64 protein-coding genes and 2 tRNA genes (1 of these 66 running past the window's edge) are annotated in these 56111 nt (G+C 41.3%); 33 read left to right on the top strand and 33 right to left on the bottom strand.

The window, feature by feature from the left end; translation table 11 throughout:
• Positions 1–284: the 5' portion of a hypothetical protein gene (locus tag RJ01_RS11915; RefSeq protein ID WP_034171244.1), read on the bottom strand. The gene continues 508 nt to the left of window position 1, outside the view; the window shows 284 of its 792 coding nt (coding positions 1–284); the start codon lies at positions 282–284; its stop codon lies beyond the left edge, outside the window.
• A gap of 401 nt (positions 285–685) precedes the next feature.
• On the opposite strand from RJ01_RS11915, the gene RJ01_RS11910 reads away from it, so the two are divergent.
• Positions 686–1174 (top strand): TIGR00645 family protein, encoded by a 489-nt coding sequence (locus RJ01_RS11910; RefSeq protein WP_005236522.1) that lies wholly within the window; start codon positions 686–688, stop codon positions 1172–1174.
• 63 nt (positions 1175–1237) lie between these two features.
• Here the strand turns inward: RJ01_RS11910 and rnk are convergent, their stop codons facing one another.
• From rnk to RJ01_RS11895, 3 genes are all read right to left on the bottom strand, one after another.
• Positions 1238–1642, bottom strand: coding sequence for a nucleoside diphosphate kinase regulator (gene rnk, locus RJ01_RS11905; RefSeq protein ID WP_034171243.1), 405 nt, complete (start codon positions 1640–1642; stop codon positions 1238–1240).
• 377 nt (positions 1643–2019) lie between these two features.
• Entirely contained in the window at positions 2020–3273 is a 1254-nt protein-coding gene (gene glyA / locus RJ01_RS11900) for a serine hydroxymethyltransferase (protein WP_004784306.1), read from the bottom strand.
• 153 nt (positions 3274–3426) lie between these two features.
• Positions 3427–4656: an alpha/beta fold hydrolase gene (locus RJ01_RS11895; RefSeq protein ID WP_034171242.1), complete on the bottom strand. Its 1230-nt coding sequence runs from the start codon at positions 4654–4656 to the stop codon at positions 3427–3429.
• A gap of 349 nt (positions 4657–5005) precedes the next feature.
• Between RJ01_RS11895 and RJ01_RS11890 the strand changes: the two genes are divergently transcribed.
• The 3 genes from RJ01_RS11890 to RJ01_RS11880 all read left to right on the top strand — a co-directional run bounded on the left by RJ01_RS11890 (position 5006) and on the right by RJ01_RS11880 (position 7002).
• Complete coding sequence (locus RJ01_RS11890) at positions 5006–5704, top strand: DUF3820 family protein (RefSeq protein WP_034171241.1); 699 nt, start codon at positions 5006–5008, stop codon at positions 5702–5704.
• A gap of 87 nt (positions 5705–5791) precedes the next feature.
• Positions 5792–6445 carry a hypothetical protein gene (locus tag RJ01_RS11885; protein ID WP_034171240.1) on the top strand — a complete coding sequence of 218 codons (654 nt, stop codon included), beginning with the start codon at positions 5792–5794 and terminating at the stop codon, positions 6443–6445.
• 206 nt (positions 6446–6651) lie between these two features.
• A complete protein-coding gene (locus RJ01_RS11880; protein ID WP_034171239.1) occupies positions 6652–7002 on the top strand; it encodes a hypothetical protein in 351 nt (116 codons plus the stop codon).
• Between the two features lie 265 nt (positions 7003–7267).
• On the opposite strand, the gene RJ01_RS11875 is transcribed toward RJ01_RS11880, so the two are convergent.
• From RJ01_RS11875 to RJ01_RS16595, 3 genes are all read right to left on the bottom strand, one after another.
• A complete protein-coding gene (locus tag RJ01_RS11875; protein ID WP_034171238.1) occupies positions 7268–7492 on the bottom strand; it encodes a hypothetical protein in 225 nt (74 codons plus the stop codon).
• A 622-nt stretch (positions 7493–8114) separates the two neighbouring features.
• Positions 8115–8375 (bottom strand): hypothetical protein, encoded by a 261-nt coding sequence (locus RJ01_RS16600; RefSeq protein ID WP_227504428.1) that lies wholly within the window; start codon positions 8373–8375, stop codon positions 8115–8117.
• Between the two features lie 195 nt (positions 8376–8570).
• On the bottom strand, positions 8571–8768 hold the full coding sequence (locus RJ01_RS16595) for a hypothetical protein (protein WP_227504427.1): 198 nt from the start codon (positions 8766–8768) through the stop codon (positions 8571–8573).
• A 206-nt stretch (positions 8769–8974) separates the two neighbouring features.
• On the opposite strand from RJ01_RS16595, the gene RJ01_RS16430 reads away from it, so the two are divergent.
• Positions 8975–9139: a hypothetical protein gene (locus RJ01_RS16430; RefSeq protein ID WP_162835341.1), complete on the top strand. Its 165-nt coding sequence runs from the start codon at positions 8975–8977 to the stop codon at positions 9137–9139.
• A 71-nt stretch (positions 9140–9210) separates the two neighbouring features.
• Here the strand turns inward: RJ01_RS16430 and RJ01_RS11865 are convergent.
• Positions 9211–9286, bottom strand: a tRNA-Arg gene (locus RJ01_RS11865).
• A 179-nt stretch (positions 9287–9465) separates the two neighbouring features.
• Between RJ01_RS11865 and RJ01_RS11860 the strand changes: the two genes are divergently transcribed.
• From RJ01_RS11860 to RJ01_RS11830, 7 genes are all read left to right on the top strand, one after another.
• Positions 9466–10401: an ABC transporter ATP-binding protein gene (locus tag RJ01_RS11860; protein ID WP_034171237.1), complete on the top strand. Its 936-nt coding sequence runs from the start codon at positions 9466–9468 to the stop codon at positions 10399–10401.
• Positions 10398–11171: an ABC transporter permease gene (locus tag RJ01_RS11855; RefSeq protein WP_004784472.1), complete on the top strand. Its 774-nt coding sequence runs from the start codon at positions 10398–10400 to the stop codon at positions 11169–11171. The genes RJ01_RS11860 and RJ01_RS11855 overlap by 4 nt, the downstream gene beginning before the upstream one ends.
• Positions 11171–11986 carry an NADPH-dependent 7-cyano-7-deazaguanine reductase QueF gene (gene queF, locus RJ01_RS11850; protein ID WP_034171236.1) on the top strand — a complete coding sequence of 272 codons (816 nt, stop codon included), beginning with the start codon at positions 11171–11173 and terminating at the stop codon, positions 11984–11986. The genes RJ01_RS11855 and queF overlap by 1 nt, the downstream gene beginning before the upstream one ends.
• Before the next feature lie 19 nt (positions 11987–12005).
• On the top strand, positions 12006–12659 hold the full coding sequence (locus tag RJ01_RS11845) for a hypothetical protein (protein ID WP_004784477.1): 654 nt from the start codon (positions 12006–12008) through the stop codon (positions 12657–12659).
• Positions 12660–12947: 288 nt separating this feature from the next.
• Positions 12948–13949: a lytic murein transglycosylase B gene (gene mltB, locus RJ01_RS11840; protein WP_034171235.1), complete on the top strand. Its 1002-nt coding sequence runs from the start codon at positions 12948–12950 to the stop codon at positions 13947–13949.
• Positions 13950–14238: 289 nt separating this feature from the next.
• On the top strand, positions 14239–14853 hold the full coding sequence (locus tag RJ01_RS11835; RefSeq protein WP_004784482.1) for a septal ring lytic transglycosylase RlpA family protein: 615 nt from the start codon (positions 14239–14241) through the stop codon (positions 14851–14853).
• A 232-nt stretch (positions 14854–15085) separates the two neighbouring features.
• Entirely contained in the window at positions 15086–15541 is a 456-nt protein-coding gene (locus RJ01_RS11830) for a DUF962 domain-containing protein (protein ID WP_005236656.1), read from the top strand.
• 45 nt (positions 15542–15586) lie between these two features.
• On the opposite strand, the gene RJ01_RS11825 is transcribed toward RJ01_RS11830, so the two are convergent.
• The 3 genes from RJ01_RS11825 to rpsB form a co-directional block, all read right to left on the bottom strand.
• Complete coding sequence (locus RJ01_RS11825; protein WP_034171234.1) at positions 15587–16093, bottom strand: DUF3465 domain-containing protein; 507 nt, start codon at positions 16091–16093, stop codon at positions 15587–15589.
• Between the two features lie 75 nt (positions 16094–16168).
• Positions 16169–17044 (bottom strand): translation elongation factor Ts, encoded by an 876-nt coding sequence (tsf, locus tag RJ01_RS11820; protein ID WP_004784491.1) that lies wholly within the window; start codon positions 17042–17044, stop codon positions 16169–16171.
• A gap of 141 nt (positions 17045–17185) precedes the next feature.
• The gene (gene rpsB / locus RJ01_RS11815; RefSeq protein ID WP_004784492.1) at positions 17186–17932 is read right to left on the bottom strand and encodes a 30S ribosomal protein S2; all 747 of its coding nucleotides are present in this window, start codon (positions 17930–17932) and stop codon (positions 17186–17188) included.
• A gap of 207 nt (positions 17933–18139) precedes the next feature.
• Between rpsB and map the strand changes: the two genes are divergently transcribed.
• Together map and RJ01_RS11805 are read left to right on the top strand one after the other, a co-directional pair.
• Positions 18140–18967 carry a type I methionyl aminopeptidase gene (gene map, locus RJ01_RS11810; protein WP_004784494.1) on the top strand — a complete coding sequence of 276 codons (828 nt, stop codon included), beginning with the start codon at positions 18140–18142 and terminating at the stop codon, positions 18965–18967.
• 253 nt (positions 18968–19220) lie between these two features.
• On the top strand, positions 19221–20456 hold the full coding sequence (locus tag RJ01_RS11805) for a pyridoxal phosphate-dependent aminotransferase (protein ID WP_005236666.1): 1236 nt from the start codon (positions 19221–19223) through the stop codon (positions 20454–20456).
• A gap of 44 nt (positions 20457–20500) precedes the next feature.
• Here the strand turns inward: RJ01_RS11805 and RJ01_RS11800 are convergent, their stop codons facing one another.
• Positions 20501–21763 (bottom strand): MATE family efflux transporter, encoded by a 1263-nt coding sequence (locus tag RJ01_RS11800; protein ID WP_228761268.1) that lies wholly within the window; start codon positions 21761–21763, stop codon positions 20501–20503.
• Positions 21764–22189: 426 nt separating this feature from the next.
• Entirely contained in the window at positions 22190–22597 is a 408-nt protein-coding gene (locus RJ01_RS11795) for a GFA family protein (protein WP_034171233.1), read from the bottom strand.
• Positions 22598–22748: 151 nt separating this feature from the next.
• Here RJ01_RS11795 and RJ01_RS11790 point away from each other — a divergent pair, with 151 nt between their 5' ends.
• Positions 22749–23192 (top strand): PaaI family thioesterase, encoded by a 444-nt coding sequence (locus RJ01_RS11790; RefSeq protein ID WP_034171232.1) that lies wholly within the window; start codon positions 22749–22751, stop codon positions 23190–23192.
• Between the two features lie 12 nt (positions 23193–23204).
• Here the strand turns inward: RJ01_RS11790 and RJ01_RS11785 are convergent, their stop codons facing one another.
• Complete coding sequence (locus RJ01_RS11785; RefSeq protein ID WP_034171231.1) at positions 23205–23648, bottom strand: hypothetical protein; 444 nt, start codon at positions 23646–23648, stop codon at positions 23205–23207.
• A gap of 236 nt (positions 23649–23884) precedes the next feature.
• Between RJ01_RS11785 and RJ01_RS11780 the strand changes: the two genes are divergently transcribed.
• Positions 23885–23960 (top strand) — tRNA-Asn (locus RJ01_RS11780).
• Positions 23961–24328: 368 nt separating this feature from the next.
• Here RJ01_RS11780 and RJ01_RS11775 read toward each other — a convergent pair.
• The 11 genes from RJ01_RS11775 to RJ01_RS11725 form a co-directional block, all read right to left on the bottom strand.
• Complete coding sequence (locus tag RJ01_RS11775; RefSeq protein WP_034171230.1) at positions 24329–24982, bottom strand: tRNA-(ms[2]io[6]A)-hydroxylase; 654 nt, start codon at positions 24980–24982, stop codon at positions 24329–24331.
• A 15-nt stretch (positions 24983–24997) separates the two neighbouring features.
• Entirely contained in the window at positions 24998–25723 is a 726-nt protein-coding gene (gene pdxJ / locus RJ01_RS11770; protein WP_034171229.1) for a pyridoxine 5'-phosphate synthase, read from the bottom strand.
• A 13-nt stretch (positions 25724–25736) separates the two neighbouring features.
• The gene (locus tag RJ01_RS11765; RefSeq protein WP_034171228.1) at positions 25737–26447 is read right to left on the bottom strand and encodes a DNA repair protein RecO; all 711 of its coding nucleotides are present in this window, start codon (positions 26445–26447) and stop codon (positions 25737–25739) included.
• 11 nt (positions 26448–26458) lie between these two features.
• Positions 26459–26656, bottom strand: coding sequence for an NF038104 family lipoprotein (locus RJ01_RS11760; protein ID WP_034171227.1), 198 nt, complete (start codon positions 26654–26656; stop codon positions 26459–26461).
• 18 nt (positions 26657–26674) lie between these two features.
• The gene (gene era, locus RJ01_RS11755; RefSeq protein ID WP_034171226.1) at positions 26675–27703 is read right to left on the bottom strand and encodes a GTPase Era; all 1029 of its coding nucleotides are present in this window, start codon (positions 27701–27703) and stop codon (positions 26675–26677) included.
• On the bottom strand, positions 27703–28401 hold the full coding sequence (rnc, locus tag RJ01_RS11750) for a ribonuclease III (protein ID WP_034171225.1): 699 nt from the start codon (positions 28399–28401) through the stop codon (positions 27703–27705). Before rnc ends, era begins: the two co-directional genes overlap by 1 nt.
• The gene (locus RJ01_RS11745) at positions 28373–28744 is read right to left on the bottom strand and encodes a DUF4845 domain-containing protein (RefSeq protein WP_034171224.1); all 372 of its coding nucleotides are present in this window, start codon (positions 28742–28744) and stop codon (positions 28373–28375) included. Before RJ01_RS11745 ends, rnc begins: the two co-directional genes overlap by 29 nt.
• Positions 28745–28768: 24 nt before the next feature.
• Entirely contained in the window at positions 28769–29596 is an 828-nt protein-coding gene (lepB, locus tag RJ01_RS11740) for a signal peptidase I (RefSeq protein WP_034171223.1), read from the bottom strand.
• 21 nt (positions 29597–29617) lie between these two features.
• Complete coding sequence (gene lepA, locus RJ01_RS11735) at positions 29618–31435, bottom strand: translation elongation factor 4 (RefSeq protein WP_004784519.1); 1818 nt, start codon at positions 31433–31435, stop codon at positions 29618–29620.
• 259 nt (positions 31436–31694) lie between these two features.
• Entirely contained in the window at positions 31695–32180 is a 486-nt protein-coding gene (locus RJ01_RS11730; protein WP_034171222.1) for a thioesterase family protein, read from the bottom strand.
• 123 nt (positions 32181–32303) lie between these two features.
• Complete coding sequence (locus RJ01_RS11725; protein ID WP_034171221.1) at positions 32304–33689, bottom strand: Do family serine endopeptidase; 1386 nt, start codon at positions 33687–33689, stop codon at positions 32304–32306.
• A gap of 236 nt (positions 33690–33925) precedes the next feature.
• Here RJ01_RS11725 and nadB point away from each other — a divergent pair, with 236 nt between their 5' ends.
• Entirely contained in the window at positions 33926–35554 is a 1629-nt protein-coding gene (nadB, locus tag RJ01_RS11720) for an L-aspartate oxidase (protein ID WP_034171220.1), read from the top strand.
• Between the two features lie 112 nt (positions 35555–35666).
• On the opposite strand, the gene RJ01_RS11715 is transcribed toward nadB, so the two are convergent.
• The 4 genes from RJ01_RS11715 to pabC form a co-directional block, all read right to left on the bottom strand.
• A complete protein-coding gene (locus RJ01_RS11715) occupies positions 35667–36107 on the bottom strand; it encodes a PaaI family thioesterase (RefSeq protein WP_171248473.1) in 441 nt (146 codons plus the stop codon).
• Positions 36108–36198: 91 nt separating this feature from the next.
• On the bottom strand, positions 36199–36798 hold the full coding sequence (gene tmk / locus RJ01_RS11710; protein WP_034171218.1) for a dTMP kinase: 600 nt from the start codon (positions 36796–36798) through the stop codon (positions 36199–36201).
• A 2-nt stretch (positions 36799–36800) separates the two neighbouring features.
• Positions 36801–37859, bottom strand: coding sequence for an endolytic transglycosylase MltG (gene mltG, locus RJ01_RS11705; RefSeq protein WP_034171217.1), 1059 nt, complete (start codon positions 37857–37859; stop codon positions 36801–36803).
• A gap of 1 nt (position 37860) precedes the next feature.
• A complete protein-coding gene (gene pabC, locus RJ01_RS11700; RefSeq protein ID WP_034171216.1) occupies positions 37861–38676 on the bottom strand; it encodes an aminodeoxychorismate lyase in 816 nt (271 codons plus the stop codon).
• A gap of 161 nt (positions 38677–38837) precedes the next feature.
• On the opposite strand from pabC, the gene RJ01_RS11695 reads away from it, so the two are divergent.
• From RJ01_RS11695 to RJ01_RS11660, 8 genes are all read left to right on the top strand, one after another.
• Complete coding sequence (locus tag RJ01_RS11695; RefSeq protein WP_034171215.1) at positions 38838–39848, top strand: sulfate ABC transporter substrate-binding protein; 1011 nt, start codon at positions 38838–38840, stop codon at positions 39846–39848.
• Positions 39849–40021: 173 nt separating this feature from the next.
• Entirely contained in the window at positions 40022–41047 is a 1026-nt protein-coding gene (locus tag RJ01_RS11690; RefSeq protein ID WP_034171214.1) for a sulfate ABC transporter substrate-binding protein, read from the top strand.
• A gap of 20 nt (positions 41048–41067) precedes the next feature.
• Positions 41068–41673, top strand: coding sequence for an alpha/beta hydrolase (locus RJ01_RS11685; protein ID WP_034171213.1), 606 nt, complete (start codon positions 41068–41070; stop codon positions 41671–41673).
• An 86-nt stretch (positions 41674–41759) separates the two neighbouring features.
• On the top strand, positions 41760–42593 hold the full coding sequence (cysT, locus tag RJ01_RS11680; RefSeq protein ID WP_004784537.1) for a sulfate ABC transporter permease subunit CysT: 834 nt from the start codon (positions 41760–41762) through the stop codon (positions 42591–42593).
• The gene (cysW, locus tag RJ01_RS11675; RefSeq protein WP_034171212.1) at positions 42590–43483 is read left to right on the top strand and encodes a sulfate ABC transporter permease subunit CysW; all 894 of its coding nucleotides are present in this window, start codon (positions 42590–42592) and stop codon (positions 43481–43483) included. Before cysT ends, cysW begins: the two co-directional genes overlap by 4 nt.
• 11 nt (positions 43484–43494) lie before the next feature.
• Positions 43495–44556 carry a sulfate/molybdate ABC transporter ATP-binding protein gene (locus RJ01_RS11670; protein ID WP_034171211.1) on the top strand — a complete coding sequence of 354 codons (1062 nt, stop codon included), beginning with the start codon at positions 43495–43497 and terminating at the stop codon, positions 44554–44556.
• Between the two features lie 52 nt (positions 44557–44608).
• Positions 44609–45532, top strand: a complete 924-nt coding sequence (locus tag RJ01_RS11665) for a CysB family HTH-type transcriptional regulator (protein ID WP_004784546.1) — start codon at positions 44609–44611, stop codon at positions 45530–45532.
• 89 nt (positions 45533–45621) lie between these two features.
• Positions 45622–46854, top strand: coding sequence for an OmpP1/FadL family transporter (locus RJ01_RS11660; RefSeq protein WP_171248472.1), 1233 nt, complete (start codon positions 45622–45624; stop codon positions 46852–46854).
• Between the two features lie 61 nt (positions 46855–46915).
• On the opposite strand, the gene carO is transcribed toward RJ01_RS11660, so the two are convergent.
• On the bottom strand, positions 46916–47647 hold the full coding sequence (gene carO, locus RJ01_RS11655; RefSeq protein WP_034171210.1) for an ornithine uptake porin CarO type 6: 732 nt from the start codon (positions 47645–47647) through the stop codon (positions 46916–46918).
• Positions 47648–47946: 299 nt separating this feature from the next.
• Between carO and dapD the strand changes: the two genes are divergently transcribed.
• The 5 genes from dapD (at position 47947) to RJ01_RS11630 (ending at position 51340) form a co-directional block, all read left to right on the top strand.
• Entirely contained in the window at positions 47947–48768 is an 822-nt protein-coding gene (gene dapD / locus RJ01_RS11650) for a 2,3,4,5-tetrahydropyridine-2,6-dicarboxylate N-succinyltransferase (RefSeq protein ID WP_034171209.1), read from the top strand.
• A gap of 131 nt (positions 48769–48899) precedes the next feature.
• Positions 48900–49610 (top strand): 7-carboxy-7-deazaguanine synthase QueE, encoded by a 711-nt coding sequence (gene queE, locus RJ01_RS11645; protein WP_034171208.1) that lies wholly within the window; start codon positions 48900–48902, stop codon positions 49608–49610.
• Positions 49611–49643: 33 nt separating this feature from the next.
• Positions 49644–50312 carry a 7-cyano-7-deazaguanine synthase QueC gene (queC, locus tag RJ01_RS11640; protein ID WP_034171207.1) on the top strand — a complete coding sequence of 223 codons (669 nt, stop codon included), beginning with the start codon at positions 49644–49646 and terminating at the stop codon, positions 50310–50312.
• A 27-nt stretch (positions 50313–50339) separates the two neighbouring features.
• Positions 50340–50801 carry a hypothetical protein gene (locus tag RJ01_RS11635; RefSeq protein ID WP_034171206.1) on the top strand — a complete coding sequence of 154 codons (462 nt, stop codon included), beginning with the start codon at positions 50340–50342 and terminating at the stop codon, positions 50799–50801.
• Between the two features lie 80 nt (positions 50802–50881).
• Positions 50882–51340, top strand: a complete 459-nt coding sequence (locus RJ01_RS11630) for a peroxiredoxin (RefSeq protein WP_034171205.1) — start codon at positions 50882–50884, stop codon at positions 51338–51340.
• A gap of 74 nt (positions 51341–51414) precedes the next feature.
• On the opposite strand, the gene RJ01_RS11625 is transcribed toward RJ01_RS11630, so the two are convergent.
• A complete protein-coding gene (locus RJ01_RS11625; protein WP_034171204.1) occupies positions 51415–52014 on the bottom strand; it encodes a LysE/ArgO family amino acid transporter in 600 nt (199 codons plus the stop codon).
• Between the two features lie 107 nt (positions 52015–52121).
• On the opposite strand from RJ01_RS11625, the gene RJ01_RS11620 reads away from it, so the two are divergent.
• On the top strand, positions 52122–53024 hold the full coding sequence (locus tag RJ01_RS11620) for a LysR family transcriptional regulator ArgP (RefSeq protein WP_034171203.1): 903 nt from the start codon (positions 52122–52124) through the stop codon (positions 53022–53024).
• Positions 53025–53070: 46 nt separating this feature from the next.
• Here RJ01_RS11620 and RJ01_RS11615 read toward each other — a convergent pair whose 3' ends face one another.
• A complete protein-coding gene (locus RJ01_RS11615) occupies positions 53071–53634 on the bottom strand; it encodes a YceI family protein (protein WP_034171202.1) in 564 nt (187 codons plus the stop codon).
• A gap of 47 nt (positions 53635–53681) precedes the next feature.
• The gene (locus tag RJ01_RS11610; protein WP_034171201.1) at positions 53682–54251 is read right to left on the bottom strand and encodes a nicotinate-nicotinamide nucleotide adenylyltransferase; all 570 of its coding nucleotides are present in this window, start codon (positions 54249–54251) and stop codon (positions 53682–53684) included.
• Positions 54252–54352: 101 nt separating this feature from the next.
• Between RJ01_RS11610 and RJ01_RS11605 the strand changes: the two genes are divergently transcribed.
• Entirely contained in the window at positions 54353–55153 is an 801-nt protein-coding gene (locus tag RJ01_RS11605; RefSeq protein ID WP_034171200.1) for an enoyl-CoA hydratase, read from the top strand.
• Positions 55154–55226: 73 nt separating this feature from the next.
• On the top strand, positions 55227–56021 hold the full coding sequence (locus RJ01_RS11600; RefSeq protein WP_034171199.1) for a nitroreductase family protein: 795 nt from the start codon (positions 55227–55229) through the stop codon (positions 56019–56021).
• Positions 56022–56111 lie beyond the last annotated feature (90 nt).

The raw sequence follows: 56111 nt of genomic DNA, 5'->3' as shown, positions 1-56111 counted from the left end.
CCCAGCCATTTCTGTAAGGCATTAAATTTACGCTTCTTGAGATATTTTTTTGATTGAGCCAACATCTGAATCAGCTGTTCAATCGTCTGGCTCAGTTGTTGGGTCAGATGCGGATCTACCCCATTTAATAGTACGGACTGTGCCTGAATAAGTGGGTCAGCATAATGATTCAGCTTGTATTGATCGTTGAGTAAAGGCACAAGTTCATTGCGCTTGATACTTAGAATCTCGCTCTGCTCTACTGCAATGTCTTGGATTGGAATCAAAACATCTATCTGTGACATGGCCCTTTAAACTCAGTGAACTCGATTTTTATAGTACGTCTTTTCATTCAACATAACATGTAGCATTTTGCAAAGGAATGCTTCAGGCCATAGAATTTTCTTTATATAAGTTGAAGATATTGTTGGAATTAAGTTTGGCATACAGCCATTTCTTGTACAAATTATTTTGACTATAACCTGCTGTTGTTCTCTAGAACCTTTTCCATCGGTCTCAAATAGGCTAATAACCAACTAAATAAGAATAAGCACAATAAATGCCAAGTTAATTTATGGTCTTAATTAAGCTTTTTTTAAACTTAAGAATATCTATAAGACATTATAAAACATAAATAATTCACGAATTTTAAGCATGAATTATTTATGATCAAGATCAACAATAAAGTAGGTAACCTGAGAATAAAATGGAACGTTTTTTTCATAATACGATGTATGCCGCACGCTGGATCTTAGCTCCTGTCTATTTTGGTTTATCATTCGCTTTATTATTGCTGGCCTTAAAATTCTTTCAGGAAGTGATTCATGTCCTGCCGCATATCTTTGAATATACTGAAGCTGACCTGATCCTGGTGATTCTATCCCTGGTTGATATGACCATGGTTGGTGGACTTATTGTGATGGTGATGTTTTCAGGTTATGAAAATTTCGTTTCGCAACTCAAAATTGATGAAAATAAAACCCGCCTGAACTGGCTCGGCACTATGGATGCCAATTCTCTTAAACTCAAAGTTGCGGCTTCCATCGTAGCTATTTCTTCGATTCATTTACTGCGTATTTTTATGGATGCCCGCAACGTCGAGAATGACAAAATCATGTGGTACATCATCATGCATCTGACTTTTGTGATTTCTGCATTTATTATGGGTTATCTGGATAAACTCACCAAGCATTAAAACACAGGCATTAAAAAGCCCCGATTATAGGGGCCTTTTTATATCGGCGATTTAACTAAAAAATTATAGATAGTCACCTTCTCGCTCTGGCTGATACAGCACTTTTTCAATCGTGACTTTCATCAATTGACCATCAGGTTGCGGCCATTCAATGGTCTGCCCTTCTGCCAGGCCCAAGATTGCAGTTCCAATCGGTGCTACGACATTCACCTGCCCTTTTTCACCTTTAAACTCATGTGGGTAGACTAGGGTAATTTCTACAGGCTCCGTTGATGGTGCAATCGTCAGCAATGCACGCGCATGCATGGTCACCACATTGCTTGGCATGTCCTCTGGCTTGACCACTTCAGCACGAGCCAGTTCATCTTCCAGTTGAAGCATGGTCTCACTGAGCTTGTCCTGATTTTCAAGCATGGTTTCGAGACGCTCCACATCCTGTTCAGATAAAATAATTTTTGGTTTAGCCATTCTTACTACCTTGTTTAATGAATGATTGAATAGTCTTTAGAAAGCGAATGAATCTAAGTTCTAAGTGATTAATTGAATTAAATTAAGTTAAATATAAAAAATCTTTTTTTAGCTGCTAAAAAATTGTGTCTTAACTCAACTTATAAAGCTGTTTTTCAAAGAATGTAACCAATTTTAGAAAAACTCAATACTCTTTTCGAAATCAGATTTATAGGATCTGTATTTCTCAACTTTATTTTATAAAAGGATGAATATTTTATATATAGGATTTTATCTCCTCTTTTAACTGATCATAAAAGTGGGCAACAGAAGATGAGTCAGAAAAAATATCACCCAATAAAAAAAGCCCCCTTGAGGGGGCTTTTCTCAAGTTAGGCTTATTTTGCGTAAACAGGGAATTTAGCGCAAACAGCAGCAACTTTTTCTTTAACCGCAGCGATTACAGCTTCATCGCCTTTAGCATCAAGGATGTCAGCGATCCAACCAGCAAGTTCACGAACTTCTGATTCACCGAAACCACGAGTCGTTACAGCAGGTGTACCGATACGGATACCTGAAGTCACGAATGGAGAACGTGGGTCGTTTGGTACAGAGTTTTTGTTCACAGTGATGTGAGCAGCACCTAACCAAGCATCAGCATCTTTACCAGTGATGTCTTGTTTGATCAGAGACAACAAGAACAGATGGTTTTTAGTGCCGCCAGATACAACGTCGTAACCGCGTTCGATTAGAACTTCAGCCATAGCTTGAGCATTCTTAACCACTTGTTGTTGGTATGCTTTGTATTCAGGTGCCATTGCTTCTTTAAAGCAGATTGCTTTAGCAGCAACCGCGTGAACCAGAGGACCACCTTGGTTACCCGGGAATACAGCTGATTGAAGTTTTTTCTCGATTTCTTCGTTTGCTTTCGCAAGGATCAGACCTGAACGAGGACCACGAAGAGTTTTGTGAGTAGTCGTAGTTGTTACGTCAGCAATTTGAACTGGACTTGGGTAAACGCCAGCAGCAACCAGACCAGCGACGTGAGCCATATCTACAAACAGGTAAGCGCCAACTTTGTCCGCGATGTCACGGAAACGTTGCCAATCTACGATTTGGCTGTATGCAGAGAAACCAGCTACGATCATACGTGGTTTGTGTTCTACAGCTAAACGTTCAACTTCTTCATAATCGATCTCACCAGTTTCTGGATTCAGACCGTATTGAATTGCATTATAAGTTTTACCTGAGAAGCTTACTTTCGCACCGTGAGTCAAGTGACCACCGTGAGCCAGACTCATACCCAATACTGTGTCGCCTGGATTAAGCAGCGCTAAATAAACTGCAGAGTTTGCTTGAGAACCAGCATGTGGCTGAACGTTAGCATAATCAGCACCAAATAATTCTTTAGCACGGTCAATTGCCAATTGTTCAATGACATCTACATATTCACAACCGCCATAGTAGCGTTTGCCTGGGTAGCCTTCTGCATATTTGTTAGTGAGTTTTGATCCTTGAGCTTCCATTACTGCTGGTGAGCAATAGTTTTCAGAAGCGATCAACTCGATGTGCGCTTCTTGGCGAGCATCTTCGTTAGAGATTGCTTGAGCGATTTCTGGATCAAATTCAGCAATAGAGATATTGGCAAACATTAGCGAGGTCCTATTAAATTAGGGCTTTTAAGCCGTGCTAAGATTGGCGCGTATTGTAACATGAACTTTGCCAATTTCGATCATGAACTTTATTCAGTTTGCAATAAAAATAGCTCATGCTTAAAAAACATGAGCTATAGAGATAAAAATAAGTTATTGAATTGGCATTAGAGATTTTACATCTGAAATAATATTAGCAATATTCAGTGCATAGACGCTACCATGATCCCATGAACCGTCCGTAATATATCGTACCGAGGTTTGTTTCTGATTCGCTAAGCTTACTAAAACATCCGTTGCAGCCTTTGGAACAGTACTATCCGCCTCTCCCTGATAAATAATCACAGGTGTAGACACTTTAACCTGTAAAGGCTGAGAGTCTTTATCCAGGAAATTCTTCACTACTGGAATACTCATAAAATTAGCTTGAGTACGCGGATATCCTTCTAGATTTCCATTGGTTTGAGCATAAGCTCCCATTGCCGTACCGAATTTATTGCCTAATACATCATAACAGTCTGTTTCAGCATTCTTGGCAATCTCATCTGTTGGTGTTTTAAAGACCTGACTATATTGCAGATTTGGATTCGGATTAAGCAATCCCGCGGCGATCAGCGCGGTAAAAGTATCTAAAGATGCTAGAGTTTGAATCTTTTTATTCAGATCTGGTTCTTGTCCAGCTTGAGCCTCACCACCTGCCAAAATCAAACTAAAATTAGAAGCAGGAGCTAAAGCTACTGTACCTTTATAAGTCATTTGAGAAGCACGTGCTGCATATTGGGCAGCGCCTAAAGCCGCTTGACCACCTTGAGAATGACCGACAGCCATCCATTGATTAGAGGCATCCGAACCTAAATAGTCTTTTGCTGCGACTACAGCATCGGTAATTGAATAAGCTTCACTCTTAAGATTAAGGAAAGGATGAAGTTCTTTTCCACCCGGCTCTCCTAAACCTTCATAATCAGGTGCAACGACCACATATCCCGCTTGAAGAAATCCGGCAATCATATTTTTGATATAAGGATTTATTTCATTGCGACTTGGTGCACACTGATCGGCCACACCCGTCGTACCATGTGCCCAGGCTACTATAGGCCAACCTTTTGCAGGAGGCGTTCCTTTTGGAGTGAAAAGCAGTGCCGTCGCTTGGGTTTCGTTATTATTGATACCTAACATCTTATAAGTCATAACCACGCTTTCATCGGCAACAGCTGTCAGGTCCGTTTCGGTATAAGCCACAGGCGTTGCTACAACCGGATTGGCAATATTATTTACCGGAATAGCGGGTTTGGACTCAAAATTACCATCATCATCGCTATCATTACAGGCAGTTAAAGCTATGCTTAGCGCGAGTAGAGAACCAGTCAATACATGACGTTTCATCGATCTTATCCTTGTCTTAATTATTATCTCTCATGATTTTAAAGTTTTATCTTTATCCGTTGATAAAACTAGAGAATAATTTCCCAAGTTATTTCATTAATTACAAGAGATTATTTTGTTATTTTTCTAATAAATAGCAATTTAATTTATGACCATTCCGACATGATAAATTTAAGTTCTGGAAATATTTACAGAAACTTTAAAAACTTTTATTTATAAGTGTAGATTACAAGTGTTCTATATCAGTCAAAAAGTCTGCAATTAAAGTTGAAATCCGGCATTTCAACTGTCAGGATTGAAATAATAATGTTAGATTTTGATATCCACTTTTTTCAGGCATATTTCCGTCATGCAGGCTATCATTCTCGATACTGAAACTCATACCTTGAATGGTCAACCCATTGAAATTGCCTATGCGCCTATAGAGATCATAGACCATAAAATTAGTCTGGATAAAAGCCGACTGTTTGATCAGCTCTATAGCTGTGATGAACCGATTTCTTTTGCAGCCATGGCCGTGCATCATATTCTGCAATCTGATCTGGAAGGACAACCGCACTACAGCAGCTTTGAACTCCCGCAAGAAACTACTTATATCATAGGCCATAATATTGATTATGATATTCGTGCCCTAGAAAAATGTGGCGTCGATTCATCGAATATTAAAGCAATTTGTACCCTTGCCCTCGCCCGCCGAGTTTGGCCAGATGCTGAGGCCCACAATATCTCTGCCCTGATTTATATGATCACCCGTGGCAGCGACCGTGCCCGTGAAATGATCCGTAAAGCGCATCGTGCTGATATGGATATTATTCTGACTGCGAATATCCTGATGCATATTGTGCATCACCTGAAAATCAGCAGTATTGAAGAACTATATGAAGCTTCTGAAGATGCGCGTATTCCACGTACCATCAATTTTGGCAAGCATCGTGGCACTGCGATTGCTGAACTGCCTGCTGACTATGTGCAATGGCTGCTTCGTCAGGAGGATCTCGATCCTTATCTGCGTAAGGCTTTAGAAAATACTGCAATTACAACTCTTTAATTTTAAGTAAATTTAACAGCATCTTCATATTAGTGTAATTTTCTAATATTAGCATCTACCTGAATTCTGTATATAAGGCATTCAGGTATGATGCGCTATTCAAAAACTGCAAAGGGTCTACATGTTCTTCAACATCGTAATGTCGAGCTTAATGCACGTCAAAGACGTCTTTTGGTTTTAATTGGCACTGAAGATTTTGATTTACTCACACCTCAGTTTAAAGCGCGTATTGCACCACATGATTTGCTGCAACAATTGTGTGATATAGGACTGATTGAAGTACAAGAGTTAGAGACTTCAAATGCAGCAGTCGGTACAGAGTCAGCACAAACTTCAGCGCCTGCTAATAACTCAGTAAAAGCCTCATTTCCACACTTTCCTGAATCAAATATTCAGACTTCAATCACCAGTCCTGCCCCATCTGCCGATCTTGAAGCGCCGATTACCACGACATTAGTTGCCACGACCCACGTGCCTGACGTACCTGCTGACATTACCTATATAGCACTCAACCAAGAACAGGTACGCAGCTTGATGCTAGACAGTTTAAAAAAATACTGTGGCTTATTGGCCAATCAACACATTCAAAATATTGCTCAGGCACCAGATATCAATGCCTTAAAAGTCTGTCAGGTGCAATGGTTGACACTTCTCCAGGAAAGCCGCATGCCTTCACAAGAGTTAAACCAACTGTTCAAGCAAATTAGCCATGCTTTATCCATGTTGCGTGCTCAGGCTTAAAACTCTTCATAGATTCAGTCTTTTTAAGTCTATCTTAAGTTTAAAGATGAATAAATCCGGCGAAAAAATTTTTCTATTTAATTGAAAAATATAATTTTAATTTGTTCAAAAGTAGTTGTATTCATTTACTTTCAACTATAGATGCATAGCTATATTAAGGATTTAAAGCCATATAGAATGTATTACTTTTTATTCTTCCCACGCTTATGCAACACTATCTTGAATTCGATACCTTTGATAATCCCATGCAACTGAGCAAGGTGGGAAACTGGGTCATTACTTTTGTCAGTGTTGCCGATGAACTAGAACATATTCAGTTGGCGATCACGTATGTCTTGCCTCGCCAGATCAGTGATGCGCTGCAACCACGTCGCATACTGATTGAGAAAACTGCCTATGAACATCAATGGCTGATTCAGACGATTGAATGCTTTGACAGCGAGACCAATCAGGAAGTACAAATTGCAGCTGCAGATGCATTGGGACAACAAACGCTTCATCAAATTCTGGACGAGTTTGACCGTTATGATGTAAATGTCACATTAAAAGTTTTCTGAAATAATGCTTTTCTTAGAGCGTATTTTCGAAGAAATTAATTTAGATCATCTATATAGATAGTTTGATATTATTTAATATAAAAAAATGATAAAACTGAGCAATGATAGGAATTTATCCAATCTCTTTGAATTAAATTTATCAGTTTGTATTCTGCATCAAACAATTTGATAAAGAAGTGAACTAAGATATCAAAATCAAGCTCATCATTGGATGAGCTATATCTTTCTTTAAACGTCATAAAGCAGCTTAATGAATCCCGGATCCTTATTTAGCATCCAAAACACGATAGATGCAGTCGGTCTGCTCACTGGCAAATAACAGTTCAATTGTTGGTCTGATAATTTCATCATCCACTACAATATATTCGACTTGCTGTTCCAAACGCTGGGACGGATCACTATGCTGAGCACCGGCACGTAGTAATGCTTTTACATTCAGGGTTTTGCCATACTGGTTTTTGACTTGCACTTCAATTAAACCTTCTGTCATCGTCATACCTCCCTTTATTGGCATTATTAAATTTGCTTGTCTGAATTCTTATAACATAGTTATTTGAAAGGCTTTCAAACGAATATGTAAGATTTTTTAGCGAGCACCTTTTATCGACTATATATATAGTCGCTAATGAAGAATGTGCTATACAAATAAAAGAATCGAAATTATTAATAACTCTCGCTTAAAATTTTGCATTAAAAAGCCCGCATCGCTGCGGGCTCTGTGTTGGATGGCTAGTGCTAGATTTATTGCCTGAACCTAAGTTCGAGCTCAACTAACTGTCATTGATCCGTCCAACTTATTGGTAGCGTCGTTTCGTTTTATGACCTACCATGAGTTCAATATAGCAGGATTTTTTTTACCTACAATACACTTTTACACTTCTAAAAGAAGACTTATACAATATTTAAATTGTGCTTTTTCAAAAGCAGATTAGAATATTTTGGCTGGATCAATAGAGCACTACAAACAACTCTATTCTTTTCAATCTCTATATCCTACCTATTTAAATTTTAATAAAAATATTCTTTATTTATGTGAAAAATGAATAATTTTAGCTAGATACAATTTTAAGTTTTAAGTAAAAGAGTTCGCTATTAAGGCGATTGATTAGCCACTAAAAGTAATAGCGAAAACCAAATTGATAAGTAACCCCATTCAAGTCCAGATCATCACTCTTGCCAGAGACACATGCGCCATTCATACAAATCTTGGCATCACGGTTAAACATCCATTGATAACCAAAAGATCCAAATAAATCTGCTTCAGGAGCAATTTTATAACCGACTTCCAAGGCAATAGGAATTATAAAATAATCCAATTCCAGATCGACTCGACCAAGATCTGCATCCGTTTCACTTTCATCTATCCAGCTCATTCCCAGACCTATAGAAATTGCTGAATAAAACTGATCATTTTCCAGAAATTTATTTTTTATCCCAATTGTAACTTGATTGTAATCAATATCTGAGCTTTGAAATTTATATTCGGCCCATAAGCTGGCAGTCGGATGGGATTGATATTCACCATTAATAAACAGCCCATCGAATGATTCAGTACCCAAAAAGCTGTCTTACCCTATTTTTGAACCGGCGTAACCAAAAGCTAAAGAGTACTGACTTATTAGGTTTTCTTGAGCATAATAAGGTGTAGTCGTAATAACTGCTTTATCTTTTGGAGCAGGATTACCATATTGAATAGCTAAAGGTGTATTCGCTCCAGCAACTGAAGAAGCCCCAATCATTAACCCAATGGATAATAATTTTTTCATATCTATATCTCATTTTTATTGTGAGCATAAGATACTAATTTTTTTGATAGAAAAACTACTCAGCACATCTATTTATAGAAACAACAATTTATGAGATTAAACAAACTATAAATACAACAATGTAATTCAACCACTTTTATAGAATAAGACGTACAAGAGCATCTTCTACAGACATTACTACTTATATTTCCAAGAGGTAATTCCCGATGGCTAAACCAGATGAAGAACTGAATGAAGAGTTTCCAGAAGAAGAGTTAGATCCACAAGAGAAACAAGATCGAGAGATTCAACGCGGTCAGTTAGGCGTAGATCAAGACCCTCAGGTGAAAAGAGATCAAATACGTCAAAAACATCAGGATGAAGAGGAGTAGAATCCATAATTTATTTTATAAATCTGGAATTGTTTTTTTAGTCTAATGAGGTAAGTGAATTAATAAAATGATGGTGCGCTCAGCGGGACTCGAACCCACGCCACAGGCTTCGGAGACCTGTACTCTATCCAGTTGAGCTATGAGCGCGCGATGCACATCATAACAAAAATTCGCATAAGGTAAAGCAACTATCTATAACTTCGTTATTTTTATGCTTATCCTTTATACAGTGTGCCAAAACAGCAACAGAGAATTCCATGTGAATGACTTGGTTTATTTTGCAAGATCACTCACAATATCTCAACTTTTCACCATTTGAGATCTCTATGACTGATGCGCTGACATTAAGGGATTTGTCGAAGACCTATGGAAATGGTTTTCAGGCACTTAAAGGAATCAACTTAACTGTACCTGAAGGTGAATTCTATGCCCTGTTAGGACCTAATGGTGCGGGCAAGTCCACTACTATTGGTATTATCAGTTCATTAACAAGAAAAACCTCTGGAACCGTTGAGATTTTTGGCCACAATCTGGATACCCACCCTTCTGAAGCCAAACAATGTCTAGGTGTGGTGCCCCAAGAATTTAACTTTGCCCAGTTTGAAAAAACTTTTGATATTCTTGTCACTCAAGCCGGTTATTACGGTATTCCTAAAAAAGTTGCCCAGGCGCGTGCTGAAGAATATTTAAATAAACTCGGTCTTTGGGAAAAACGCTCTACCCAAGCTCGTATGCTTTCAGGGGGTATGAAACGTCGCCTGATGATCGCTCGTGCGATGATGCATGAACCAAAATTATTGATTCTGGATGAACCAACAGCCGGTGTGGATATCGAATTGCGTCGTTCCATGTGGGATTTTCTTAATGAAATGAACGGTAATGGTACTTCTATTATTTTAACGACTCATTATCTGGAAGAAGCAGAGATGTTGTGTCGTCAAATTGCGATTATCGATCGTGGTGTGATCAAAGAAGATACCACCATGAAGAATTTCCTGAATCAGCTCAATGAAGAATCCTTTATCTTCGATCTGGCTGCACCTATTGAGCCATTAAATATTGAAATTATTGGTGTGAAATTTAATTTAGTAGATCCAATGACCTTAGAAGTGACACTGGATAAAGCTCATAGTATGAATGACCTATTCCAGTTACTGGAATCACAGAACATTCAGGTACGCAGTATGCGTAACAAGTCAAATCGCTTAGAAGAACTGTTTGTGAAAATGGTCGAGAAAAATCTGGATGGAGCTGCACAATGAATATAAATCAGCTCGGCGTCGCCTTATATACCATCGTTCATAAAGAAGTTCGCCGCTTTATGCGGATCTGGCCACAAACCCTGTTGCCACCTGCCATTACCATGAGTCTATATTTCGTGATCTTTGGTAATCTGGTCGGTTCACGTATTGGGGAAATGGGCGGCTATAGTTATATGGAATTTATTGTCCCTGGTCTGATTATGATGGCGGTGATTACTAATAGTTATGCCAACGTTTCTTCCAGCTTCTTTAGCTCAAAATTTCAGAAAAGCATTGAAGAGCTAATTATGAGCCCTGTACCTTTACATGCCATTTTATGGGGCTATGTATTGGGTGGTGTAATTCGCGGTCTGTTTGTTGCCATTATTGTCAGTGCCATGAGCCTGTTTTTTGCAGACCTTTATATTACTAACTGGTTTGTGACTATATATACAGTACTCATTACCTCGCTATTATTCTCTCTAGGCGGTTTTATTAATGCTGTCTATGCCAAATCTTTTGATGATATTTCGATCATCCCGACTTTTGTACTTACACCACTGACCTATTTAGGCGGTGTATTTTATGCGATTTCAGCCTTAAGTCCGTTCTGGCAAAATCTCTCTTTAGTTAACCCGATCGTGTATATGGTCAATGCGTTCCGTTTCGGCATTTTAGGTCATAGTGATGTCAATGTTTCCATTTCATTGGTCGTGATTACTTTCTGGTGTGCCGTGCTTTACGGTATTGCTTACTATTTATTGTCTCGTGGTTCAGGAATGCGTGAATAATGAGTGTAGAACATTCTCTCCTTGGTAAAGACACCAACTATCCAACAGAGTATCAACCCGATATTTTGTTCCCGATTTCCCGTGCGCCTGCCCGTGAAAAATATGCCCATGTTGAAGCTATTCAGCAAGGTAAAGACTGGTGGCATGTATTTGAAATTTCTTGGTTAAATGCTGCCGGCGTACCTCAAGTGGCAATTGGTCGAATTACCCTGCCAGCATTTTCCCCAAATCTCATTGAATCAAAATCTTTAAAGCTATATTTCAATAGTCTGAACTTTGCCAAGTTTGATTCGAAAGAGGCCTTTATTACAACTGTAGAAAAAGACCTCTCAAAAGCTGCCGGTGCTGAAATCACACTGGATCTTTTCCATGTTGATGAACTGGAAATTTCCAAGCCTGAAGGTATCTGTATTGATGACCTAACTCCGGAACGCCTGGAAAATCATCCAGATGCTTCTTTATTGTCTTTAAATCGGCACAGCGATGAAAATATCGAAGTGCAACTCTATTCACATTTATTAAGAAGTAACTGCCCAGTCACTGGACAACCGGATTGGGGTACAGTATTTATACGCTATCAGGGCAAAAAACCTTGTTATAAGAGTATTTTGGCTTATATTATTTCGTATCGTCAGCACAACGGTTTTCACGAACAATGTGTGGAACAGATGTTTGCCGATATCTGGCAAAATCTGAAACCGGAAAAGTTGATGGTATATGCGACCTATACACGCCGTGGTGGATTGGATATCAACCCTTGTCGTGTATCGGATTCCACATGGATGCCTCGCCCTATTCGTTTAGCGCGACAATAAAAAACATTGAGGTTTAAAAATGCCTTTTTTTGGTTTTATTCCTTCTGCAGAACTATTAAATACAATTCAGACTGCACAGAAAAATAAAAACTCGAGTGAACCGCTTTATCCACTGCGTGATAAAACTGCATTAATGATTAATGATGAAATTATTGATGCAATTCTCACGGAACTGGTACGCCGTTTTCCGGCAAGCGAAAAACGCGATACGGCAGAAAAATTGGCGGGCTATATCAAGTCTACTGTGGCAGTGTTACTCAAACAGTTACTAGGTAAAGCACCAAATGAAGTCGTCAAGGAGTCGATCGCTTTCTCTGAACGCAGCCTGTTTAAGGATCCGGAAGGAAATTTCCGTATTGGTGAACCTCTGGATGCCAATCTGGTCACCAATCTAAAACACCATTATGCAGAATTAAAAGCTGGCCAAAGTGTCGATAAACAAAGTCTCAGCAATTTGTACAAACAGTTTGGTGAAGCGACTGTACGTCATTTTATGGTCGACTTTAATAAAACCTTAGATTTAGGCATGATTAAACGCAAGGCTGCTGATATTGGTGCTTCAGCAGTAATCAAGGCGATTAATATTGCAGCAGATAAAATCATCCTGAATTTAAATAAGGATGAATTGCAGGCAATGGCAGAATATCACGACACTTTATTTTTTACTGAATAAAGCCGCATATTTATTAAAAAATGCAGATTAAGCCTGACTTCGGTCAGGCTTTTCTGTGGCTTAAGAAATAGCTTGTTACAGTTATTGTGAACTAAAATACAAAATGCTGAAAAAACAACCAAACTTTTCCTGTTTTTAAGGGAGTTTATATGACTCCTATTCATCAGAATGTTATCTTTAATATTGCCTCTAATGCCAGAAAATTGAGAAAAGTGAATTGATCTTTTTCATGGCACGATTCAAATGACATAGCCACAAACCTACCAAAAAATTGGAAATCATACCAAGATGTTGAAATCGAATTTTTATAAAAAATTGAAGCAGCTTTCGATCCTTGTCAGTGCATTCGGACTCAGTAGTTTAAGCCTGGCCAACGATTTTCAATATCATCCCTCTTATGCCAGTTTCAAGCAGAATACCATGCAGACCTATGGTCTAAGTGCTCAGCAAGTAGACAGTGCAATGACGGGAGCAAAAAATCTTCCAAATATTATCAATATCATGAATCGTCCAGGTGAAAGTAAGCCTTGGTATGCCTATAAGACCAATTTTCTGTCAGAAGGCACGATTCAACGTGGTGTACGTTTCAAGCAGCAATATGCTGCAACACTAAATCGCGCTGAGCAGCAGTTTGGTGTACCACAATCGATCATTCTGGGTATTTTGGGGGTAGAGACCGGTTTTGGCAGCAACAAGGGTTCATTTGTGACCCGTGATGCACTGGCAACTCTTGGCTTTGGTTATGAACGTCGTGCGCAATACTTCCAGGATGAACTGGCGGCATTGATCGCATGGTCATATAAGGATGGTGTGTCAGCATCCTCAATCGTCGGTTCTTATGCAGGTGCTGTCGGCTATCCGCAGTTTATGCCAAGTAATATTCCAAAGTATGGGGTCGACTATGATGGTAATGGCCATATCGATCTACGTAATTCTGCGGTAGATGCGATTGGTTCAATTGCAAACTATCTGGCTCAGAATGGCTGGCAACGAGATCAGCCAATTGCCTTTCCTGCCCGTTATAGCGGTTCGAATCCTGATTCTGTCATCGCCAAGGATCTCACACAGCCAACGCCTTATGGAGTAATCAAAACCCAAGGGATCAGTCCGATGAATCCGATTGTTCGTGTTGATGATCTTGATATGGTCAATGTCATTCAATTACAAGAAAATTACGGACCGATTTACTATATTACTTTTCCGAATTTTCAAGTGATTACCACGTACAATCGTAGTCGTATGTATGCCACTGCATTGTGGCTTTTAGGTACAGAAATTACGAACCGATAACAGTAAAAATTACTACATATTATTAAAGTCAAGATTTTTATTAAACAAAATGCCTAAATTTTAGGCATTTTTTACGCTTTGTTACAATATTGATTATTTTTTAATCACTCATTGTTTATTTTGCGTACTTTTTTTAACTATTTTAATTAAACACTAGACAGCCAGTTGCCAGCATGAATATTATCCAATTCGTTAAATGTAGTTGCATAAGTTAAATATCAGGCATGTTTATAGGGTTATCAGCTACTTAGGTCCAATCTAATGAAACATGCTGTTAGGAGTTGATTCAATGCATTCTTCTTTTCTGAAGTATTTTATGGCCATCGCCGCGACCGTTACCCTAACGCAATCGCAAGCAGATATGGTTCAGTCATCATCATTCAATAATGATCATGACAATTCGCGTCTTGCAGCGCGTGTATTAAACAAAGAAGCTCAAAGCTTCAATTCAAATTTCACAAATTTGAACAGCCTTTCAATCACTGAGCGTTCTGGCGATAAAGTTCGTCGTCAAACTATTGCAGCAAAAATTGCAATTCCTGCAGAAGAGCCTTCAGTGATTGAGAAACTGAACAATGTTGCTTCAAACACAGTTCGTAAATTCAGTCAGACAGGTACAGCATCTTGGTATGGTCGTCAGTTCCATGGCCGTAAAACTGCCAGTGGTGAAACATTCGATATGAATGCAATGACTGCTGCACACCGTAGCCTGCCATTAAACTGCTTTATCCGCGTGACTAACAAAAACAATGGTAAGAGTGTTGTTGTGAAGGTGAATGACCGTGGTCCATTCCATGGCAACCGTGTTCTAGATTTATCTTACGGTGCTGCTAAACAGCTTGGTATTACCAATGCTGGTACTGCACATGTCAATATTGAGCGTGTAGATGGTCCAAACTCATAAGATTTGACCGCTCTACATTTAACTCAAAAGCCACAGTCATGTGGCTTTTTTATTTGGTGATGTAGAGCAAGCATTCGACTTGCTTTTATCCTTAATACTGTCGATGTTATTCCATTCAGGTATAAGCTTTCTCTAACCCTTATCAACCCACTATCGATTTCATTTTGACCATACCTCCAAACTGTTTTATATTTTGAAAACCGACAGTACGTTCATGGATGGGAGCGATAGAATGAAAACAATATCCGAATGGTTAGATGAATATAGTGAAAGTCATCAAAACAAAACCAACAAACTGATCCATTGGGTCTGCGTGCCTACCATCTATTTTTCCATTATTGGCATCATGGCGCACTTTAGCGCTTTACTGACTGCTCTGCTCCTGGTTCTGGCTTTTGTGTTTTATGCACGTTTAGACATCGTACTGGCTGTAGCAATGGCAGCGCTAACCCTGATGATGGCTTGGTTCATCTGGGTTTTACCTGTAGGTATCGGCTTCTTTATTGCCTTGTTTGTTTTTGCCTGGATTGGGCAATTTTATGGACATAAAGTTGAAGGTAAAAAGCCTTCTTTCTTCAAAGACCTTCAATTCCTTCTCATTGGCCCGTTATGGTGCATGGATGCCTATTTAGGCAAAGTTCTACCTAAATGGAAATCTCGTCAATCTGAGGCAATACAGTGCGCTTAAAGCGTATGTAATATCATTACATTTATAAAACCAAGGAAAATTCCCTTATTGATAGGTTTTTCCTTGGTGTTTTAACCAACCACTGATGTGCTTATTGGATGGATCATGATGGGTCCAATGAATCACCCCACCTTTGTCGCTATATTCATACTCACCAAAAAACACAACCTGGTCACCATTTTGAATATTCTGGATGCGTGGCGCCAGATCAATATTGTGCGCAACTAATACAGTTTGACCAGTGGATAATTCCAGAATAAATTTCTGATGACGGGAACCTTCATTATCATCTTTCAATAACACTACCACCTTACCACTCGCTTGAACCTGAAGATCACTTTGTCTGTGCTGGTAAGCTTGCTCTATACGCTGGGTATCATCAGAAAGCTTATGCGTACTTTTTTGAACATTAGTCTGCTCTTGAAGCGCAATTTCTGCTGAAGGTATAAAAGTATTGGTCTGTTGTTTAGATTCTGATAAATCCAGACCTAAATAAGCAGCCACCAAAAGTGCAATGACAGCCCCGATCCCCATATTGGTTTTATTTGCCATAATTCCTCCTTGATTATTCTTTATTTAGTCATAAAAAAAGCCCCATTCGGGGCTTTTTTCTAATCCGTTACCGAATTATTTTGCAGCAGCCTGAGCAGCAGCAACTTCTTCAGCGAAAGAAAGCTCAGCTTTCTTCTCGATACCTTCACCCACTTCGAAACGAACGAAGTTAGCAACAGTAGTACCAGTCGCTTTAAGAACTTCAGCAACTTTCTTGTCGTTGTCGATTACGTATTGTTGACGCTCAAGAACAACTTCGTTCAGGTATTTCTCAACAGAACCTACAACCATTTTCTCAACAATGTTTGCTGGTTTGCCAGATTCAAGTGCTTTTGCTTCAGCGATTTCTTTTTCTTTCGCGATAAGGTCAGCAGGAACTTGTTCAGCGTTTACAGCAACCGGGTTGAATGCAGCAATGTGCATTGCCAAGCCTTTACCTGTTTCAGCATCACCTGAGTAAGATACAACAACACCGATACGAAGACCGTGTTTGTAAACAGCAAGGTTTTCACCTTCAACAATTTTCGCACGACGTACTTGGATGTTTTCACCGATTTTTTGAACTAGCGCAATACGAGCTTCTTCTACAGTAGCGCCATCTTCAAGTTTAAGTTCAGCGATTTTAGCAGCATCAGTTTCGTTTGCAGCAAGTGCAGCAGCAGCAACTTTCGCAGAGAAACCAGCAAAGTTTTCGTCTTTAGCAACGAAGTCAGTTTGGCAGTTTACTTCTAGAAGGATTGCTTTATTGCCTTCTTGAGCAATTGTGATCGCGCCGTCAGCAGCAATGTTACCAGCTTTTTTAGCTGCTTTTGCTTGACCAGATTTACGAAGGTTGTCGATCGCTAATTCGATGTCACCACCAGCTTCTGTCAAAGCTTTTTTACATTCCATCATTGCTAGACCAGTACGATCACGCAGTTCTTTAACCATGCTTGCTGTAACTGCAGTCATGTTTATCTCCTAAATTCGGTAGAAAATGAATTCTTTTTAGAACAGAAACGGCCCAGAGGATTCTCATGGGCCGCCTGCATACATAACGCTTACTTTGCCACCATCACGTGTCGCAAAAATGACAAGCTAGCGTCTAACGCATTAAGCCTCAGAAGCAGGAGCTTCTTCTGCTTTAGCTTGTGCATTTGCTTGTGATTGAGCATATTCTTTACCAGCAAGAATCGCATCAGCCATAGCAGAAGCATAAAGTGTTACTGCACGGATCGCATCGTCGTTACCCGGAATAACGTAGTCTACGTTGTCTGGGTTAGAGTTAGTATCAACGATACCGATTACAGGAATACCAAGGTTTTTAGCTTCTTTGATTGCAATCGCTTCGTGATCAACATCGATTACGAATAATGCGTCAGGTAAACCACCCATGTTTTTAACGCCGCCTAAAGCACGTTCAAGTTTTTCCATCTCACGGCTACGTTCTAAAGCTTCACGTTTAGTAAGTTTAGCGAAAGTACCGTCTTGAGATTGAGTTTGAAGGTCTTTTAAACGGTTGATAGATTGGCGAAGAGTTTTCCAGTTCGTCAACATACCACCTAACCAACGGTGATCTACGTATGGTTGACCAGCGCGTTGAGCTTGTTCACGGATGATTGCAGAAGCAGCACGTTTAGTACCAACGAACAAAACTTTGTTCTTTTTGCTAGCCAGTTGGTTAGCGAAGTTCAAAGCATCATTTAACGCAGGAACAGTGTGCTCAAGGTTGATGATGTGAATTTTGTTACGCGCGCCAAAGATGTATTGACGCATTTTTGGGTTCCAGAAACGAGTTTGGTGACCAAAGTGCGCACCAGCTTGTAGAAGGTCGCGCATGCTTACGTTGTAATCTGCCATTTTCTTTACCTTAAAGTTTGGGTTAGGCCTCCATATATCCGCATTCTCCACCCTTGCGGGCACCCAGAGTAATGTGACGATATATGTGCGGATTTTTAATACACCATTCAATCAGCCTCGCAAATATATTCACGAAAAAGCATTTGATAAAATGGGCGGCTATTTATACCATAGTCACATACAAATTTCCAAAAGTTTTTAGAGATCATGAACACTACTTATCAAGCTCCCCGTCGTTTAATCAAATCCGCAGAAGATATCGAAAAGATGCGTATCGCTGGACGACTGGCTGCAGAAGTGTTGGATATGATCAAACCGCATATCAAACCCGGCGTAACAACACTGGAATTGGATACGATTTGTCATGACTATATTGTAAATGTGCAGAATGCCATTCCTGCATGTTTAGGTTATGGTGCAGCGCCTGGCCGCCCTGCTTTCCAGCATACAATCTGTACATCTGTAAACCATGTGGTCTGTCACGGGATCCCATCTGAAAACAAGATCCTGAAAAAAGGCGATATTTTAAATATTGATGTCACTGTCATCAAAGATGGTTTCCATGGGGATACCAATATGATGTACATCGTGGGTGGTGAAACTTCAATTTTAGCAAACCGTCTATGTAAAGTCGCTCAAGAAGCTATGTATCGTGGTATGGCGGTAGTGAAACCAGGTGCAACGATTGGTGATATTGGTCATGCGATTCAAAAATATGTTGAATCTGAACGTTTTAGCGTTGTTCGTGAATATTGTGGCCACGGAATCGGCACAACTTTCCATGATGAACCGCAGGTGCTGCACTATGGTCAGCCAGATACCGGTATGGTGCTTGAAGAAGGTATGACTTTTACGATTGAACCAATGGTAAATGCTGGTGTTTGGCAAACCAAACTGCTGGGTGATAAATGGACTGTGGTCACTAAAGACCATAAATTATCAGCTCAATATGAGCACACTCTTTTAGTAACAAAAAATGGCATTGAAGTGCTGACTGCTCGTCCTGAAGAAGATTTGTCACGTTTTAGTGCATAATAACAACACTTCCTCATATAAATGGTCACTTTAAAGTGGCCATTTTTAGTTTATATTTCCCCTATTATTCTCATTCTCAAAGCATATTCTTAGTTCCCGTCTATCTAAACTATCTATCGATGTTCAAGATAAGGTTGCACTGATTCAGCATTTTTTTCGTATATTTTTCCAAATTCTTTTGCCCAATGTGCACCATTTTAGGCTAAGATAATGTGCTTTTTATTTTTTAATCCCTATAAGAAGGAATACTGCCGTGGACGTACGTCTCTCTGATCGTGTGAATGCCATCAAACCGTCCCCTACGCTTGCTGTGACAAACAAGGCTGCTGAACTGAAAGCTGCTGGTCACAACGTTATTGGTTTGGGCGCAGGTGAGCCAGATTTTGATACCCCTCAACACATCAAAGATGCAGCAATTGCAGCAATTAACAACGGTTTCACCAAATACACCGCTGTTGATGGTACGCCAGGTCTTAAAAAAGCAATTATTGCTAAATTAAAACGTGACAATAACCTTGATTATCAAGCGAACCAAATCCTGGTTTCTTGTGGTGGTAAACAGTCTTTCTTTAACTTGGCACTTGCTTTGTTAAACAAAGGTGATGAAGTGATCATCCCTGCTCCATTCTGGGTAAGCTATCCAGACATGGTGATCATTGCTGAAGGCACACCAGTAATCGTGAAATGTGGTGAAGAACAACGTTTCAAAATTACTCCTGAGCAATTAGAAGCTGCGATCACTGACAAAACTCGTCTAGTGGTATTAAACAGTCCTTCTAACCCGACTGGCATGATCTACACTAAAGCTGAATTAGAAGCTTTAGCAGCAGTACTGCGTAAATACCCAGAAGTATTCATCGCATCTGATGACATGTACGAACCAATCCGTTGGGAAGATGAATTCTACAACATCGCAACTGTTGCGCCTGACCTTTACGACCGCACTATCGTATTAAACGGTGTGTCTAAAGCCTATGCAATGACAGGCTGGCGTATCGGCTATGCAGCAGGTCCTGCTAAACTGATCGGTGCGATGAAAAAAATCCAGTCTCAATCAACTTCTAACCCAACTTCTATTTCACAAGTTGCTGCAGAAGCTGCATTGAATGGTCCTCAAGACGTTCTTGTACCAATGGTTGAAGCGTTCAAACGTCGTCATGACCTAGTTGTGAATGGCTTGAATGACATTAAAGGTATTTCTTGTCTACCTGCTGATGGTGCATTCTATGCATACGCAAACATCAAACCATTGATTCGTGCGAAAGGTCTGAACTCTTGCACAGAATTCTCTGCTTGGTTATTAGAAGAAACTGGCGTTGCAGTCGTTCCTGGCGATGCATTCGGTCTAGGTGGTTTCATGCGTATCTCTTACGCAACTGCTGACGAAGTATTAGTTGATGCACTTGCACGTATCAAAAAAGCTGCTGATTCTATCGAAGGCGTTGATGAGGCGATTGCTTCGATCGAAGCTGAAAAAGCTGCGAAATAATCTAATTGATTAGATAAAAAAACCCGCGATCATCGCGGGTTTTTTTATGCAGTTTGTAGATGCTTACGGTATTTAAGTGCCAAACAAAGCAAACACATCAATGCGGCAAAGGTATAGGAAATAGCCAGCATCCACCAGAAACCACTTATTCCCGAAACATCCAGATTGAGATTGAAGAGCGACACTGGATGATAAGCCAAATACCAGCCTCCGCCCAATCCACCTAATAGCAGTACACCACTAAAAATAAACATGGGGAAGATCACCACTTTCCAGCAGCGTAGCATATTGACGCTAATCACCAGAATCGCATCAAAAATATGCATCCAGCATAATAAGAACATCAATGCCAGACTCACCGTAAGCACATCCGTATGATCACTAAATAGCGCCACAATCGGTTTCTGAAAAATTGCGATCAAGACCGCCAGAACAACTGCGCTTGCAACCACCACACGTAACGCTTTAAAAGTTAAAGCCCAGGCAGATTGCACTTGATTTGCACCAATCCTAGTAGAGACCAGAATGCTAAAGGCAGAGCTCATCGAAAATGGCACCATAAACAGCAGGCCAGCCAAACCCCTCGCTACTTGATGCGCATTCACCATTATCTCCCCCAAAGGCAAGATCAATAATGCAATCGCACTAATTGTAAAGACATCAATAAATACGACAATTGCTGAGGGTAAGCCGATTCTTAAAATTTTTAGCAAAGTCTTAAAATGGAAAAATTGTCCCGACCAGTGCACACGCAACTGCTTTTCCAGAAATATCAGGTAATAGACCACTAATAGTGCCCATTGAACAGTCAGATGAGCAATAAAAGCTCCCTCAACCCCATAGGCGGGCACATAACCCTGAATCCCAAAAATCAGGCAATAAGCCAAACTCACTTTGAATATCAGATAAAAAATATTGGCATAGAATACACGCTTCGCCTGACCACAGGCTTGCGTTAAAATATATAAAATACGCACTAACAAATGTGCTGGAAGCGTCCAAGCCAGTAACCATAAACAAGGTTGAATCAAAGCCTGTAATGCACTATCTGCTTTTAATAAATGCAGCAATGGATCCGCATGAGTCAATAACCATCCTGCAAAGACAGACAGGACACCGACAATAAGGATGCTCTGTTTCAGGATTTTTTGAATATCATCAAAAGCACGTCGCCCATATGCTTCAGCAAGTTCCTGCATCATACCCTGCAAGATCCCCGTCCCCGAAACAAATAATAAAGAATAAATAGATAAACACACAGCCATAGCAGCCACATGTTGCGGTGAGTAATGAGACAGGAAAATCATGTCAAATATTCCGGCCAACATTATGATGCTATTACTCAAAAAAATAGGCACCCAAAGATGCAAAAACTGTTTCATTGCAAAATCACTCTATTCTTAATTTTTTTCTCGGGTTTTATTTTTAAACTGAATTATTTAAAACTGAGATATACAGTGGAAATCACATACAATCCTTGTGCCATAAATCTTTATATTTATTGATTTTTATAAAAAAGTTCAATCTCTATCTTCAGTTCGCTTATAGAAAATAATAATTTTTTAAGCTCAGAAATTATGAGTTTTTCATTCTAATGTTTAACAATTTAATAAAAAGAAAGAATGATCACAACATGAAAAGTAGAACGCTATTTGAAATACGAACCTGCTAATCACTATTTTCATCAGATAAAATCACCAGACTTGCTCTTCCTTTATCTGATTATATTTATTTCAGGAATCAGGTTGCTGAAACATGGCAATGACCTCAGCTTCTGTCATTTTTTTGGTTTGATTGTTAAATGAATAAAATGCTGGCTGATGATCTATATAAATTTCTAAATTGAAATCCAGATCCTCTGGCAGTTGCTCCAAAGTAAATACATTAATATTGGCAAAGGAATGATCTTTGGTCCGCCAGAAAATAAAAGTATCACAGGCATTGCAAAAACCACGCTCTACCCATTCAGAAGTACTTGCAACAGATAAATGCTGCTGATCAATAAAGTGAATATTTTCTATATCAATCGACATGAGAGGCCCACTTGTGTGGCGGCACATGGAACAATGACAGGCGGCCACTTCATAACTTCTAAGCTGAACTTCAAATCGAGTCACACCGCATAAACATCTCGCTTTCATGATTATTCTTCCTCGGTATTATTATTTTACCGGATTCATTATAAGTAAAAGGCTTTGTACATTTCCTCATACAATTTTTTATTGCTGATCGAAGCACCATCTGCCTAAACTTGTCATTCAAATCCAGTATTTAAAATAATAAGGACAAGCTATGAATCTCAAGAATCTTTCAGGTTTGCAGATTATGCAAGAGATGCTTAAGGGCGACCTACCTATGCCTCCTATGGCAACCACTATTCCCATGTCTGCAAGCGAAGTCGAACCGGGACACGTGACCTTTGTTGTAAAAGCTGATGAACGCCATCTGAATCCTATGGGAGGTATACATGGCGGTTTTGCTGCAACTGTTTTAGATACGGTAACAGGCTGCGCGATTCATACTTTACTTGAAGCCGGTGTCGGTTATGGCACAATTGATCTGAATGTAAAAATGTGCCGTCCAATTCCTCACAACCAAGAACTAAAAGCAATCGGAAAATCAATTAATCTCAGTAAAAATCTAGGCATTTCTGAGGGTCAAATTCTGGATGACGAAGGCCGTATTTATGCCCATGCCACAGCAACCTGCATGATTTTTCTCAATTCCGACCATTAACGTGTTTAAGGCTTAAAGTACGCCCCATTTCCCTTGCGGTGCTTTTACCAGTTTCGGCTGGGTCAATGCCCGATATTCGAAATAATGCTTAGAAACATTCGCTACACTCAGTACCTGAGTTTCTTTAGCAGAAGCTTGCCACACTTTAGACTGGTTCGATCCGGTCAGAAGATTGCCAGCAAGCTCATAAATATAAAGATCTTTTTTCTGAGCTTCAGGCATGTTCAGAAAAATCTCAAAACTAAATTGGCGTTCTTTTTCGACCAGCCACTTTTCTGCAAACCATAGTTGCAACAAGTCACCCAGATATAACTGTTTAGTCGCTAAGGGCCATAAACGGATTTCTGCACCAGCCACAGGGGTAAAGTATTGAGCAGAATCTTGAATAATTTCGAGATAATGATCTTGATAAAAAGACAGTTGAGAGAAAATTTGAGGGATAGTGAGCGTATTCATTCGCTTTCTCCGGTTTAGCCATTTTTGTGCTGGCAAGTAGGTTTAAATCCACACTGTTTGACCATTTGGTCAAACGACTTTATGTTTTCAATCTAGCAAGTGAAATTTGTTCTGACAAGCATTTTTTAAGAAATTAATGCAATCGTTTAAATTAAAATCAGATAAGTGCAATTTGTAATAAATATGACAGTTTTTGCTTGACCCTTGATGAAATCTCTCTATAATCGCATTCAGATTCTCCCATAGCTCAGTCGGTAGAGCGACGGACTGTTAATCCGCAGGTCCCTGGTTCGAGCCCAGGTGGGAGAGCCAAATTCAAGAAAGCCCGCAGCATTAAAGCGGGCTTTTTTATTGCCTGAAATTTCATTTATAAAATGATTCGATTCTTCTTTTCTCTTATATATTCTTACTCTGCCCTTTTATTTACCTAGTTAGATTGGACTATATTTTCATTTAATCAAATGTGTTTATACATACTTATTTTTAGTTGATAACAACGTTTACTATCTTGCATGATGTTAATTTCTCCACTCTTACTGTAAGAAACATCAGATTAAATTTTATATCGCTTAGGCTATTTTAAATTCTTTTAATAAATAAGTTAGCTACAGATTCTTTATAGTTATAAAAAAATCCCCCGATTTGGAGGATCTTCTTTGATGTCTTAATAAAGTAGCTTCTTAAGCTGCTTTTGTTGGCACACCACTATGGAAACGGAACATTTCATCTGGACTGAGAATCAGATTCTTTTCTACTTCCCGGATATGCTCAATTCGGCTTTGAATATCTTCTTGCGGATTTTTCAGTTTTGCAGTTTTAGCCACATCCAAAGCTAAGGCCAAGTAGTCCTCAAAATGGCGAGATTCAGATTTGAGCAAGTAACGGTAATAGCGTCCTAACTCGTCATCCACCAGCGGAGCAAGCGCATAGAAACGCTCACAAGAGCGTGCTTCTACAAAAGCACCAATCACCAGCACATCAATCAGCGCCTCTGGCTCATAGGTACGGATTTCTTTGCGTAAGCCACCTGCATAACGTCCTGCACTGAGTCCAATCCATTGCTGGCCACGCTTATTCATGAATTCCAGCACCTGCTCATAGTGCAGCATTTCTTCCCGTACCAGTTGCGCCAGTTTCACCTGTAAATCTACAAAGAAGCTATAGCGGAACATCAGGTTCATTGCTGTACTGGCTGCTTTCTTCTCACAGTTGGCATGATCCTGCATCAGAATTTCCAGATTCTGTAATGCCTCATCGAGCCAGGCTTTTGGTGTTTCACAACCTAAGAAGCCAATGACAGGCTTCATCAGTTCATCATAATCAATATTTGACATATATCTTTTGCAATCTTAACGCGCAGCTTTAATTGCAGCCTTCATTTGTTGTACAGCTTGCGCCAGTCCAACAAAAACTGCATCTGCAATAATCGAGTGACCAATATTTAATTCATGAATTTGAGGAATCGCAGCAATTGGAGTGACATTATCCAGGTTCAGACCGTGACCTGCATTGACCACCAGACCTTTAGAAGCCGCATACTCTGCCCCTTTGATAATGCGATCCAGCTCAACTTGCTGTGCTTCTGGCGTGTCAGCATCGGCATAAGCACCTGTATGAAGCTCAATTGTAGGTGCGCCACAAGCGACTGCCGCATCAATCTGGGCAATGTCTGCATCAATAAATAGCGACACGTCACAGCCAATCGCAGACAGTTCCTGGGTGGCTTTTTTCACATCTTCAAAATGACCAACGACATCCAGACCACCTTCAGTCGTCACTTCCTGACGCTTTTCTGGTACAAAGCAGACATGCTGCGGCTGGATTTCTTTAGCAATCGCCACCATTTCATCAGTTACGGCCATTTCCAGGTTCATATGGGTAGTTAATACCGGACGCATACGACGTACATCTTCATCCTGAATATGTCGACGGTCTTCGCGCAAATGCAGGGTAATTCCCTCTGCACCGGCCTGCTCACAGATCAATGCAGCATTGACTGGGTCTGGGTACGTCGTACCACGTGCTTGTCTTAAAGTTGCGACATGGTCAATATTGACACCAAGTAATGCAGCCATACTATTTTCCTAACTACGATTGAGATTGAGAATTTTGGATCCACAATTGTCGACTTTTCAGTGGTCGGTCACCGAGCAAAGCAGTGATCACCTGTCGATATAGCTTCGTCAGTAATTGTAACTGTTCTGGATTAAAATCCCTACCATTTTCATAGTGCTGCATTGTTAAAATCTGCTGGCCCGACATGGTTGAGCGCAAGGCTTTAGCCGAAGGCATAAAACCTTCATTCAACTGAAAATAGTAATGTTGCACGGGATTGATTTGTGCCTGATTGGCATCGACTGAAAAATCCAGTTCATAGCCCAGTTCTTCTAATAAGATATGTTCAAACTGACGCAGAACCTGTTTTAAATAAGTATTGGGATTTTCCTGATCGGAGAGTTTTTGCAAGGCATTCAACGTTTCGCCATATTTGGCAAAGGTCAGCGGCATTTGCACTTCAAGCGGACATAAACGCAACAGGATTTCATTTAGATAAAAGCCAGAAAAGAAAGCATCGCCGAAAAAAAAGATCGGCTGATTAACAATTTCTAATTTGGTGAAATTTTTAAGTTCAGATTTGCCTGAAGCTAACAAGCTGATGGGTTGATATTGGGGTGGAGGATTTTGTCTCAGTATCCCGTCGATACGGCCATATTCCTGGGTAAATAAATGCACAATATGACTGCGATCGCGATATTTACGATGATGAATCAGGTATCCATGCAGCACTTCATTACGCATAGGCTGCTTCTTTAGTCTTTATTCTTTTTTGATTTTTTCTCGTCTTCTTCGTCATCCCCATCGGGAATGGCGGCACCCACAACAGCCGCGGTCCCTTTGACCGCGTACTTTGTGGTTTTATAGGCAACTTTGGCAGGAACGGTCACTACTTTATGAATACAGCCCTGCAAAAATAAAACACATGCAATAACTGCCAGAAATTTCATCATGATCCATTCCTATCCAATTTAAATGTCGCTATAACCTAGACTTTTCAGGGCTCGCTCATCATCAGACCAGCCGCCTTTAACTTTCACCCAAAGCGTTAGCATGATTTTCTGCTCGAACATTTTTTCCATGTCGACACGTGCGTCCATACCAATCTTTTTCAGCTTCGCACCTTTTTCACCAATCACAATGGCTTTCTGGCCAGCACGATCAACGAAAATGGTGGCATCAATATAAGTACATGCCGGCTTCATACGGCCTGTTTTTTCGTTCAGGGTCGGCTCTTCAGTTTTGAAAGATTCAATCTGAACAGTTAAATCGTATGGCAGTTCTTCACCTAACTGACGCATGATCTTTTCACGGATAATTTCAGAAGCCAGAAAACGTTCTGAACGATCAGTGAGCTGATCCAGTGAATATAGCGGTGGCTGGAATGGCAGATACTTGGCAATCGTATCGCGTAAGTGTTCGAGGTTGGCACCACGAAGTGCAGACACCGGTACGATTTCAGCAAAGTTCATCAGTTTGGCACGTTCACGAATCAGCGGTAAGGCCTCATTCTTGTTCTCGAACGTGTCCAGCTTGTTGATTACCAGAATCACCGGCATATCCGCATTTTTTAATTTCTCCAGAACAAGCTCATCGTTCTGGGTCCATTTTTGTGCATCAACTACAAACAGCACCAGGTTCACGTCACGCAATGCAGAGTGCGCAGCTCGGTTCATCATTTTATTGATGGCACGCACTTCTTTCTTATGCATCCCCGGTGTATCAACAAATACCGCCTGAGACTTTTCACGTGAATCAATCCCTACGATTTTATGACGTGTGGTTTGTGGTTTACGTGAAGTAATTGAAAGTTTCTGGCCCAGTAAGTGGTTCATCAAGGTTGATTTACCCACGTTTGGACGTCCCACAATCGCCACGAAACCGCTACGATAATCAGAAGGAATTTCAGTACCCTGTGCACTGAAAAATTGACTAATCAAGTCATTGCTGTCGCTTTGCGACTCGTGATCAGCATCAATGTGATCGGAATGAGTAGTCATTAAGACTTATGCTCCAAATGTTTTAAAATATCTGCCGCAACCGCCTGTTCAGCGAATCGTCGGCTTGAACCTTCACCGGCCATGACCGGTAAGCCTTCTACCTGACATTCCACTTTGAAATGCTGGTTCGGGGCATCACCCTGAATATCTACAACCTCGTAAACTGGGAGAGGTTTTTTACGTGCTTGTAAATATTCCTGTAGGCGTGATTTAGGGTCTTTCAGCTGGTCAGTTGGTTCTATATTGTCTAAATACGGTTCGTACCATTTTAGCACAATCGCCTGTAGTACAGTGAGATCACCGCAATCCACATAGATCGCACCAATAATGGCTTCGACCGTATCCGCAAGTATAGACTCACGATGATGACCACCCGATTTCAGCTCACCCGTACTGAGAATCAGGTTCTGACTCAATTTTAGATCATTAGCAATTTTCCCTAACGCTTCCTGTCGGACAAGAGTCGCACGCATACGCGTCAGACGGCCCTCGTTTTCCTGCGGGTAAGCAGTAAAGAGATAATTGGCTATGATCATCCCTAAAAGAGAATCGCCTAGAAATTCTAGGCGTTCATAGTTGTGTTTATGACTGACTGAACGATGGGTCAATGCCAGTTTTAACAGATCAGTTTGTTTAAACTGATAACCGATCCGTTTGGCAAGACGCTCATCATTTAGTTTTGACTGTGCTTTGATCAAAATCTTTCTCAAACTTCATCACTAAATCGATATTCATTATGAAATTCTTGCGAATTTCATAATTCTTGTGCACCTGTAAACCATCAGTGTTGGTTACCTTGGCAATTTCATCAAATTTCAGATCGCGAATATTGTTCATTTCTAAACGCTGACCCATCTGCTGACGAAATTTTTCTGGCGCAATATTTGCCGGAGAACTCTTTAAAAGTTCCTCAATCTGATTGTCCACCATACGATCATCAAAGTATGGCCCCCAAACTGCAATCGCCACTTTGGCAAGAAAAGCAAACCCCACGATTGCAAATAAAATTCCAATATACGAAGCACCTTGTTGATGTTTCATTTTTTATTTTCCTGACTGAAATAATTAATCGATTATTCCGTTTCGACTAAACGATGGCAGTTTAAAGCCAGGTTCTTTATGCATCCAGATATAGAATGCGCGACCTGTTAAGTTTTCTTCCGGAACAAAGCCCCAGAAACGACTGTCAGCACTTTGATCGCGATTATCCCCCATCGCAAAGTAATGGCCTTCTGGAACTTTCACTTCCCAATATAAACCATTTTCAGCTGAAAACTTACCATTTTCTATATAGTTAAGGAATGGAGCCTGACGAGCTACATTTACTCCTTCCAGTTCACGCATAGTGAAAGTATGTTCGCCAATGGTTTCCTTATGATAAATCGAATTTGGCGTATCCAGGCGATCTTTTTCACGGCTGAATTCTACTGGAACTTTTGTTACTTTCTCACCATTAATGGTTAACTGGCCATGATCATAAACAATATGATCACCTGGCAAACCAATTACACGTTTGATATAGCTAATCGTTGGTTGTGGCGGATAGCGGAAGACCACGACATCACCACGTTCCGGGCTGCCTGTATCCAGAATTTTTGTATTTATAATTGGTAATTTCACACCATAGTCAAACTTATTGACCAGGATAAAATCACCGGTTTCCAGGGTTGGAACCATGGAGTCTGATGGAATATTGAAAGGTTCGTACAGGAAAGAACGCAATACTAAAACGACCGCCAAAACCGGCCAGAAATCATAAGCCCAGGTAATAATGAAGTTTTCATTGCCCTTGCCTTTGGTATGTCGTTGTTTCAGAACAAACTTATCCAGCAACCAGACCACGACGAAAAATAAGGTCGCAGGAACAAGAATCAAATTAAAATCAAAATCCATGGGCTTATTATCCTTATAGTATTAGCGTTCGACTTTCAGTACAGCTAAGAACGCTTCTTGTGGAATTTCAACGCTACCCACCTGTTTCATACGTTTCTTACCTTCTTTCTGTTTTGCAAGAAGTTTCTTCTTACGTGATACGTCACCACCATAACATTTTGCCAATACGTTTTTACGCATTGCTTTTACAGTAGAACGGGCAATAATTTGCGCACCAATAGCCGCCTGAATTGCCACATCAAACATCTGACGAGGAATCAGGTCTTTCATTTTTTCAACCAGTGCAATTCCACGATGACGTGCATCCTGGCGATGGCAAATCATTGCTAAAGCATCGACTTTTTCACCATTGATCAGGACATCCACTTTCACCAGTGATGAACTTTCAAAACGCACAAAGTTGTAATCTAGTGACGCAAAACCACGTGAACAAGATTTCAATTTATCAAAGAAATCCATCACCACTTCGGCCATTGGAATTTCAAAAGTAACGGATACCTGATTCGCCATGAACTTCATGTCTTTCTGTACACCACGGCGCTCAATACATAGGGTCATGACATTACCCAGGTATTCCTGTGGCACGAGGATATGACACTCTGCAATTGGTTCACGCAGGTCTTCAACAGTTGAGCCATCTGGCATTTTTGACGGGCTATCGATGTAAATGGTATTGCCATTTTTCATCACTGCTTCATAAATTACCGTTGGTGCTGAAGAGATCAAATCCAGATCGTATTCACGTTCTAGACGCTCCTGTACGATCTCCATGTGCAGCATACCCAAGAAGCCACAGCGGAAACCGAAGCCTAGAGCATCAGAACTTTCTGGTTCGAAGAACAGCGCAGAGTCATTGATTTGCAGTTTATGCAATGCTTCACGGAAAGGTTCAAAATCACTGGAATCGATTGGGAACAGGCCCGCATAGACCTGTGGTTTTACTTTTTTGAAACCAGGTAATGTTGGAACTTCTGGAGTAGTTGCCAGTGTAATGGTATCACCCACTGGTGCACCAAAAATGTCTTTAATACCGGCAATTACGAAACCAACTTCACCCGCTTCAAGAATATCGGTTTCAGTATGCTTCGGATTGAAAATACCGACTGAAGTGATGATATGTGTCTGACCCGTCGATTTCACCAGCATCTTGTCGCCTTTGCGAACACGCCCCTGTTTCACACGAACTAGAGATACCACGCCCAAGTAGTTATCGAACCATGAGTCAATAATCAACGCTTGCAGCGGTGCATCACGTTCACCTGTTGGTGCAGGAATGACATTCACCAGCGTTTCAAGTACACCTTCAATACCTAGGCCAGTTTTTGCTGAACAGGTCGGTGCTTCAGTCGCTTCAATCCCGATAATATCTTCAATTTCCTGAATTACACGTTCGGGTTCAGCCTGTGGCAAGTCAATCTTGTTCAGTACTGGTAAAACTTCCAGACCCTGCTCAATCGCGGTATAGCAGTTTGCTACAGACTGCGCTTCTACCCCTTGCGCTGCATCCACAACGAGAAGTGCACCTTCACAGGCCGCTAAAGAACGTGAAACTTCATAAGAGAAATCCACGTGTCCCGGGGTATCAATGAAGTTCAACTGATACTCTTGACCATTTGGATGGGTATAGTACAAGGTGACCGAAGCCGCTTTGATGGTAATCCCACGTTCGCGTTCAAGTTCCATAGAATCAAGAACTTGAGCCTGCATTTCACGATCCTGTAAACCACCACAAGTTTGAATAAAACGGTCTGCCAGAGTCGATTTACCGTGGTCAATATGCGCAATAATCGAGAAGTTACGAATGTTTTTAATATCAACAGATTTTTTAGCTTGCGCCATGGGCTACCTTGAGAAAAAAACGCGCCATGCAATTTAAAAAGTCATTGCATAACAAAAGCCGAATAGAAATTGCCGAGGATTATAGCAGAATGGAGATACAGAAAAAGAATTATCTTTCTTCTCTCTTAGCTGTCTTAAGCACATGACCAGTTTCTTCTTATTTTTCTTTTCCTCAGCTTTTTTCTTAGAAACAGCTTGTTAAATGGGCTGCTTCCTATTTAGTAGCTGCCTTCTATTCAATCTCGATATCATCACCTTATTAGATTGATTCTTCTCTTATTGTCTTTGCTTCTTCACTCAAATATAAAGTAGAAAAATCATAAGGGTTAATACTGTCTGAGAGGGGCTGATAAGCTTGGGTAAAACTTGGCGACATACGCTTCGGGCGACCCGATGCAATTTCGATACAGGCCCACTGCGTGCTACCGGTAAATAGGACATTCTGATCCTGTGGACGATAAAAAGCATACTGTCTGAATGAATATAAGGCATTCAAATCACTTAACCAGGTTCGTAGAATCAGCTCATCCCCTTCAAATGCCGCCTTGCGATACTGGACATGATGTTCAACTGCAACCATGGCATGTTTAAGTTGCAGATACTCATTTAAACCGAGTCCTAATTGTTCGATATGGGCCGAGGCCACATCCTGCATCCACTGCACATAAATGACGTTATTCACATGTCCTAGACGATCAATATGTTCAGGACGTACCTTTAAAACTTGGTCAAAAATACCGTTCACTTTTCTCTAATCCTTTATCGCAATTTTTCTATGTACAGAGTCTACAGAAATTATGGCTCGGGTAAATTGCGAAAAATAAAAAACCGCCCATACAAGCGGTCTTTTATTGAAGATTCATTTATTTTATGAAATGCGCATCCCGACAATGGCACGTTGACCCTGACGAATCAGACCGACACGGGCAACACTGCCTTTTTTCAGGTCTGCCACAGCTTCCACAAACTGATTACTGTTCAATATCGCTTTACCATTGATTTGAGTCACGACATCATTTGGCATGATCCGTGCCTGAGCTGCGATCCCGTCTCTACGGACGTCCTGAATGACTACACCACCCTTAATCTCTAAACGTTCTTTTTCAGCCGGGCTTAATTCACGAATAGTAACGCCTAATACCGGCCCTTTATTTGGCTGAGCCTGATTACCTGCTTTGGCTGGCGTTTCATCTGGTGCAGTTGTTAAGGTTGCATTGATATTACGACGTTTATCATCACGTAATACTTCCAGCTGAATCTGCTGTTTAGGCGCAGAACGGTTCAAATAGTTCAGCAACTGGCTAGTGCGTGAAATATCAGTACCGTTGTATTTTAAAATCACGTCACCGGCTTGCAGACCCGCTTTAGCCGCTGGCGAGTTTGGTGCCACCTGGGTAATTAAAGAACCTTCTGGCTTAGATAATTTGTAAGATTCAGCCAAAGTACGGTCGATATCTTGCAGGCTTACACCCAGATAAGAACGGGTCACCTTACCATCACGTTTCAGCTGGTCAGCGACTTCCATAGCGACATCAATGGGAATCGAAAATGACAGACCCATATAACCGCCAGTACCACTGAAGATTCGTGAGTTCACCCCCACCACTTCACCGCGCTGGTTAAATAGCGGTCCACCCGAGTTCCCCGGGTTGAGGGCAACGTCAGTTTGAATAAATGGTACGGCTGTTTCTCCCATCATGTTACGCATCTTGGCACTGACAATGCCGGCAGAAGCGGAGTAGTCAAAACCAAAAGGTGAACCGATTGCTAATACGGGTTCACCTACACGTAATTTATCGACATCACCAGTACGCAGTTCCGGGAAACCTGAACCATTAACTTTCAATAAAGCGACGTCAGTACGCTCGTCGCTTCCCACGACTGTCGCATCAATTTCCCGACGATCATTCAAGGTAATTGTCACTTTAGACGCATCTTCAACTACGTGGTGGTTGGTCAGCAGATAGCCATCCTTACTAATGAAGAAGGCACTCCCATATCCGGTTTTTTCCTGCGGTACACGTGGCTGCGGAATAATCACTTGATTACCAAAGAAACGGCGTAAAATTTCAGGAACCTGTTGTTGCAAGAGCTCTTCTTCGCTCATTTTTTTGACAACACTCACACTGACAACTGCCGGACTGACCTGATCAACCAGGTTAGAAAAATCGACGGGTGTTACTGCCTGTAACTGAGCAGCACTCATAGTAACAGTCGCTGCAAATAATCCTTTTTTTAAATCCAGAATTTTCATATAAATTATTCACCCAAATTGTTGATAAATTTATGTAAATAGGTTTTATCACAAACTTCATATATTTTAAGTAACAATATGTTCGAAAGCTTGAATGTTGGCAACCTTTAATTTTTCTAAAGCATTAAGTTAAAGCTTTTATTAATTTTTTTCATCAATAAATGAACACTTAAACGCTTGCCTTTTGTACAAAAAAGCGCTCTGATTACCGGACTTTTTTCAATTAGCTGATGGACATGTCTAATTTTCCCCTTACCCATCATTTTGACGTGATCATTGTGGGCAGTGGTGGTGCCGGCCTAAGTCTAGCACTTTCTTTGCCTGAACATTTTAATATTGCAGTTCTTGCTAAATCTACCCTGACCGATGCCAGTACCTATTATGCCCAAGGCGGTGTTGCAGCCGTACTGGATGAGACAGACTCGATTGAACAGCATATTGATGACACCATGATTGCAGGTGTACATCTGTGTGAAATGGATGCGGTGAAGCAGACGGTTGAAGGTGGTAAGCCTTCGGTGGATTTTCTGCTGAAACACGGCGTCCAATTTACTCTGGATGAGCAGGAACAATTACATTTGACCCGTGAAGGCGGTCATTCACAGCGCCGAATCATTCATGCGGCTGATGCGACTGGGCGTGCCATTTCTACCACGTTGGTACAGCGTGCTCAGGAAAAAGAAAATATTACCATCTTTGAAAATTACATTGCGATCGACCTGATCTGTTCACAAAAACTGGGCCTAGATGGTGAAAATCGCGCCTTAGGTTTATATGCACTCAATGAAGCAAGTGCACAAGTTCATACTTTCTTAGCACCATTTACTGCCCTGGCTTGTGGCGGTGCGATGAAAGCTTATCTTTATACTTCCAATCCGGATATCGCGACTGGTGATGGGATTGCGATGGCCTATCGTGCCGGTTGCCGGGTTGCCAATATGGAATTCAACCAGTTCCATCCGACCTGTTTATATCATCCACAAGCCCGTTCATTCCTGATCACAGAAGCCATGCGTGGTGAAGGTGCATATTTACGCCTACCTGATGGTGAGCGTTTTATGCTGCGTTTTGATGAGCGTGCTGAACTGGCACCACGTGATATTGTGGCACGCGCAATTGACTATGAGATTAAACGTCTGGGCATTCGTCATGTCTGGCTAGATATTACCCATAAAGATGAAAGCTTCATCAAAGAACACTTCCCAACCTTATATGCACGTCTGTTAGAACTTGGCATCGACATCACCAAGGAAATGATTCCTGTGGTTCCTGCTGCGCACTATACCTGCGGTGGTGTGGTCGTAGATGAAAACAGTCAGACCGATATTGCCGGACTCTATGCCATTGGTGAAACTTCTTATACTGGCTTACACGGCGCTAACCGTATGGCCAGTAACTCACTTTTAGAATGTTTTGTATATGGCATGAGTGCTGCCAAACATATTCAGGAAAATTTCAAGACAGATCAAGCTATCCCTGAGGTATCAGAATGGGATGATTCTCAGGTCACTAATCCTGATGAAGATGTAGTTATTCTGCAAAACTGGGACGAGCTGCGTCAGACCATGTGGAACTATGTGGGTATCGTCCGCACGACTAAACGTCTGGAACGTGCCCTGCACCGGATTGAGATGTTAAAGAAAGAAATTACCGAATACTATCAAGATTATCAGGTGAGCAAAAACTTGATCGAGCTGCGTAATCTGGTATTGGTTTCTGAGATGATTGTGCGTTGTGCCATGCAACGTAAAGAATCTCGTGGCCTGCATTTCACCCTGGATTATCCAGAATTACTGCCTGAACTACGTAAAACTGTACTGATTCCACCAAGTTTTGAAGTAGAAACTCCTTTGGTGAATGCTTAAAGATATAGGCAGATAATATTTTTAAATGTTATCTGCCTTTTCTTTGGCTCTGATTTTTTAAGTTTTTAGAATAATCAGGATTTAAATAAAGCATATGATTTGTAAGAATTAATCAGCATTTTAAGGAATGCACGTGTTCTTTACGTGGTGGAACCGAATAGGTCGCTGTCACATGGGCAACCGGCTCTTCCTGATCAATCGAATAAATCCAGACTTCTCCCACAATGAGCGCCTTCCCCACTTTCATCAATTTACTTTCCCCTCGCAGATCAACACCACCCGAAGGTTTACGCAGAAAATTAATATTTAAGTTCGTAGTCACTGCCAGGCCAACCAGTCCAATCTCACCGAGGATCGCAATATATAAAGCCAGATCAGCTAAGGTCATCATGGTGGGGCCAGACACTGTGCCGCCGGGACGTAATTCCTGCTCACTCACTCGATACAGTAAGGTTGCACCCTGAGGCACTACAGCTTCGATCTGGCACTTTTCCAGGCTCTGTGGAAATTCCTGCTGTAAAAACTGGATGATTTCTTCTCTTGTACTTTTCATCATGTTTTATCTTCCTGATTTCTTCCAATATAGAAGATTCTTCCTTGAAATAACTAGAGAAAAGTATGCCAAAAATGTCTTTAGAATAAAATTATTTTAAATAAGACAACGCCTGTTGAAACACCTGATCCGGTGTTTGAGTTGCATCCAGACATTTAATCCGCTCTGAATGACGCTGGCATAGTGTTGCATATCCAGCGCGAACTTTCTCAAAGAAAGTAACTTTCTCTTGCTCAAACCGATCCAGTGCACCTCGGGCACGTGCGCGATTCATACCCAGTTCAATCGGTGCATCCAGCCAGAACGTAATATCCGGCATACGTTCCACGAAATTTTGATTCAACAGATTCAGCTTGTCTTCACTGAGTCCACGCCCTGCACATTGATAGGCAAAACTGGCATCACTGAAGCGATCACATAAGACAATTTTTCCAGCATTTAAAGCGGGTAGAATCACTTGTGTCAGATGCTGGGCACGTGCCGCATACATCAGCAATAACTCTGTATCATGGCACATCGCTTCTTCGTGGTTTACGGCCAACAATAGCGAACGAATCTGTTCTGCCATCGGTGTACCGCCCGGCTCGCGGGTCAGCACGACCTCTTTGCCTTGAGCAATAAAATCATCATAGATACGACGAATGAGTGTGGTTTTCCCTACACCTTCAGTGCCTTCAAAGCTGATAAACATGCTCATTCCTTATTTTTTGAACGTAAAACAGAGAGATACTCTTGTACTGCTTTATTGTGGTCTTGCAGACTGCTGCTGAATTTATGCCCACCATTACCCGTTGCAACAAAATAAATATTTTGTGAATTGTCTGGATGCATCGCTGCTTCAATGGCTTTCTTGCTTGGCAAGGCAATCGGTGTCGGTGGTAAGCCAGCCATGGTATAGGTGTTATAGGGTGTTGGAGTGCGTAGATCCTGACGGGTGATATTACCTTTGTAATTCTCACCCATACCATAAATAACAGTTGGATCTGTCTGTAGACGCATGCCGATTTTCAAACGGCGTACAAATACACCTGATACCTGTTGTAACTCGCTATCCAGGCTGGTTTCTTTTTCAATGATCGATGCCATGATTAGCGCTTCGTACTTATTCTGATATGGCAGATCTGAAGCACGTTTTTCCCAAGCCTGATCCAGAGATTTCATCTGGCGCTGATAAAGATCGGTCAGAATCTTGCGATCTGTTTCGCCTTTGGCAAAGAAATAGGTATCCGGAGCGAACAGACCTTCAGGATGATTAAATGGAATATTGAGTTCTTTGAGCAATTGATCGGTTGGCAAATTCACCACTTCTTTAGTCACCAGATCATCTTTCTTTAAGGCATCAATCAGCTGTTTAAAGGTTGTACCCTCAATCACCAGAATCCGGTTCATCTGAGCATTTTCTGCATTAGAAATCATGTCCAGCACTGCACGGATACTCATACCTTGAGGAATTTCATAGACACCCGCCTTCATGGTGTCATGAATCATGATGCGCTGATACAGCTTTAAAATAATCGGAAAGCTGACATGATTTTCTTTGGCCAGCCGATCAATAAATCCAGAATAGGTTTCACCGTTACTAATTGCCAGTAACTGTTTTTGACCTTCTACAGGATAATCTTTCCATAGGCTAGCTTTCAGGATCAGCCCTAGAACCAGGAGTATCCCGATTAGAAATAGAACTATCCCCTTCATGAAACCAGGGCGTTTGGCATTATTTTTCTTTTTGGTTTTAGACTTGAAAGCTGACATATTAATAAGGCATCTGATTCAATCGAAGACGGTTAAAAAGTTCAATACAAGCATCTACATTTAAAGCACGCTGCTCAAATTGAGTGGCAATTTTCATCGGACTGAGCGCATTGCAGAAAAACAAGCTGTCGATATGGGGAATTTCATCCATTTCCACATCACGCTGCTGACAGATAATGCCCTGATCCTGCATACGTTGCAAAATTTCTGCACGCATTACACCGAAGACGCCATTATAACGAAGTTCTGGTGTAATCCATGTATTGTTTATACGAATAAAGCAATTACTGCTCACCCCTTCAACAATTGTACCCTGCACATCTGTGACCAGTGCTTCCGGCCAGCCATGCAGATCCGCTTCCTGTTTAAGCAAGACCTGTTCCAGACGGTTTAAGGTTTTCAACCCCACCAGATTCGGCATGCTGAGGCCAATGGCCTGTTGCAATACACCCGCCTGAATCTGCTCATAACTGAAGTCCTGTAGAGTTTTCGGATAATAGAACACCCAAAGATCTGCCGGATGGTCTGGCAGGCTATAACCACGCTGTCCTATACCACGACTCAGTACAATCTTTAAGGTTCCGTTCAGTTCAGCTTCTGATTTCAATAACGCTTGCAAACTTTTTTCAATCAGGTCCAGATCAGCCTGCAAACTTAATTTTTGCTGGCCCATCCTTAAACGTGCTAGATGACGGTCTGCTAACTCGATCTGGTTTCGACGTATGCGGGCGGTAGTAAAGCAGCCATCACCATAATGAAAGGCACGATCCAGCACATCTATATCTTTGACGAGTTGAGCATTTTTTAAATACAACATGCTTTTAAGGCCTCTCTGGTGACGGATAGAGCGATGAAATATAAGCTCTGTCTATATATCTGTTTTACTCACATAAAATTCGTTTTTAATTATTTTTTCTGCAAAAAATCTCCAGCTATTCTTGCCCCATCCAACAAAACAAAGAAACATTTGAGGCAAATATGAACATCCGTAAATTAAAAATTGGGGTATTGGCAGCACTTATTTCAGCAACCGCTTTTAGCGTATCTGCAAAAGACTTCCTGAACGTGTCTTATGATCCAACTCGCGAATTGTACGATAACTTTAATAAAGAATTCAGTGCTTACTGGAAAAAATCTACTGGTCAGGATGTTAACTTCAAACAGTCACATGGCGGTTCAGGTAAACAGGCACGTGCTGTCATTGATGGTCTGGATGCGGACGTCGTGACTTTGGCCCTAGCTGCAGATATTGATGAGATTGCAGCACGCGGCCTGCTACCTAAAGACTGGCAAAAGAAATTTCCACAAAATTCGACACCTTATACCTCAACCATCGTTTTCCTGGTGAAAAAAGGCAACCCTAAAGGCATTAAAGACTGGGGCGATCTGGTGAAACCGGGCGTAGAAATCATTACGCCAAATCCTAAAACTTCTGGTGGCGCGCGCTGGAACTACCTGGCCGCTTGGGCATGGGCGAAACATCAGCCAGGCGGTAACGATACTAAAGCTCAAGACTTTGTTCGCCAGATCTACAAGCAAACTAAAGTACTCGACTCAGGTGCACGTGGTGCAACAACAACTTTTGTTGAACGCGGCATCGGTGATGTATTGCTGGCTTGGGAAAATGAAGCACATTTAGCCATTCGTGAACAGCCTGGCAAGTTCGAAATTATTACCCCTTCCTTATCGATTTTGGCTGAGCCACCAGTGGCAATCGTTGAAAAGAATGCCAAAAAAGATGGTAATGAAAATCTGGCTAAAGCGTATCTGAATTACCTGTACTCACCTGCGGGTCAAACGGTTGCTGCGAAGAATTTCTATCGCCCACGTAATGTGGCAGTATTAAAACAATACAGCAATGTCTTTAAATCGCTGAAGCTGATGACTATTGATAAAGAGTTTGGTGGCTGGGACAAGGTACAGAAAAAACACTTTGCCAATGGCGGTATCTTTGACCAGATCGTAAAGGCAAATAGCACAAAATCGTAATAATAAATGTCTATGCAATGGCCTTATTGAATAAGGCCATTGTTGTTTCAAATACTTATAGACTCTTTTATCTTATATTTTCATATAAAATTCATTTTTAATTATTTTTTATGCATAAAGAATAGGTTTATTCTTCACTCATGTTACAAAACGTGTAAGAGTTTGAGGTTCACATGAGCATTTCAACAAAACTAAAACTAGGGGTTCTGGCTGCTGTTATTTCAGCAACTTCGTTTTCTGCTGCAGCGCGCGACTTTCTGAATGTCTCTTATGATCCCACGCGTGAACTCTATGAAGACGTCAATAAAGAATTTGGTAAATACTGGAAAAGCCGTACTGGCCAAAGCATTAACTTTAAACAGTCACATGGTGGTTCAGGTAAACAGGCGCGTGCCGTAATTGATGGTCTGGATGCCGATGTGGTAACTTTGGCATTAGCCGCTGACATTGATGTGCTGGTCGAAAAAGCCAAACTATTACCTGCAGACTGGCAGAAAAAATTACCACAAAACTCAACACCATATACTTCTACCATCGTATTCCTGGTACGTAAAGGCAATCCAAAGGGCATCAAGGATTGGGGTGATCTGGTAAAACCGGGTGTAGAGATTATCACACCAAATCCTAAAACCTCAGGCGGTGCACGCTGGAACTATTTAGCAGCTTGGGCATATGCCAAACATTTACCAGGTGGTAACGACAAAACTGCACAAGAATTTGTTCGTAAAATCTATAAACAAACCAAAGTACTTGATTCAGGTGCGCGTGGTTCAACCACCACTTTTGCTGAACGTGGCATCGGTGACGTATTACTGGCGTGGGAAAATGAAGCACATTTAGCCCTGCGTGAACAACCGGGCAAGTTCGAAATTGTGACTCCTTCCCTGTCAATTCTAGCTGAGCCACCCGTGGCAATTGTTGAAAAGAATGCCAATAAAAAAGGTAACAAATACCTGGCCCAGGGTTATTTAAACTTCCTGTACTCACCACTGGGTCAGGAAATCTCAGCACGTAACTTCTATCGCCCACGTAATGAAAAAGTACTGGCGAAATATAGCCAAGTCTTTAAGCCATTAAAACTGGTGACTATTGATCAGGAGTTTGGTGGCTGGGATAAAGTACAGAAAGCCCACTTTGAAAATGGTGGTGTTTTTGACCAGATCGTTAAAGCTAACAGCACAAAAAATAATTTAAGCTGATTTCATACAGGAGCATCGACATGACTCATACGCTTATTGTTCCCGGTGTAGGTGGCAGTGAATACAATCACTGGCAAACCTGCCTGCAACACCGGCTCATGCGCTGCTCCCGTGTGCAGCAAAAGGACTGGAATCATCCGGTACTGGATGTATGGGTCGCAGAATTTGTTAAAACTCTGCAAGTCATTCCAGATGATGTACAAATTGTGGCACATAGCTTTGGCTGTTTGACCAGCGTGGCATCATTGGCCCAGCATCCTGAACTGAATACTAAAGTCAAAAATCTGGTTCTGGTTGCACCTGCCAATCCGGCACGTTTTGGGGAAAATGGTTTTGCCCGTGATAGCCAGACGGATTACAGCGCCTATTTCCAGCAGCTCAAGATTCAGGCTCCAACGACTTTGCTGATCAGTGAAAATGATCCATGGCTAAGTTTTGAAGATGCCCAGGTTCTGGCGAAAGCCTGGAATATCAAACCGATTAATCTGGGAGTTGTAGGCCATGTCAATGTTGCTTCCGGTTTTGGTCCTTTCCCTGAAATTGAACAATATTTGATTTCAGAAAAGGCTATGCACCATATCAGCAAAGTTAATGAGAGCAAGTATTATTTTAAATTTGCATTTTAGTCCCTGCAAATTATGCTTGTGCCGATTCTATTTTCTAATTTTCACTGGTTAACTTTAACCAGCATTCTCTCTTTTGAGGAGTAATCATGTCGCAGCGATCCCGAGTGCTGCCAGGATTTGGTCTTTCTCTAGGCTTTACCCTAGCGTATTTGTCATTAATCGTTCTGATCCCGTTATCTGCCGTTTTTATTAAATCACTCGGCATTGGCTGGGAAGGTTTATGGGAAATCCTGAGCTCTGAACGTATCTTGAAATCATTACAGCTAAGCTTTAGTTCAGCCATTATCGCTGCTTTGATTAATGTAGTTTTTGGCCTGTTACTGGCATGGTGTCTGGTGCGTTATAGCTTTCCGGGTAAACGTATTGTCGATGCACTGGTCGATCTGCCTTTTGCCCTACCAACTGCAGTTGCCGGTATTGCTCTGACTTCTTTATATGCACCGACGGGCTGGATTGGTCAGTATTTAGATCCAATTGGCATCAAGGTGGCTTATACTCCGATCGGTATTACCCTGGCTTTGATCTTTATCGGTATTCCTTTTGTGGTCCGTACGGTACAGCCAGTTCTTTCTGATTTAGAAACTGAACTGGAAGAAGCGGCTTCTGCACTCGGTGCGAACCGTTTTCAGATTGTCACCAAAGTCATTTTTCCAATTCTGCTGCCAGCACTGATCACAGGTTTTGCTTTGGCCTTTGCACGTGGTGTCGGTGAATATGGCTCAGTGATTTTCATTGCCGGTAACCAGCCCTTTGAAACTGAAATTGCGCCATTAATGATTATTTCCCGTCTGGAAGAATATGACTATGCAGGTGCGACCACAATTGCTGTAGTGATGCTGCTCATTTCCTTTGTGATGCTTTTCCTGATTAACTTATTGCAAGCTTGGGCGAGCCGTCGTACCGGGAGAACTGCACGATGAGTTTAAATACCAACAGCAATGCGCTGGCTGAAAAATTGCAATCCCGCGATGCGACTCGTGAGCCGACCTGGGTACGTTATACCCTGATTGCGATTGCACTGATCTTCTTTTTAAGCTGCCTGATTCTGCCTTTGGTTCTGGTCTTTGTTGAAGCGTTTAAACAAGGCGTTGGCGTATATACGCAAGCCCTCGTTCATCCAGATACTTTATCTGCGGTCAAACTGACCTTGCTAACGGCTGTGATCGCGGTACCGATGAATGTAGTATTCGGCGTAGCTGCAGCCTGGTCAGTGGCGAAGTTTAACTTCCCGGGTAAATCAATTTTGACCACCATTATCGATATGCCTTTCTCGGTATCACCTGTTATTGCAGGTTTGATGCTGGTACTGATTTTCGGTACTCAAGGCTGGATGGGTGGCTGGTTGATGGATAATGACATCAAGATCCTTTACGCTGTTCCTGCGATTGTTCTGGCAACGATCTTCATTACCGTACCTTTTGTAGCACGTGAGCTGATCCCTTTAATGGAAGCGCAAGGTACTGAAGAAGAAGAAGCTGCGATTGTACTAGGTGCATCTGGCTGGCAAACCTTCTGGAAAGTGACCCTGCCAAATATCAAATGGGGTCTGATTTACGGCGTAATTCTGTGTAATGCCCGCGCCATGGGTGAGTTCGGTGCAGTATCAGTGGTTTCTGGCCATATCCGTGGTGAAACCAATACTTTGCCGCTACACGTCGAAATTCTATATAACGAATATACCTTTAGTGCTGCGTTTGCCGTGTCATCGCTCCTGGCTCTCCTCGCAATTGTGACTCTGGTTCTGAAAACCTGGGTCGAACTGCGCCAGGAAAAACAAGACAAACGTAATGACGATTCAACAGTTTCTTAAGGAATGCCCACATGAGTATTCAAGTTAAAAATATTGAAAAACACTTTGGTGCATTCCATGCACTTAAAAACATTTCTCTGGATTTCCCAGATGGTCAGCTGGTTGCCCTGCTCGGCCCTTCAGGCTGCGGTAAAACGACTCTACTGCGTATTATTGCAGGTCTTGAATCTGCTGACGGTGGTCAGGTGATTCTGGAAGGCCAGGATGCAACCAATGTCCACGTACGTGAACGTGAAGTGGGTTTTGTATTCCAGCACTATGCCCTGTTCCGTCATATGACCGTATTCGATAACGTGGCTTTTGGTCTACGTGTACGCCCACGTTCAACCCGTCCATCAGAAGCAGAAATTAAAAAACGTGTGACCCGTTTGCTTGATCTGGTACAACTTGGCTTCCTGGCAGACCGTTATCCGGCTCAGCTTTCTGGTGGTCAGCGTCAACGTATTGCACTTGCGCGTGCACTAGCCGTTGAGCCACGTGTACTGTTACTGGATGAGCCGTTCGGCGCACTAGATGCCAAAGTCCGTAAAGAACTGCGCCGCTGGTTACGTACCCTGCATGATGAACTGCACATTACTTCAATTTTTGTCACTCACGACCAGGAAGAAGCCTTAGAAGTTGCTGATCAGATCGTAGTGATGAATAAAGGCAATGTGGAACAGATCGGTTCACCACGTGAAGTGTATGAAACACCGAAAACACCATTCGTGTTTGACTTCCTGGGACAAGCTAACCGTTTCGAAGGCCAGAATAATGGCGGCATACTTCAGCTAGGTGAAGACCGTATCCAGTTCGATGCCGCCAAACAGGCAGCTCAGGGTAATGTCATTGTATTCGCTCGCCCGGATGAACTGCGTATTCATGCACAACCACAAGAGAATACGATTCAGGCCACGTTTATTCGTGAACTCTGGATTGCAGGAAAAGTTGTTGCGGAACTGAATGACCGCCAAGGTAATCTGATTGAAATTTCACTGACACCAGAAGAAGCTCGCGCTCATCAATTCCGTCCGGATCAAACTGTTTGGTTGAGTGCATTAAATCTGCATTTATTTGAAAACCAGGTCGCGTAAGACTGCAAGATGGGGCTTTTAAATGCCCCATCCTCTTATAGGGTAAAGAATTATGAATTTCCAACAATTAAGAATTATTCGAGAAACTGTTAGACAGAATTTTAACTTAACTGAAGCTTCAGCCGCGCTTTATACTTCGCAGTCAGGTGTCAGTAAGCATATTAAAGATTTAGAAGATGAGCTTGGTGTACAGCTATTTATCCGTAAAGGTAAACGCCTTTTAGGACTGACTGAACCAGGTCAGGCACTTCTCGGCATTGTAGAGCGTATGCTGGTTGATGCAGACAATATCAAACGTCTTGCAGATGACTTTAACAAGGTCGATGAAGGTACATTAACGATTGCAACGACACATACCCAGGCACGTTATGTATTACCGCCAATCGTGAACCAATTTAAAAAAGAATTTCCGAAAGTTCATCTGATTTTGCAACAAGCCAGTCCAATGGAAATCACCGAAATGCTTCTTCAGGGTGAAGCAGATATCGGGATTGCGACTGAAGCCTTGACGACTGAAGAAAATCTGGCGAGTGTGCCTTATTATAACTGGCAGCACAGTATTATTACGCCGCAAAATCACCCGCTGAATAGCAAAGAACAGGTTCGTATTGAAGACCTCGCTGGCTATCCGATTATTACTTATCACGGTGGTTTTACAGGCCGTTCTAAAATCGACTCAGCCTTTGAAGAAGCCGGTGTGGATGTGGATATTGTAATGTCAGCTCTGGATGCCGATGTGATTAAAACTTATGTAGAGCTCAACATGGGTGTCGGCATTGTCAATGATCTGGCTTATGATCCAGAACGTGACTATCGCCTGAAACAGATTAAAACCGATATTTTTGGGGTAAATACTACCTGGATTGCAGTACGTAAAGGTCACTTATTACGTGGTTATGGTTATGAGTTTATTTCTTTATGCTCACCAGATGCAGATATCAAGGCACTGAAAAAAGTCGCTTATCCAGATGAATAATATGGGTTGTACTTTCTAAATTGAAGAGGCGTATTGCCTCTTTTTTATTTTTTGAGTGGATAAAGAATATAAATATCAAGCATAATCACGTGCATAATAAATTGAATTATACCAAGATGATCAATAATAAATTTGCTCTTTTCTCCGTGGGCTTGTTTTTCTCCGGGTCAGGTTATGCAGCAGCGTTTGAACAATCTAACCAAAGCATCCAATCGTTTTTTGAAAAAAATAATTATGCTGAAGTTTCACTGGCTTGGGTTCGCCCTGATATCAGCGGTCAGGTACAACATACCGAAGAGCTGCAACAATTAGGCATCACGGATTTTTCAACAGGAAATCTTGTCCATAACCAATTGATCTCTAATGTCGCATTAAAATTCCAGTTGAATCCTCAAGTGTCGTGGGGACTGATTTACGATCAGCCTTATTCTATAGATATCGCTTATCATTATGATCCTGTTTTTGCAGGTGCAACACTTCCAATTGAGGCTGCTACCATTCAGTTTGAGAGCCATAATTTGACCTCATTAATTGGCTTTCAACCAAACGATAACTGGAATTTTTATACAGGGCTAAGTTATCAAAGCTTAGAAGGAAATTTATATTTATCCGGACAGACATTTTATATATTCAATGGTTATCGGGCCACATTTGAACGAGATGCCGCTCGGGGCTGGCTTGCTGGAATCAGTTATCAGATTCCAGAATATTTTTTTAGAACCGCACTGACCTATCGCTCTGCAATTACTCATCACAATAAAACCACTGAGTCGATTATTGTAGGTACGAATCCAGCACCTTATACAGAAATTCAAACTCCACAGTCTGTGAACTTGGATTTTCAGACAGCTTTAACTGATCGAAATGCGCTCTATGGCACGCTGCGTTGGTCAAACTGGCAAAATTTCGTGATCCAGCCGCCTAAATTTGGCGCTGTAATTGACTATGCGGCCTTACAGTTTCCGGAAGTAAAACCATTCAGGATGATTGATTATCGTGAGGATCAATGGTCTGGAAAAATCGGACTTGCTCATCAATGGCCATCTTTTGGCATAAATTCTATCGAACTCTTATGGGATTCTGGTACAGGAAATCCGGCTTCAACCCTGAATCCGAGTGATGGCTATTGGGGCATCGGACTAGGTCATCTTTATAAGATTCAAGAAACCTGGGATATTGCTACAGGACTATATTATTTAAAGTTTCAAAAACCTGAAATTTCCTTATCCGAACCTATTACGCCGCAGATCGCAGGTTTATCCGCAGTTTCTGATAACAGTGCCTGGATCCTAGGTATGAAGTTGGGCTATCATTTTCAATAGCTTTTAATAAATAAAAAAACGAGCCGAAGCTCGTTTTTTTATTAGGCTTAGCAGCTACAGCTTAGAAGCGGAAGCTTACACCCAGTTTTGCCACTGGGAACCATTCATATTTATTATCTTCGCGAATTTTACGCTCTTCATTTTCAATCGCTGTACCTACGCTAGGAGAACCTTCTACTGGTGCAAGACCTGTAGCAGTTAAATCCACAGTTGGGTTACCATTGTAGTATGCGCCGATTTCACCAAATACACCCCAACGGTTAGTAATTGCTGGAGAGAAACCAAGACCTACATACGGAGCAATATTATTTTTGTAAGATAACTTACCATTTACACGACCTTCTGTAGCACCAGCAGCAAGTTGATAGTCATTGTTATCAATGCTTAAAGTTTCACCACTACCAATACGGCGAGATAGATCGTAATCATTATCAATATATGCTACACCGGCAGCCATATAGAACCAGTTCGCCCAAGGACGAATCTCAGCATTCAAGTAAGTCAGGTTATTATCCATATCTAGGTCATATTTTGTACCATTGATTGATAAATCATCAGTCCAAGAAATATCACCACCATTATAACCTAGAGTAACACCTACATAAGGGTTAGCATTCCAAGAGATCGCGCCACCGTAACCGGTAGTACCGACTTCAGCACGAACAGCTGCAGGTTTAAAGAAAGAGAATTCAGCTACGCCTTCATCTGTTACGATTGTCTCATCAGCAGCCATGACAGATCCAGCTGTGGCAGCTAGAACGGATACTGCTAAAAGTTGATATAAAGCTTTCATTATTTCTCTCCTCAAAAGAACTTTTTTTTCATCATTAGTTATTCGTGATGAGCTCAATATAAAGGAGCCAATGAATATTTTTTATTCGTGTTTTGCTGGGCTTTTGTTATTTTTTGATACATATTAATTTTTCTTGTTGAATGATAAGCCTTTTTTAAACAATGTTTGTACATATCTAAAATACGAAAATGATACTAATCACTTTACTTGCGAATTTAATTCAGCACCCTTCTTAGTTTTCCATCTTTTTAGAGCAATATAGTGTAAAATATCGGAAATTTTTTTCTGGAAGGAAGATCATGTCTCAGCTTTCAACAATCATTGAACAAGCGTTTGAAGACCGTGCGAATTTCACAGCAGCAGATTGCCCTGCTGAAATCCGTCAAGCAGTTGAGGAAGTAATTGCTGGCCTGGACAATGGTACTTTACGTGTTGCTGAAAAAATCGAAGGTGAATGGGTTGTTCATCAATGGATTAAGAAAGCGGTATTGTTATCATTTAAATTAAACGATAACAAACCAATGGAAGCTTGTGATCTTCGCTTCTACGACAAAGTAGATACTAAATTCTCTGACTGGACTGATGAGCAGTTTAAAGCTGCTGGCGTACGTGTTGTTCCTCCGGCGGTAGCGCGTAAAGGTTCTTTCCAGGCGAAAAACGTGGTACTGATGCCTTCTTATGTGAACATCGGTGCTTATGTAGATGATGGTACGATGGTCGATACTTGGGCAACTGTAGGTTCATGTGCTCAAATCGGTAAAAATGTTCACTTGTCAGGTGGTGTAGGAATCGGTGGTGTTCTTGAACCGCTTCAAGCTAACCCAACAATTATTGAAGACAACTGTTTCATCGGTGCACGTTCTGAAATCGTTGAAGGCGTAATCGTTGAAGAAGGTTCTGTCATTTCAATGGGCGTATTCATTGGTCAATCTACCAAGATTTATGACCGTGAAACTGGCGAAATCCATTATGGCCGCGTACCTGCTGGTTCTGTTGTGGTATCAGGCAGCCTGCCATCTAAATGTGGTAAATACAGCTTATATGCAGCTGTAATCGTGAAAAAAGTAGATGCGAAAACTCGTGCTAAAACTAGCCTGAACGATCTGCTACGCGAAGACTAAGATGTCTTAACTTAGAGGAAACATTTGTGTTCCTCGGAGCTTCAACCGCTCCTCGTCTCTACGGTCAGCAATGATCGTAGGGATTTTTATTTTTATACATTGTTATTTATTTTTCAGTGGTTAATGTTGTTATGAATACGCTTCGATCTTCCGCAATTCCAGTTTCTGATCCGTCTGCGGGCTTACGCATTACGGAGATCTTCTATTCATTACAAGGTGAAGCCAATACCGCAGGTTTACCGACCGTATTTATTCGCTTAACCGGATGTCCGCTGCGCTGTACCTATTGTGATACTACGTATTCTTTTGAAGGTGGTGAACGCAAATCTTTAGATGACATCATCCAGACCACGCTTGATTTTAAAACGCCTTATGTCTGTGTAACCGGTGGTGAACCATTAGCGCAACCGAACGCCCTACCTCTGATGCAACGACTTGCAGATTTAGGCTGTGAAGTTTCTTTAGAAACCAGTGGTGCGTTAGATGTTTCTAAAGTGGATACACGTGTATCCAAAGTTCTAGATTTAAAAACACCAACTTCAGGTGAAGTTGCACGAAATTTGCTTACAAATCTGGATCATTTAACTCAGCATGACCAGATTAAGTTTGTAATCTGTAATCGTGAAGATTATGAATGGTCAAAACAGCAGGTAGAACAGTACCAGTTAAATGAAAAAGTCAGCACGGTCTGGTTCTCCCCTGCATTTGCAGTTGAAAAAGGAGCTGCGCGCTTGCCACAATTGGCACGTGATCTGGCTCAATGGATTTTAGAAGACCATCTCCCTGTTCGTTTCCAGCTGCAGCTGCACAAGTTGTTATGGAATGATGAAACTGGTCGTTAATTTTTGTAAATTTACTATATTGGAGTATTTGTTATGCGCCCTCGTGCCATTGTATTGTTATCTGGCGGATTAGATTCAACAACCTGTCTGGCTTGGGCGCAGGCACGCTATGAATGTATCGCACTGAGTTTTATGTATGGCCAACGTTCCACTACAGAACTTGATGCAGCTCGTGCGCTGGCTCAACGCTCGGGAGTAGAACATCGTGTCATCAATATTGATTTAGGTAACCTGGGCGGCTCAGCCCTTACTGATCATAGCATTGAGGTACCGGATCAATTGCAGGAAGGTATTCCTGTAACCTATGTGCCTGCACGAAATACCATCTTCTTATCTTATGCTTTGGCCGCTGCAGAAGTGTTCGGTGCAGAGGCAATTGTGATCGGGATTAATGCGGTGGATTATTCAGGTTATCCAGACTGCCGCCCGGAATTTATTGAAGCTTTTGCCAATATGGCACGCCTTGCAACCAAGGTCGGTGTTGAAGGTCAAACCCTGAAATTTGAAACACCTTTGTTACATTTATCCAAAGCAAATATCATTCGCTTAGGCCTAGAACATGGCGTAGACTACAGTCAAACGGTATCTTGCTACCAAGCAGATGACCAAGGACGTGCGTGTGGAACATGTGACAGTTGTCGTTTACGCAAGCAAGGTTTTGCTGATGCAGGTGTTGAAGACCCGACACGTTATTACCTTTAAAATCGATCAAGGTTATAAATCCATATTATGAATATTAAAGCCAAATTACTTGCGACTAGCCTACTCTCTTTGTCTGCCCTATTTTCAACTGCATCTTTTGCAAATAATGATCAAGCTAAGGCAAAAGCAGAATTTGAGGCGATGAAAAAAGAATATACAACTGCCATGAAAAATGCTGGAAGCAGTTCAAATGTGCGTGACGGTTTAATTAAAGCCTGCGCTATTCCCTACAAACAGGCAGTGAAGTACAAAAAACTGACTCAGTCTGATGTGAATAAGCTTTGTACATGTGAAGTGGATGCAGAAGGTAAATTGACTCAAGCTCAGAAATGGCAGATTCAAAGCACCATTAACCAGAAGAAAAACCCTGCTACTTTAGACTTTGTTAAAAAACAAAGCCAGAATGTGCAGTCTTGTGTAGGCCCACAGCTCGCAGGTAAATTAAACTCACTTGCTGCAGAAGCCAATAAAGCCGCTCAAAAGAAATAATCCTGACGGATATTTTTCTAGAATAAGCCACTATAATGTGGCTTATTTTTTTGAAAAAATTTAGAAAAATTGGAGAGATCATGTCTGAGATCAGCTTACCTGAGCACACTTTTCCGACCACTACAGGTGAAATTAATCTGGCCCAACTGGATGCAGAATGGTTAATTATCTATTTTTATCCTAAAGATTCGACACCTGGCTGTACCACTCAGGCAGTCGGTTTCTCTTGTTTAAAAGATCAGTTTGATGCACTGAATACGACTATTCTGGGCGTATCACGTGATTCGGTTAAAGCGCACCAGAACTTTACTGAAAAACAGAATCTGATCATTAATCTGATCAGCGATGAAGAAGAAGTGTTATGTAAACACTTTGATGTCATTAAAGAAAAGAATATGTATGGCAAGAAAGTGATGGGCATTGAGCGCTCTACCTTCATTTTCCATAATGGCAAACTGGTCAAAGAATACCGTAAGGTGAAAGCTGCTGGCCATGCTGAACAGGTTTTAGAAGATTTGAAAGCTTTACAGGCTGCTTAAGGTGTTTCATAGAATCAAAAAGGCATGCATAGAAATATCATGCCTTTTTCTTTAGAGTTGCTGCAAAGAATAATTCAGTTCACTAAAGAAACCGCAATCGACCACATTACACAGCCAATAAGTATATCCAATATTTTCCAGGCTTGTGGTCGCTGAAAAATAGGTTGCAAATAACGTGCTGCATAGCCCAGTCCAAAAAAGAATACAAAGGACGCACTAATCGCTCCTAAGGCAAATTGTATCTGTGCATTGGAATATTGGGTGGAGATGGAACCAATCAAGACCAAAGCATCCAGATAGACATGCGGATTGAGCCAGGTCAGCATCAAACAAATCAGCAAAACTTTATATAAAGAAGGCACATCTTTTTGATCTGTGTTCAGACGCTGCTCATTCTTCCAGGCCTGATAAAAATGCTGAGCGCCATAGATCGCCAGAAAAGTCGCGCCTAGATATTTCGCCATATTGATCCAGTGCGGATTGACCAGCATCAATTGTGAAAATCCCAGAACACCAGCAAAAATCAATATCGCATCAGATAAGGCACAACACATACAGATCGCAAAGACATACTGCTGTTTCAAGCCCTGTTTCAATACAAAAGCATTTTGCGCACCAATGGCAATAATCAGGCTAAAGCCTACCGCCAGACCTTGTATATATGCATTTAACATTGGAATATCATGGAATTATAAAGATGGAGATCATTATCTATGTTATTCTTTTCAATTAAATATAATTAGGAAAATATCATTCAGACTAAATTTTATTTAGGTAAACTATGCCACTTAATTCTAAAAACTGTGATGCTTTTTTAGCCGTCGCAGAAACCCAAAGTTTTGATGCTGCCGCAAAAGTATTAAATATTACGGCTTCAGCAGTCACTTTAAGAGTACAGAATCTGGAAAGAGATTTGGGGCAAGTTCTGGTGCTACGTGAGCGTCCTTGTAAAGTGACCAATGCCGGTCAAACCTTACTGAATTATTTGCAGCATCAACGCCTGTTACAGCAGCAATTGATCCAGCAATTAAATGGTCAAAATAAAGCAGAATTTAGCTCGATTCATATTGCGGTAAATGCGGATTCTCTTGCGACCTGGTTATTTCCCTGTCTGAACACCACTCTGCTTGCAGAGAAAATTACTTTGAATCTTCAGGTTGCTGTTCAAAGTGAAACTCATAAGCTTCTAGAGCAGGGTCAAGTCAATGCCTGTATTAGCAGTGAAAGTGAAGCCATGCCGGGCTGTAAGGCTCATTTTATTGGACAGATGCATTATAGAATGGTCGCAACACCTGCCTTTGTGCATTCCTGGTTTAAACAAGGCATTCACCGGGAATCACTGCGTAAGGCACCCGCTGTGATTTATAATGATCAGGATCATTTACATAGCCATCTACTGTTGGCTCAATTTGGCTTAAACCAGCAATGTTTTCCTTTTCACTATATCCCCTCCTCGACCGCCTTTGCGGATGCTATTTTTTCAGGATTAGGATACGGTTTAGTGCCGGACTATCAAATTGCGGACCGGATTCAAAATGGGACACTGATCGAGATACTACCTGAATGCAGTTGTGATGTACCTTTATATTGGCATCACTGGAAACAGCAGTCTCCCGCTCTAAAACAGTTAACCAAAGTCATTCTGGAACAGGCAGAACAATGTATGAATAATCCATTTCATTAAACAGTTCTATTGTGTCCTGCCGAATTCACAGAAATTGAATATCACATTATTGGGTTTTCCACTGTCCCATTAAATGAATATTAACTTTTTCACCCACGCCTGCAGTGGCTTTCTTCATCCCAAAATCTGAACGATTAATCACCGTGGTGGATTTCACATCGAGTAAATTAGGATTACCCTTGTTCGGTGTCAGCGTGGTATCGAATACCACTGGTCGAGTAACACCTCTTAGAGTGAGTTGACCCATGACCTGATAACGATTCGTACCATTTGGCTTAAACTGCGTACTTTTGAAATTGACTGTTTTATAGCGAGATGCATGAAACAGGTCCTCACCCATAATCATATTTTTAAGGCTAGGTTTGAAAACCTCTAGGCTATCGACCTGCATAGTGAACTCAGTAGATGACTGTTGTGGCCGATCAAGATCAAACTGCATGGTTGCCTTGAACTCTTGAAAATTTCCCTTTACAACATTCAAACCCAAGGAGTTAATGCTAAAGCCGACACTACTTTGAGGCGTCAATGTCCAGCTTTTAGCATACGCAGCCGATATACACATAGCAGATAGAGCGCCCGCATAAGCTATATGTTTCAGCAATAGATTCATTGTGTTCATCCTTAACAATCAAATGAACTCACTACCTTAAAACGGTTTCAGCCCAGATTTGTTTTATCATTTAGTTCAAACTTGTTGACCAATTGTTGATAAATCTCATTATTTTTAAATTTATGTAAAAATTCACTGGTGCCTAAAGGAAAAGCTGATTCCACTACTTCCCCACGATAATACGCTTCACGTAACGGGGTGGCTGAAATTGCACCCACCAAGCTATCGAGTTCCACCATTTCCCACTCTGGGAACAAACTTAAATAATAAGAAGATTCATCTTTAAAGTGTCCAATTAGACCAACTTTTGCTTCTGCTTCAACTACTTCAGACACCAACGATTTCACCAGTTTTTGCCATTTTTCATCATTATAGACATCAATGACATGGACAAATTTAATGCGCTTCTGATCTGCTTCAGAAAAATTCAACAGGATCATTTCTTCACGTTCAGTGGCTAGAAATGGATTTTTAATATTGCGTTCTTGCTGTGCTGAGCCTAATGCCAGAATCACCTGCTGGCTTTGCTGCAAGGCAATTTTAATCGTTTGCATATGGGCCAGATGGAAAGGTTGAAAACGACCAATAAACACTAGGTAATCAAATTTATACTTCATAGCACATCTTACTTTTATGAACGCATCAGTTATGCCACAGGGAATTTTTTGCGACATAATAAGCGCCAATAAATTCATATTAATAAAGCAAGGATAGTACGATGACACTGAGCTGTATTCAACAACCGCATCAGCATTTAAATGCGAATTTAGACAATGGCGTACTGACCTTAGCCATTCACCGTCCTGAGGCAAAAAATGCGCTTTACGGCGAACTATATCTATGGATCGCACAGGCACTGGATGAAGCAGATCAGGATAGTAGTGTGCGTGTCGTGATTCTACGTGGTCAGGATGCAGACTTTAGTGCCGGCAATGACATGCAGGACTTCATGAAGTTTATTCAGACGCCTCTACAAGGTAAGGCTGGCGATACCCCTCCTTTTGTGCTGTTGAAGTCCGCTGCAAAATTTTCCAAGCCTTTAATTGCTGCCGTTCGTGGCGTTGCGATTGGGATCGGGGTAACGATTCTGCTGCATGCTGATCTGGTTTATAGTGACAATACTGCCCTGTTCCAGATTCCGTTTGTTAGCCTTGGCCTGTCGCCTGAAGGTGCTTCAAGCAAGCTGCTGGTACAACAAGCGGGTTATCATAAAGCAGCTGAACTGTTACTTACTGCACAACGGTTTAATAGTGAAAAGGCATTGGGTGCAGGTCTGGTAAATAGCATTGAAGAAGATGTCTATGCTGCTGCTGAAAAACAGGCAAAAACTCTTGCTGCTTTACCCCTGGCTTCTATTAAACAAACCAAAGCACTGATGAAGCATAATCTGGCTGAAACTATCGAGTGTATTGATGATGAAGCTGAGATATTTATGAAACGTGTGGGTTCACCTGAAATGACGGAAGCTGTTCAGGCCTTTATGGAAAAACGGAAACCTGATTTCACACAATTCAACTAATTCTGAAACTTATCTTTTAATTGAGGCAGTTTAGACTGCCTCAATCTTTTATTTTTTTGAAAGAATCTAGCTTATGAATAATGAAAACTACCAAACGACTTCTCAAACAACCGATAGTTCAAATCCTGAAAAGAAACGTTATTATGAACCTGCTCCTCAGGATATTGATGTAGACAATTTCCGAAAGGTCATCGAAAGCCGCCGTTCTGTACGTAAATTTACCAAAAAGCCAATTCCTGCCGAGGTCCTCGATGCCTGTCTGGATTTAGCCTTGCTGGCGCCAAACTCCTCAAACCTGCAGCCGTGGACTTTTTATGTGGTGCAGAACCCATCCAAGAAAAAACGTCTGGTTAAAGCATGTATGAGCCAGCTTGCTGCTAAAACGGCTTCAGAGCTGATTGTCTGTGTGGCACGTACTGACCGTATAGATGAAATGGCAAAACTGAATATCAGCGAGTTTCCATTTCCTGAGGCGCCTCCAGCCATTAAAAAGTACTATAAGTACATTCCCTACAACTACAAGACCGGTTATTTGAATGCCTTTGGTAACTTTAAGAAAGTTGCTTTCAAAGTAGCTCGTACACTCGATAAACAAATGCCAGTTTCTGCATTTAGTCCAGCCGATGCCAAGCTATGGGCAAGTAAAACCACAGCACTGGCATGTGAAAATCTGGTTCTGGCTTTACGTGCTTATGGTTTTGATAGCTGTATGATGGAAGGCTTCGATGAACCAATGGTTCGTGAACTTCTAGATCTGAATGACCAGCAATATCCAGTGATGGTGATTGGTGCTGGTGAACGTGCCAAAGATGGTGTGTTCTTCCCACAGTATCGTTTTGATCGTGAGCTGTTTATTCAGAAGGTTTGAGTTTAAAAATAGTATTTAAAGGATTTAAGAATATTAATTTACTTAATATTTGATGACATGGATGTCGATTAATTAAGTATATTAGAAAAA

It is taken from the genome of Acinetobacter sp. YZS-X1-1 (assembly GCF_000804305.1).
GTDB lineage: Bacteria > Pseudomonadota > Gammaproteobacteria > Pseudomonadales > Moraxellaceae > Acinetobacter > Acinetobacter variabilis.
Note: the sequence above shows the minus strand (reverse complement) of the source record. Positions and strands in the feature narration are given on the sequence as shown.

Excerpts from the sequence above, each read along its gene's own strand:
- RJ01_RS11910 (WP_005236522.1), top strand. The coding sequence starts at position 686 with ATGGAACGTTTTTTTCATAATACGATGTATGCCGCACGCTGGATCTTA.
- rnk (WP_034171243.1), bottom strand. The coding sequence starts at position 1,642 with ATGGCTAAACCAAAAATTATTTTATCTGAACAGGATGTGGAGCGTCTC.
- glyA (WP_004784306.1), bottom strand. The coding sequence starts at position 3,273 with ATGTTTGCCAATATCTCTATTGCTGAATTTGATCCAGAAATCGCTCAA.
- RJ01_RS11895 (WP_034171242.1), bottom strand. The coding sequence starts at position 4,656 with ATGAAACGTCATGTATTGACTGGTTCTCTACTCGCGCTAAGCATAGCT.
- RJ01_RS11890 (WP_034171241.1), top strand. The coding sequence starts at position 5,006 with ATGCAGGCTATCATTCTCGATACTGAAACTCATACCTTGAATGGTCAA.
- RJ01_RS11885 (WP_034171240.1), top strand. The coding sequence starts at position 5,792 with ATGATGCGCTATTCAAAAACTGCAAAGGGTCTACATGTTCTTCAACAT.
- RJ01_RS11880 (WP_034171239.1), top strand. The coding sequence starts at position 6,652 with ATGCAACACTATCTTGAATTCGATACCTTTGATAATCCCATGCAACTG.
- RJ01_RS11875 (WP_034171238.1), bottom strand. The coding sequence starts at position 7,492 with ATGACAGAAGGTTTAATTGAAGTGCAAGTCAAAAACCAGTATGGCAAA.
- RJ01_RS16600 (WP_227504428.1), bottom strand. The coding sequence starts at position 8,375 with ATGAGCTGGATAGATGAAAGTGAAACGGATGCAGATCTTGGTCGAGTC.
- RJ01_RS16595 (WP_227504427.1), bottom strand. The coding sequence starts at position 8,768 with ATGAAAAAATTATTATCCATTGGGTTAATGATTGGGGCTTCTTCAGTT.
- RJ01_RS16430 (WP_162835341.1), top strand. The coding sequence starts at position 8,975 with ATGGCTAAACCAGATGAAGAACTGAATGAAGAGTTTCCAGAAGAAGAG.
- RJ01_RS11860 (WP_034171237.1), top strand. The coding sequence starts at position 9,466 with ATGACTGATGCGCTGACATTAAGGGATTTGTCGAAGACCTATGGAAAT.
- RJ01_RS11855 (WP_004784472.1), top strand. The coding sequence starts at position 10,398 with ATGAATATAAATCAGCTCGGCGTCGCCTTATATACCATCGTTCATAAA.
- queF (WP_034171236.1), top strand. The coding sequence starts at position 11,171 with ATGAGTGTAGAACATTCTCTCCTTGGTAAAGACACCAACTATCCAACA.
- RJ01_RS11845 (WP_004784477.1), top strand. The coding sequence starts at position 12,006 with ATGCCTTTTTTTGGTTTTATTCCTTCTGCAGAACTATTAAATACAATT.
- mltB (WP_034171235.1), top strand. The coding sequence starts at position 12,948 with ATGTTGAAATCGAATTTTTATAAAAAATTGAAGCAGCTTTCGATCCTT.
- RJ01_RS11835 (WP_004784482.1), top strand. The coding sequence starts at position 14,239 with ATGCATTCTTCTTTTCTGAAGTATTTTATGGCCATCGCCGCGACCGTT.
- RJ01_RS11830 (WP_005236656.1), top strand. The coding sequence starts at position 15,086 with ATGAAAACAATATCCGAATGGTTAGATGAATATAGTGAAAGTCATCAA.
- RJ01_RS11825 (WP_034171234.1), bottom strand. The coding sequence starts at position 16,093 with ATGGCAAATAAAACCAATATGGGGATCGGGGCTGTCATTGCACTTTTG.
- tsf (WP_004784491.1), bottom strand. The coding sequence starts at position 17,044 with ATGACTGCAGTTACAGCAAGCATGGTTAAAGAACTGCGTGATCGTACT.
- rpsB (WP_004784492.1), bottom strand. The coding sequence starts at position 17,932 with ATGGCAGATTACAACGTAAGCATGCGCGACCTTCTACAAGCTGGTGCG.
- map (WP_004784494.1), top strand. The coding sequence starts at position 18,140 with ATGAACACTACTTATCAAGCTCCCCGTCGTTTAATCAAATCCGCAGAA.
- RJ01_RS11800 (WP_228761268.1), bottom strand. The coding sequence starts at position 21,763 with ATGATTTTCCTGTCTCATTACTCACCGCAACATGTGGCTGCTATGGCT.
- RJ01_RS11795 (WP_034171233.1), bottom strand. The coding sequence starts at position 22,597 with ATGAAAGCGAGATGTTTATGCGGTGTGACTCGATTTGAAGTTCAGCTT.
- RJ01_RS11790 (WP_034171232.1), top strand. The coding sequence starts at position 22,749 with ATGAATCTCAAGAATCTTTCAGGTTTGCAGATTATGCAAGAGATGCTT.
- RJ01_RS11785 (WP_034171231.1), bottom strand. The coding sequence starts at position 23,648 with ATGAATACGCTCACTATCCCTCAAATTTTCTCTCAACTGTCTTTTTAT.
- RJ01_RS11775 (WP_034171230.1), bottom strand. The coding sequence starts at position 24,982 with ATGTCAAATATTGATTATGATGAACTGATGAAGCCTGTCATTGGCTTC.
- pdxJ (WP_034171229.1), bottom strand. The coding sequence starts at position 25,723 with ATGGCTGCATTACTTGGTGTCAATATTGACCATGTCGCAACTTTAAGA.
- RJ01_RS11765 (WP_034171228.1), bottom strand. The coding sequence starts at position 26,447 with ATGCGTAATGAAGTGCTGCATGGATACCTGATTCATCATCGTAAATAT.
- RJ01_RS11760 (WP_034171227.1), bottom strand. The coding sequence starts at position 26,656 with ATGATGAAATTTCTGGCAGTTATTGCATGTGTTTTATTTTTGCAGGGC.
- era (WP_034171226.1), bottom strand. The coding sequence starts at position 27,703 with ATGACTACTCATTCCGATCACATTGATGCTGATCACGAGTCGCAAAGC.
- RJ01_RS11745 (WP_034171224.1), bottom strand. The coding sequence starts at position 28,744 with ATGAAACATCAACAAGGTGCTTCGTATATTGGAATTTTATTTGCAATC.
- lepB (WP_034171223.1), bottom strand. The coding sequence starts at position 29,596 with ATGGATTTTGATTTTAATTTGATTCTTGTTCCTGCGACCTTATTTTTC.
- lepA (WP_004784519.1), bottom strand. The coding sequence starts at position 31,435 with ATGGCGCAAGCTAAAAAATCTGTTGATATTAAAAACATTCGTAACTTC.
- RJ01_RS11725 (WP_034171221.1), bottom strand. The coding sequence starts at position 33,689 with ATGAAAATTCTGGATTTAAAAAAAGGATTATTTGCAGCGACTGTTACT.
- nadB (WP_034171220.1), top strand. The coding sequence starts at position 33,926 with ATGTCTAATTTTCCCCTTACCCATCATTTTGACGTGATCATTGTGGGC.
- RJ01_RS11715 (WP_171248473.1), bottom strand. The coding sequence starts at position 36,107 with ATGAAAAGTACAAGAGAAGAAATCATCCAGTTTTTACAGCAGGAATTT.
- tmk (WP_034171218.1), bottom strand. The coding sequence starts at position 36,798 with ATGTTTATCAGCTTTGAAGGCACTGAAGGTGTAGGGAAAACCACACTC.
- mltG (WP_034171217.1), bottom strand. The coding sequence starts at position 37,859 with ATGTCAGCTTTCAAGTCTAAAACCAAAAAGAAAAATAATGCCAAACGC.
- pabC (WP_034171216.1), bottom strand. The coding sequence starts at position 38,676 with ATGTTGTATTTAAAAAATGCTCAACTCGTCAAAGATATAGATGTGCTG.
- RJ01_RS11695 (WP_034171215.1), top strand. The coding sequence starts at position 38,838 with ATGAACATCCGTAAATTAAAAATTGGGGTATTGGCAGCACTTATTTCA.
- RJ01_RS11690 (WP_034171214.1), top strand. The coding sequence starts at position 40,022 with ATGAGCATTTCAACAAAACTAAAACTAGGGGTTCTGGCTGCTGTTATT.
- RJ01_RS11685 (WP_034171213.1), top strand. The coding sequence starts at position 41,068 with ATGACTCATACGCTTATTGTTCCCGGTGTAGGTGGCAGTGAATACAAT.
- cysT (WP_004784537.1), top strand. The coding sequence starts at position 41,760 with ATGTCGCAGCGATCCCGAGTGCTGCCAGGATTTGGTCTTTCTCTAGGC.
- cysW (WP_034171212.1), top strand. The coding sequence starts at position 42,590 with ATGAGTTTAAATACCAACAGCAATGCGCTGGCTGAAAAATTGCAATCC.
- RJ01_RS11670 (WP_034171211.1), top strand. The coding sequence starts at position 43,495 with ATGAGTATTCAAGTTAAAAATATTGAAAAACACTTTGGTGCATTCCAT.
- RJ01_RS11665 (WP_004784546.1), top strand. The coding sequence starts at position 44,609 with ATGAATTTCCAACAATTAAGAATTATTCGAGAAACTGTTAGACAGAAT.
- carO (WP_034171210.1), bottom strand. The coding sequence starts at position 47,647 with ATGAAAGCTTTATATCAACTTTTAGCAGTATCCGTTCTAGCTGCCACA.
- dapD (WP_034171209.1), top strand. The coding sequence starts at position 47,947 with ATGTCTCAGCTTTCAACAATCATTGAACAAGCGTTTGAAGACCGTGCG.
- queE (WP_034171208.1), top strand. The coding sequence starts at position 48,900 with ATGAATACGCTTCGATCTTCCGCAATTCCAGTTTCTGATCCGTCTGCG.
- queC (WP_034171207.1), top strand. The coding sequence starts at position 49,644 with ATGCGCCCTCGTGCCATTGTATTGTTATCTGGCGGATTAGATTCAACA.
- RJ01_RS11635 (WP_034171206.1), top strand. The coding sequence starts at position 50,340 with ATGAATATTAAAGCCAAATTACTTGCGACTAGCCTACTCTCTTTGTCT.
- RJ01_RS11630 (WP_034171205.1), top strand. The coding sequence starts at position 50,882 with ATGTCTGAGATCAGCTTACCTGAGCACACTTTTCCGACCACTACAGGT.
- RJ01_RS11625 (WP_034171204.1), bottom strand. The coding sequence starts at position 52,014 with ATGTTAAATGCATATATACAAGGTCTGGCGGTAGGCTTTAGCCTGATT.
- RJ01_RS11620 (WP_034171203.1), top strand. The coding sequence starts at position 52,122 with ATGCCACTTAATTCTAAAAACTGTGATGCTTTTTTAGCCGTCGCAGAA.
- RJ01_RS11615 (WP_034171202.1), bottom strand. The coding sequence starts at position 53,634 with ATGAATCTATTGCTGAAACATATAGCTTATGCGGGCGCTCTATCTGCT.
- RJ01_RS11610 (WP_034171201.1), bottom strand. The coding sequence starts at position 54,251 with ATGAAGTATAAATTTGATTACCTAGTGTTTATTGGTCGTTTTCAACCT.
- RJ01_RS11605 (WP_034171200.1), top strand. The coding sequence starts at position 54,353 with ATGACACTGAGCTGTATTCAACAACCGCATCAGCATTTAAATGCGAAT.
- RJ01_RS11600 (WP_034171199.1), top strand. The coding sequence starts at position 55,227 with ATGAATAATGAAAACTACCAAACGACTTCTCAAACAACCGATAGTTCA.